The organism is Pseudomonas sp. MWU12-3088, assembly GCF_023242405.1.
In the GTDB taxonomy this organism is placed as follows: domain Bacteria; phylum Pseudomonadota; class Gammaproteobacteria; order Pseudomonadales; family Pseudomonadaceae; genus Aquipseudomonas; species Aquipseudomonas kribbensis.
The window spans coordinates 283,567-339,086 of sequence record NZ_JALJEA010000002.1 but is presented as its reverse complement, the minus strand read 5'-3'; the positions used below and the strand labels follow the sequence as shown (position 1 = coordinate 339,086).

Here is a 55,520-nt window from a genome sequence, read left to right as displayed (position 1 = left end):
CACGTCGACGTCATCCGGCAGCTTCGGCAGTTCGAAGTGATGGTCGAACAGCTTGTGCATCAGGTCGCCCAGTTCGAGGTCGTGCTGGCGGTCGGCCTGGGTGACTTCGGTCAGGCCGTGCTGCGCGAGGATCAGTTGGCGGGCGGCGGCGTCTTCGTCGTAGATCTCCAGCATCCGTTGCTCGACCAGGCGGGACAGGTCGCGCCAGTCGCGCAGGGCATCGTGATCGATCGGCGCTTGCAGGCAGGCGCGGAAGGCCGCGTGAACATCTGCCGTCAGACCTTCGAGCAAGGCCGGGACGCTGGCGAAGAAATGGTAGACCGAGGAGGGGGGGATCTGCGCCCGTTCGGCCACGCTGTAGACCGACAGGCTCGCCACGCCCTCGGCGGCCAGCAGCGTGCGCGCGGCGTCGAGTATCGAATCGATTCGTGCCTGACTGCGGGCACGGGGTTTGCGGACGGGGGCGGGACGCGTCATGAAAGTCTCCTGCGGGGCAGCGGGCATTGTACGCAGAGCTTGAATCTCTGCCACAGAGGCCAATAAAAAAACGCCGCGGGCTGGGAAGCCAACGGCGTTTTCATGTGCTGCAGTCCGCTTAAACGGTGTGCAGATACCAGTTGTACTCAAGGTCGGAGATGGAGTGTTCGAACTCCTCCAGCTCGCTTTCCTTGCAGGCGACGAAGATATCGATGTATTTCGGATCGATGTACTTGGCCATCACCTCGCTGTCGTCCAGCTCGCGCAGGGCATCGCGCAAGTTGTTCGGCAGGCTCTGCTCGTTCTGCTCGTAGCTGTTGCCTTCGGTCGGGGCCGGTGGCTCGATCTTGTTGGTCAGGCCGTGATGCACGCCTGCCAGGACCGAGGCCATCAGCAGGTACGGGTTGGCGTCGGCGCCGGCAACGCGGTGTTCCAGGCGGACCGCATCGGCGGAGCCGGTCGGTACGCGCAGGGCCACGGTGCGGTTGTCCAGGCCCCAGCTCGGCGAGTTCGGCACGTAGAACTGTGCGCCGAAACGACGGTAGGAGTTGACGTTGGGGCAGAGGAAAGCCATCTGCGCGGGCAGGGTCTCGAGCACACCGCCGATCGCGTGACGCAGCGCGGCGTTCTGCTCGGGATCCTCGCTGGCAAAAATGTTTTTGCCATCTTTGTCGAGAACCGAAATGTGCACATGCAGACCGTTGCCTGCCTGGCCAGGGTACGGCTTGGCCATGAAGGTGGTGTCCATTTCATGGTCGTAGGCGATGTTCTTGATCAGACGCTTGAGCAGTACCGCGTAGTCGCAAGCCTTGATCGGGTCGGCGACGTGGTGCAGGTTCACTTCGAACTGCGCCGGGGCACTTTCCTTGACGATGGCGTCAGCCGGGATGCCTTGCTCTTTCGCACCTTCCAGAATGTCCTGGAGGCAGTCGACGTATTCGTCGAGGTCGTCGATCAGGTAGACCTGTGTCGAATGCGGGCGTTTGCCGGAGATCGGCGAGCGTGGCGGCTGAGGGCGGCCGTTCACGTTTTCCTGGTCGATCAGGTAGAACTCGAGTTCGAATGCGGCGCAGATGGTCAAGCCCAGCTCGTCAAACTTTGCAACAACTTGACGGAGCACTTCGCGCGGGTCGGCGAAGAAAGGGTCACCTTCGAGTTCGTGCATGGTCATCAGCAGTTGCGCGGTAGGACGCTTTTGCCATGGCTCGTTGCACAGGGTATCGGGGATTGGATAGCAGATACGGTCGGCGTCGCCGATGTCCAGGCCCAGGCCGGTGCTTTCCACCGTCGAACCATTGATATCCAGAGCAAATAGAGAGGCCGGCAGGTTGATGCCTTTCTCGTAAACCTTGTGGAGGCTGGTGCGTTCGATGCGCTTGCCGCGCACCACACCATTCATATCCGCAATCAGAAGGTCAACGTACAGAACCTCAGGATGTTCCTTAAGGAACGCGTTCGCTTCGTTAAGCTGAACGGCACGCGGGGGTACCGACATGATGCAACACCTTTGTTGTTAAAAATATCAATCATTGATCTTTTCTGGTTTCAGTCAACCCGAACGGCATGCCGAAGTCAAGCGAGGCCTTTTTTGCCCCGAAAAAGCGCCGCGAGGGCATTTATGGGGCACTTTGGGGCATTTTTTTATCCGTGAAAGACGCGCCACCCGCAGGCTTGAGCAGGCCGTGTTGTATTTTTTACGGGGGTGTTGTGTAAAAAAATGAACAAGGCTAAGCTCGGGTCAAACCCATAACAGCAATAATACCGGGGTGCTTCATGTCTCGCCTGCCGTTAATCGGCGTCACCGACTGCTCCGTGCAGTACGGTCTGCATGCTTATCACATCAGTGGCGACACGTCCGTCCGCAGCGCAGCCGACAGCCAGGCTCGCATTCTGCCAGCGATCTCTTTGTCCATGGCGGATCAGGCGCCGGCGTCCGATATTCTGGACGCGGGGAAGGGCATCCTCTTCAGCGGTTCTCCTTTCAATATAGATCTCTTTCCTGCTCCCGGCCTGCACCGCGCCCGTCGCCGTGCCCGTGATTCTGCACACCCTGGATGTGCACAGGAAATGCAACGCCAGCGTAAAGGGCAGGTAAGCTCCTCCTTCATTGTCGATGCGCGGTGCCAGGCGTAAGCCGGTACTGCGCGCAAACAAGCCCCCTTTAACGCGACGCCCCGTGCGTCAAACCTGCCTGACACGCGTCAGGAGACTCAGCCCAGAGGCATTTATGAGCAACAACCTCGACCAGCTCACCGATTGGTTGAAAGACCACAAGATCACAGAAGTCGAATGCATGATCGGCGACTTGACCGGCATCACCCGGGGCAAGATCTCGCCGACCAACAAGTTCATCGCCGAGAAAGGCATGCGTCTGCCGGAAAGCGTTTTGTTGCAAACGGTGACTGGCGACTACGTCGAAGACGACATCTATTACGAACTGCTCGACCCGGCCGACATCGACATGATCTGCCGCCCCGACCAGAACGCCGTGTACCTGGTGCCATGGGCCATCGAGCCGACCGCCCAGGTGATCCACGACACCTACGACAAGCAAGGCAACCCGATCGAGCTGTCGCCGCGCAACGTGCTCAAGAAAGTCCTGAAACTCTATGCCGACAAGGGCTGGCAGCCGATCGTGGCGCCGGAAATGGAGTTCTACCTGACCAAACGCAGCGACGACCCCGACTATCCGTTGCAGCCGCCGGTCGGCCGTTCCGGGCGTCCGGAAATCGGTCGTCAGTCGTTCTCCATCGAAGCGGCGAACGAGTTCGATCCGCTGTTCGAAGACGTCTACGACTGGTGCGAACTGCAGGAGCTGGATCTCGACACGCTGATCCACGAAGACGGCACCGCGCAGATGGAAATCAACTTCCGTCACGGTGATGCCCTGTCCCTGGCAGACCAGATTCTGGTGTTCAAGCGCACCATGCGTGAGGCCGCCCTCAAGCACAACGTAGCCGCGACCTTCATGGCCAAACCGATGACCGGCGAGCCGGGCAGTGCGATGCACCTGCACCAGAGCATCATCGACATCGAGACCGGCAAGAACGTGTTCTCCAATGACGACGGCACCATGAGCCAGCTGTTCCTGCACCACATCGGTGGCCTGCAGAAACTGATCCCGGAACTGCTGCCGCTGTTCGCACCGAACGTCAACTCGTTCCGCCGCTTCCTGCCGGACACTTCGGCACCGGTGAACGTGGAGTGGGGCGAAGAAAACCGCACCGTGGGCCTGCGCGTACCGGATGCCGGCCCGCAGAACCGCCGAGTGGAAAACCGCCTGCCGGGCGCCGACGCCAACCCGTACCTGGCGATTGCCGCGAGCCTGCTTTGCGGCTACATCGGCATGGTCGAAGGCATCAACCCGAGCGCGCCGGTGGTGGGCCGTGGTTACGAGCGCCGCAACCTGCGTCTGCCGCTGACCATCGAAGATGCGCTGGAGCGCATGGAAAACAGCGCAACCATCGAGAAATACCTGGGCAAGACCTTCATCACCGGCTACGTCGCGGTCAAGCGGGCCGAGCATGAAAACTTCAAGCGCGTGATCAGTTCCTGGGAGCGTGAGTACCTGCTCTTCGCCGTCTGATACGCCGGGCGCGGTGGCCAGCCGCCGCGCCTTCACCGATAACAAGGAGAATTGGCATGACCAGCAACAACCCGCAAACCCGTGAGTGGCAAGCCCTCAGCAGCGAGCACCACCTGGCCCCGTTCAGCGACTTCAAGCAGCTGAAAGAAAAGGGTCCGCGGATCATCACCAACGCCAAGGGCGTGTACCTGTGGGACAGCGAGGGCAACAAGATCCTCGATGGCATGGCGGGTCTGTGGTGTGTGGCGATCGGTTATGGCCGCGATGAGCTGGCGGATGCTGCCGCGAAGCAGATGCGCGAACTGCCTTACTACAACCTGTTCTTCCAGACCGCGCACCCGCCGGCACTGGAACTGGCCAAGGCCATCGCCGACGTGGCGCCGGAAGGCATGAACCACGTGTTCTTCACCGGTTCCGGCTCCGAAGGCAACGACACCATGCTGCGCATGGTTCGCCACTACTGGGCGATCAAGGGCCAGCCGAACAAGAAAGTCATCATCAGCCGCAAGAACGGCTACCACGGTTCCACCGTGGCCGGCGCCAGCCTGGGCGGCATGACCTACATGCACGAACAGGGCGACCTGCCGATTCCGGGCATCGTCCACATCGCCCAGCCGTACTGGTTCGCCGAAGGCGGCGACATGACCCCGGAAGAATTCGGGATCTGGGCCGCCAATCAGCTGGAAGAGAAGATTCTGGAAGTCGGCGTCGACAACGTCGGTGCCTTCATTGCCGAGCCGATCCAGGGCGCCGGCGGCGTGATCATTCCGCCAGACACCTACTGGCCGCGCATCAAGGAAATCCTCGCCAAGTACGACATCCTGTTCGTGGCGGACGAAGTGATCTGCGGTTTCGGCCGTACCGGTGAATGGTTCGGCAGCGATTTCTACGACCTCAAGCCGCACATGATGACCATCGCCAAAGGCCTGACGTCCGGCTACATCCCGATGGGTGGCCTGATCGTGCGCGACGAAGTGGTGGCGGTGCTCAACGAGGGTGGCGATTTCAACCACGGCTTCACCTACTCCGGTCACCCGGTGGCGGCGGCGGTGGGTCTGGAAAACATCCGGATCCTGCGCGACGAAAAAATTATCGAGAACGCGCACAACGAAACGGCACCGTATTTGCAGAAACGTCTGCGCGAACTGAACGATCACCCGTTGGTGGGGGAAGTACGCGGAGTCGGTCTGCTGGGGGCCATCGAGCTGGTGCAGGACAAGGCCACTCGCAAGCGTTACGAAGGCAAGGGTGTGGGCATGATCTGCCGCCAGTTCTGCTTCGACAACGGACTGATCATGCGCGCCGTGGGCGATACCATGATCATTGCGCCGCCGCTGGTGATCAGCAAGGCGGAGATCGATGAGCTGGTGACCAAGGCACGCAAGTGCCTGGACCTGACCCTCAGTGCATTGCAGGGCTAAGTGCTAGGCTTCGAGCGATGGAGCTGTTGCGCTGTCGCTCGGAGCAGTTGGAAAGGCTGGTCTTTTCTTGAAAGACCGCCTCGTATCTTGCCAGACTAGCCGCGGTTCCAGTTGTCCGGGTTCGGCCGCTGAACAAAGTGGTTCAAAAAAGAAAAATTTGGAGCATGACGCATGAAGGCATTAGGTAAAAAGCTTGCTGGCAAGACTCTTCTGGCCCTGTCCGTCGCGGGCATGATGGCGGGCGCGGTTCACGCGGACGACAAAGTGCTGCACGTCTACAACTGGTCCGACTACATCGCTCCGGACACCATCGCGAACTTCGAGAAAGAGTCGGGGATCAAGGTGGTCTACGACGTATTCGATTCCAACGAGACCCTGGAAGCCAAGCTGCTGGCGGGCAAGTCCGGCTACGACGTGGTCGTGCCGTCCAACAACTTCCTGGCCAAGCAGATCAAGGCCGGCGTGTACCAGGAACTGGATCGCTCCAAGCTGCCTAACTGGAAGAACCTGAACCAGGACCTGCTCAAGGCCGTGTCGGTCAGCGACCCGGACAACAAGCATGCCTTCCCGTACATGTGGGGTTCGATCGGCATCGGCTACAACCCGGAGAAGGTCAAGGCTGCGCTGGGCGTCGACAAGATCGATTCCTGGGACGTGCTGCTGAAGCCGGAAAACATCGCCAAGCTCAAGGGCTGCGGCGTGAGCTTCCTCGATTCGCCGACCGAGATGCTGCCGGTCGCGCTGCACTACCTGGGCCTGCCAACCGACTCCCAGAAGAAAGAAGACATCAAGAAAGCCGAGGACCTGTTCCTCAAGATTCGTCCTTCGATCACCTACTTCCACTCCTCCAAGTACATCTCGGACCTGGCCAACGGCAACATCTGCGTAGCGGTCGGCTACTCGGGTGACGTGCAGCAGGCCAAGTCCCGTGCCGCCGAGGCCGGTGACAAGGTGAAAGTCAGCTACGCCATTCCGAAGGAAGGCGCTGGCAGCTTCTTCGACATGGTCGCCATTCCGAAGGATGCCGAAAACGTTGAAGGCGCCTACAAGTTCATGACCTTCCTGCAGAAGCCTGAAGTCATGGCCGGCATCACCAACGCCGTACGTTTCCCGAACGGTAACGCTGCTGCAACACCACTGGTAGAGAAAGACATCACCAGCGATCCAGGCATCTACCCGCCAGCCGACGTGCAGGCGAAGCTGTATGCCATCGCCGATCTGCCGGCGGCAACCCAGCGTGAAATGACGCGCAGCTGGACCAAGATCAAATCCGGCAAATAAGCCGGTTTGAAGCCGCAACCGCTGGCCGTCGCCTTCACCCGGGCGGCCAGTGGTGCAATTAAATGACAGAAAGTTTTGCTGCAACGGTTTTTCGAAGGTAAGTTGCGCGCCGGTTTTGTTGCCGGGCAACCGTGACTGTCATGCAGCGCGGGGCAACTTGGGCCCAACTAAATCAGAGGACCTCCACTTGCCTATTTTTTCTTCTTTGCGCAATGCCCTGCTGGCCGCTGCCGGCCTGACGTTCGCTGTCGGTGCCCAAGCCGCCGGTACTGTGCATATTTATAACTGGTCGGATTACATCGGCGAGACCACCCTGGCCGATTTCCAGAAAGAAACCGGGATCAAGCCGGTCTACGACGTGTTCGATTCCAACGAAACCCTGGAAGGCAAACTGCTCGCCGGGCGTACCGGTTACGACGTGGTCGTGCCGTCGAACCACTTCCTCGGCAAGCAGATCAAGGCGGGCGCGTTCCAGAAGCTCGACAAGGCGCAACTGACGAACTACACCAATCTCGACCCGGTGCTGCTCAAGCGCCTGGAACAGAACGACCCGGGCAACCAGTACGCCGTGCCGTACCTGTGGGGCACCAACGGCATCGGCTACAACGTCGACAAAGTGAAAGCCGTGCTCGGCGTCGACAAGATCGACTCCTGGAGCGTGCTGTTCGAACCCGAGAACATCAAGAAGCTGCACAGCTGCGGCGTGGCGTTCCTCGATTCGGCCGATGAAATGATGCCGACCGTGCTCAACTACATGGGCCTGAACGCCAACAGCACCGATCCCAAGGATTACGAGAAAGCCACGGCCAAATTGCTGGCGGTGCGCCCTTACGTGACCTACTTCCACTCCTCGAAATACATCGGCGACCTGGCCAACGGCGACATCTGCGTGGCCATCGGTTTCTCCGGCGACATCTTCCAGGCCAAGCACCGTGCCGAAGAAGCCAAGAAGGGCGTCAACATCGCCTACGCCATCCCGAAAGAGGGCGGCGCACTCTGGTTCGACATGCTGGCGATTCCGAAGGATTCGGCCAACGTCAAAGAGGCCCACGCCTTCATCAACTATTTGCTGAAACCTGAGGTGATTGCCCAGGTCAGTGATTACGTCGGTTACGCCAACCCCAACCCGGGTTCGGACAAGCTGATGGAGCAGTCCATCCGCACCGACGAAGCGGTTTATCCACCGCAGGCCGTCCTCGACAAGACCTATGTGTCGATCGAGTTGCCACCGAATATTCAGCGTTTGATGACCCGCAGCTGGACCAAGGTCAAGTCGGGTAAATAACGCGCAAACCATCCTGGGTTCGTCTTGCGTGGGCGAACTGCACTCTTTTTTTTCTGGGAGTTTCGTAAATGGCAGTTGCCTCCGGCGCCTATAAGAAAGCCCTCGAGGGCGACCAGACACCGAAACAGGTGCTGGTTAAAATCGACCGGGTCACGAAGAAGTTCGACGAGACGGTTGCCGTGGACGATGTGTCCCTGGAAATCAAGAAGGGCGAGATCTTCGCCCTGCTCGGCGGTTCGGGATCGGGCAAATCCACTCTGCTGCGGATGCTGGCAGGGTTCGAACGGCCCACGGAGGGGCGCATTTTCCTCGACGGCGTCGACATCACCGACATGCCGCCGTACGAGCGACCGATCAATATGATGTTCCAGTCCTACGCCCTGTTCCCGCACATGACCGTGGCGCAGAACATCGCGTTCGGCCTCAAGCAGGACAAGATACCGGCAGCCGAGATCGACGCCCGTGTGGCCGAGATGCTCAAGCTGGTGCAGATGAGCCAGTACGCCAAGCGCAAGCCGCACCAGTTATCCGGCGGCCAGCGTCAGCGTGTGGCGCTGGCGCGTTCGCTGGCCAAGCGGCCGAAGCTGTTGCTGCTCGACGAGCCGATGGGCGCGCTCGACAAGAAACTGCGTTCGCAGATGCAACTGGAGCTGGTTGAGATCATCGAGCGCGTCGGCGTGACCTGCGTGATGGTGACCCACGACCAGGAAGAGGCCATGACCATGGCCGAGCGCATCGCGATCATGCACCTGGGCTGGATCGCCCAGATCGGCAGCCCGATCGACATCTACGAAACCCCGACCAGCCGTCTGGTCTGCGAATTCATCGGCAACGTGAACATCTTCGAAGGCGAAGTGATCGACGACGCCGAAGGCCACGCGACCATCACCTGCAAGGACCTCGACCGGCAGATCTACGTCGGCCACGGCATCAGCACCTCGGTGCAGGACAAGTCCGTGACCTACGCGATCCGTCCGGAAAAACTGCTGGTCACCGCCGAAATGCCGACCTGCGAGTACAACTGGTCCAGCGGCAAGGTGCACGACATCGCCTACCTCGGCGGGCACTCGGTGTTCTACGTCGAACTGCCGAGCGGCAAGCTGGTGCAGTCGTTCGTGGCCAACGCCGAACGTCGTGGCGCACGTCCGACCTGGGGCGATCAGGTCTACGTGTACTGGGAAGACGACAGCGGCGTGGTACTTCGCTCATGAACATGCGCAAATTCAAACGCCGGCTCAATCGAATAATTCCCGGTGGCCGCCAGCTGGTCATCGGGGTGCCGTTCATCTGGCTGTTCCTGTTCTTCATGCTGCCGTTCTTCATCGTTCTGAAGATCAGCTTCGCCGAAGCGGACGTGGCCATCCCGCCGTACACCGAGATCTACACCTACGCCGAGCAGAAGCTGCAGTTGCTGCTGAACCTTGGCAACTACGCGATGCTCGGCGACGACGAACTGTACATCTCGGCGTACCTCGGTTCGTTGAAGATGGCGTTCTTCAGCACGCTGCTGTGCCTGCTGATCGGCTACCCGATGGCCTACGCCATCGCCAGCGCCCGCAAGGAAGTGCAGACGGTGCTGGTGCTGCTGATCATGATGCCGACCTGGACCGCGATCCTGATCCGCGTTTACGCGTGGATGGGCATCCTCAGCAACAACGGCCTGCTCAACGGTTTCCTGATGAGCATGGGCTTGATCGACGAACCGCTGCAGATCCTCAACACCAACCTCGCGGTGTACATCGGCGTTGTCTATTCGTACCTGCCGTTCATGATCCTGCCGCTGTACGCCAACCTGGTGAAACACGATACCAGCCTGCTGGAAGCCGCGTCCGACCTGGGTTCGAGCACCTTCAACAGCTTCTGGAAAATCACTGTTCCGCTGTCCAAGAACGGCATCATCGCCGGCTGCATGCTGGTGTTCATCCCGGTGGTGGGCGAGTTCGTGATCCCGGAACTGCTCGGCGGTCCGGAAACCCTGATGATCGGTAAAGTGCTCTGGCAAGAGTTCTTCAACAACCGTGACTGGCCGGTGGCGTCCGCCCTGGCGGTGGTGATGCTGGCGATCCTGATCGTGCCGATCATCCTGTTCAACCGCAGTCAGGCCAAGGAAATGGAGGGTAAAGAATGAAGCGCTTCCGTTTCTCCAGCCTGATGCTGGTGCTCGGCCTGTTGTTCATCTACCTGCCGATGCTGATCCTGGTGATCTACTCGTTCAACGCCTCGAAACTGGTGACGGTATGGGGCGGCTGGTCGATCAAGTGGTACGTCGGCCTGCTCGACAACACCCAGTTGATGGGCTCGGTGGTGCGCTCGCTGGAAATCGCCTGCTACACCGCCGTCGCGGCGGTGGCGCTGGGTACGCTGGCGGCCTTCGTGCTGACCCGCATCACCCGCTTCAAGGGCCGCACGCTGTTCGGTGGTCTGGTGACTGCGCCGCTGGTAATGCCCGAGGTGATTACCGGTCTGTCGCTGTTGCTGCTGTTCGTGGCGATGGCGCAGATGATCGGCTGGCCCCAGGAGCGTGGCATCGTCACCATCTGGATCGCCCACACCACGTTCTGTGCGGCGTATGTGGCGGTGGTGGTGTCGGCGCGTCTGCGTGAGCTGGACCTGTCCATCGAAGAAGCGGCGATGGACCTGGGTGCGCGGCCGTGGAAGGTGTTCTTCCTGATCACTATCCCGATGATCGCGCCGTCGCTGGCGGCGGGTGGCATGATGTCGTTCGCCCTGTCGCTGGACGACCTGGTGCTGGCGAGCTTCGTCTCCGGCCCGGGCTCGACGACCCTGCCGATGGAAGTGTTCTCGGCGGTGCGTCTGGGCGTGAAACCCGAGATCAACGCCGTGGCCAGCCTGATTCTGCTGGCGGTGTCGCTGGTGACCTTCATGGTCTGGTTCTTCAGCCGCCGTGCCGAAGAGTCGCGCCGCAAGGCGATCCAGCAAGCCATCGAAGAAGGCGCTGCCGATTCGTGGAAACAACCGGACGTGCGCCGGGCGCAGACGCCGGAAGCGGCTTAAGTCTGCAAACACAAAAAACCTCGCGACCGGTAACGGCCGCGAGGTTTTTTTATGCCCGTCAGGAAATCCACGGAGACTGGCGAATGACCTCGACGAAATTCATCGGCTGGAACCCCGGCATCTGATCTTTCAGCACATCGGTCTTCACATTGCCGAACGTGGTCTGCGGGCGATGACGCAAGCCATCGGCAAACGCGCAGATGATGCACTCCTTGAAGCCTTCGCCCCGTGGGTGCGCATGCACCACTGCCTCGCGCTGCACCGTGGTGAACGCCGCGTAGTCCATGCCCAGCACATCCATCTCGACGCCTGCGGTCACCAGCGCCACGGTCGGACGCAGATGCTTCGGTACGCCCGGCGTGGTGTGCAGGGCGATCGACAGCCAGACCTGTTCGATGTCGTCGTCGCTCAACCCGTAGGACTTGAGAAACGCCGCTGCCGCGTTGGCGCCATCGACTTCGAAACGTTCGTCATCGCTGCGGTGGCCGTCGACCAGACCCAGATCGTGGAACATCGCACCGACGTACAGCAGCTCCGGATCGTAGGCCAGTTGCCGGCGTTCGCCGCTCAAGGCGCCGAACAGAAACACCCGGCGCGAGTGGTGGTAAAGCAGGTCGGATTCGATGTCGCGGATGTACTCGGTGGTGGCCCGGGCCAGGGCGCTGTCGGGGATCTTGATACCGGCGATGGTCGTGGTCATGTTGAGCTTCCTCGTCGAAAACGCCGTTGCGGCGCTGATGGGGAAAGTCTGTTCCCGGGGGCAAAACCGGACAATCGATCCATGGCTGCGATCCTTGCCATTCCACCTGCAAATCGTGCCAGCTCGCTTCTGCGGCGCGGATTGGCTAGGGTTGGCGCAGATCCGTCAATCCCCGGGAGCCGACATCGCCATGAACAAAACCGTCGCCATCGTGGTGTTCCCCGGCGTGCAGGCGCTGGACGTCAGTGGGCCCATGGATGTGTTTGCCGAAGCCAATCGTTTCCTGGCGCCGGAGGATCATTACCGGCTCGAAGTGATCGGCGTCGAACGCGGGCCGATGGCGTGTTCCAACGGGCTGACCCTGAGTGCGCATCGGCATTTCAGCGACGTGCGGGAAGCGTATGACTTGCTGCTGGTGGCCGGCGGACCACAGTTGCCGTTCCTGGATTTTGGCGAGGCGTTTGATGCGTGGTTGCGCGAGGCCTGCGGGCGGGCGCGGCGGTTCGGCTCGATCTGCAACGGTGCGTTCATGCTCGCGCGTGCCGGGTTGCTGGACGGGCGCACGGTCACCACCCACTGGAACGACGCCGAGGCGCTGGCGCAGTTGTGCCCGTCCAGTCGGGTCGAGGCCGATCGGTTGTACGTCGAGGACGGTCAGCTCTACACCTCGGCGGGGGTGACGGCGGGGATCGATCTGTCGCTGTACCTGCTGGCGCGTGATTACGGCGCCGAAGTGGCGCTGAGCGTGGCCAAGCGGCTGGTGGTGTTTACCCAGCGCTCGGGCGGACAGTCGCAGTTCAGCCCGTTCCTCACGCCCCACGCCGAACCGACGTCGGCGGTGGCGATGGTGCAGCTGTATGTGCTGGCCAATCTTACCGGCGACCTGACCATCGCCGACCTGGCGAATGCCGCCAACATGAGTGCGCGGAATTTCTCCCGGGTATTTGCTCGCGAAGCGAAAGTCACCCCGGCGGAATTCGTCGAGCGGGCGCGGGTGGATGCGGCGCGGGTGATGCTCGAAAGCACCACGGCGCCGCTGAAGACGGTGGCGTATCAGTGCGGGTTTCGCGATGCGCAACATATGCGCAGCGTGTTCAACCGCCGGCTGGGGGTGACACCGCAGCAGTTCCGGCTGAATTTTGCGGCGATGGTTTGAGCGGCGCTTATTGCGCCGCTCGCGCCGGCAACAGCTTCAAGGTACTCCGCGTATTCGCCGTCACCTCTTCATCACTGAAATGCGCCTGCACATACAGCCCGTCCACATACGCCTCCGCCTGATCGTCATAGTGGCTGTCGAACGGCACGCCGCTCTGGCCGACCGGGTTGATGGTCAGGCTGTGGGCCGGATCAGCGAAGTCCACCAGCCGCCGTGTCGACGGCCCATAGGTCACCGGCCACGGCGCCGGGCCGATCTTCGCCGAGAGGTTGTTCGGCACTTCGTGGGAGCCGGGTGCGGCGAACGGGCCGACGTTGAATATGCGGTCCAGCGGTTTCTGCTGCCCCAGCGGATGTCCGTGGGTCAGCGTGTGCGCCTTGCCCCATTGCCAGCCGGAGGCATCGTCGCCGAGTGTCTGCTTCAGATGCGTGATGCTGGCCTGCCACGCGGTGCGCACGGTGTCGGCGCGGGTTTCCTTGCCCGGGGTGTTGCGATTGTCCCACCACGGTGAGTCGGCGTTCGCCGCCAGACGCGGCAGCGCTGCATCGAGCACGCGGGTCGACAGCAGGGTTTCGAACATGTCGTTGCCCAGCTCATCGCGCATTGCCGCGTCGGCCAGGTCGTAAAGGAACTGGTTGAACACCGTGGCGCTGACCGAATCCAGCGGGTAGTCGCCTTGCCACTGCGCCAGTTGCTCGACCAGTTTCAGCTGCGCCGGGTCGGTCACCACTTCACGCAGTACCGGCAACAGCGGCGCCAGTACGCGTGGGCCATAACCGGTGGTGGTGCCCAGTTGCAGCTTCTGGTTGGCTTCGTTGTCCCACTTCACGTTCTTGTCGGCGAGCTGGCGGTTGAGCTGCTGGCCGCGGTCGGCGAGGTTGTAGTAACCGGGAATCTCCATGCCGGTCGGCGATACGGGCTGGAAGTTGGCCGAGACGATATAGCCCCGCGCCGGGTTCTCTTCCTGCGGGTTGGCGCTGAACGGGAAGTAGCCGTCCTTGTCCGCCTGATTGCCGCTGCCATCGAGGATGAACTCGGGTTTGACCCCGGCCGGCCGCTTGGGCAGCAGCGCCGAAGCCCACCACGCGATATCGCCCTTGGCGTTGGCGTAAACAATGTTCAGCCCCGGTGCCTGCACCTTGGCCGCTGCGGCGCGGGCCTTGGCCAGGGTGTCGGCGCGGTTGAGCTGGTAGAAACCTTCGAGGATCGGGTTTGGTGTTTCGAGGAACGCCCACCACATGGCAATCGGGGTTTTCCCGGCAGCGCTGCCGAGGGCGTCGTTGACGATCGGCCCGTGGGGCGACTGACGCAGGGTGATAGTCACCGGCGCCTGGCCTTTCACGGCGATCTGCTGCTCGGTGCTGACCATGTCGGTCCACTGGCCGTGGTACCAGACCTGATTCGGGTTGTCCGGATTGACCTTCTCGGCGATCAGGTCCAGGTCATCGTTCTGGAACATGGTCAGGCTCCAGCCGAAATCCAGGTTGTGCCCCAGAAACGCAAACGGCACCAGCGCCTGATGATGGCCGTAAAGTTCAAAACCCGGTGCCGACAGCTGCGCTTCGTACCACACCGACGGCACCGAGAAACGGATGTGCGGATCGCCGGCCAGCAACGCCTTGCCGCTCTTGCTGCGACTGCCGGCAATCACCCAGGCGTTGCTGCCTTCGAACTGCGGCAGGCCGTTGTCGATCAGTGCCTGTTCGCTGAGGCGGGCGAGGGCGTTCAGGTCTTTCCAGTCATCGGCAGCGAGGGCCGGCGCGGTTCCGGCGCGGCCCTTGGCGAGGACGCCCTTGGGCTGCCAGTCGAGGTCGAAGACGTTGAGGTAGTCGGCGCCGAGCTGATCGCGCACGTAGGTCAGCAGCGGCTCGGTGCGAAACGCGGCGGCGAAGCTGTAAGCCATGTAGCCGGCCACGCTGATGGTGTCTTCGGCAGTGAACGGCCGCTTGGGGATGCCCAGCACGTCGAACTCGACCGGGGCGGCGTGCGAGTCCTGATATTGGTTGATGCCGTCCAGATAGGCTTGCAGGGCCTTCCACGCCGGTGATTGCTTGTCGAGGCCGGCCACGTAACTGGCGGCGCGTTCACGAATGCGCAGGCTGCGGAACAACTTGTCGGTGTCGAGCAGTTTCGGCCCGAGCACTTCCGCCAGTTCGCCACGGGCCAGGCGGCGCATGGCTTCCATCTGGAACAGTCGGTCTTGGGCGTGCACGTAGCCGAGGGCACGGTAGAGGTCGGTCTCGTTTTCGGCACGGATGTGCGGCACGCCGCGCTCGTCGTAACGCACGGTCACCGAGCCTTGCAGGTTGCGCAGTTCCACCTGGCCCTGACGCGTCGGTTGCTTGCTGTACACGTACCAGCCGCCGGCGGCGAGCAGGACAACGATGAGCAAGGCAAGAACGGTGAAGACGCGTTTCATGGTGACTCCTTGTGCATTCGGGATTGCCGCCCGTCGGGCTGCAAACAATTAGCACACGCCTCGTGTGCCGTGCATCGCTGTCCTTGAAATGTCCGGAATGCCTTACTTCGTCACCACCGGCCACGGGCAGTAGCAACCGACTGCCAGCGTGTGAGTGGCATTCACCGGACGATCATCACTCAACGCCTGCAGGATCGGTTCGATAAAACTGTTGCTGGAGTTGCAGGTGAGCCCTTCGCTGTAGGGGCCGAAGTACGCCAGTTTGCCGCTGCGGTCCCAGATCGCCACGGCCGGGCTGGCGGGGATCTGTTCGGAGCCGGGCAGCACCGCGATGGTCTTGAGGTTGCTGAGGGTGGCGGGCAACTGGCCGTGGCTGCCGGCCTTCTGCACGGCGAAGAACTCCACACCCTTGGGGCCGAATTGTTCGACCATCTCGGTCAGGTGCTGTTGATTGCCGACGTTGCACGGGCAGGCCGGGTCCCAGAAATGCACCAGGCGGATGTTGCCGGGGCCGGCGAGGTCGTCGGGCAGGCGCAGCGGGTCGCCGGAAAACACCGCGGTATGTTCGCTGAAGGCCCGCAGGTAGCGGCCCTGAAACCAGTCGTACGCAGCCCACAGCACGCCGGCACACACGATGGCGAGCAGGCTGGCAAACAGTGCGGTGCGGTAGGGCGGGCGCATGGTTTTCGGTCCTCGAGAGCGCGCTAGCTTGCCATGCTTGCTTCTACAGATGAATATCGCAGGCCGATAAAGTCTGTTTACCGTTCTGGAATTGCCCATGTCTGTTGCTTTCGATCCCGATCATCTGCGCGCGAGCCTCAAGCCGTTGGCCGAGTGGCAGCCGTTGTCCGAGGAGGCGAAGGCATATCAGCGGTTCTACCAGACCGACTTCCCGGAGCGCGATGTCTGGCGTGGCATGGGTCGCTTCGAGGTCGATGGTTATGAACTCGTCAGCCATTGCTGGTGGCCGGCGGAAACGGCCAAGGCCACGCTGTTTCTAGTGCACGGTTTTTATGATCACACCGGCCTCTACCGGCATGTGATCGAGTGGGCGCTGGATCTGGGGTTTGCAGTGATTGCCTGTGACTTGCCCGGGCATGGCCTGTCGAGCGGGCCACGGGCGAGCATCCGCGATTTCTCCGAGTATCAGGATGCGCTGCAGGGTTTGTTCGCCGAGGCGCGCTCGATTGCGTTGCCGCAGCCGTGGCACCTGTGTGGGCAAAGCACCGGCGGTGCGATCATTGTCGATCACGTGCTCAATCACGGTGAGAACAGCCCGGCCCAGGGCCAGTTGATTTTGCTGGCGCCGCTGGTGCGCCCACGGGCCTGGGGCTGGTCGCAGTTCAGTTATTACTTGCTGCGGCCCTTCGTGCGGGGCATTGCCCGGCGTTTCAGCGAGAACTCCAACGACCCGGATTTCCTGCCGTTCCTGCAGGCCGATCCGTTGCAGCCCAAACGCCTGCCGACGGCGTGGGTCGGGGCGCTGTCACGCTGGATCAAACGGGTGGAATACGCGAAGAAAAGTCCGCGCCGGCCGCTGATCGTCCAGGGCCAGGCGGACATGACCGTGGACTGGCAGCACAACCTGCAAGTGATGAAGTGGAAATTCGACCGGCCGCAGATTCTGCTGCTGGCCGAGGCGCGGCATCACCTGGCCAATGAAACGGCGCCAATGCGTGAGGAATATTTCGAGTTTCTGAGCAAGCGGATCAAGGGCCGCAATCCCTAGATCACTGGCTGAGGTTCGAGGTGCTCTGGCCGACGGCCAGCCCGGCGCGAATCGCCGCCAGCGCGGCCTGATAGTAAGCCTTGCCTTCGGTGGACTCGGCAAAGGTCGCGAACTCTTCCAGCTCTTCATCCGACAGGTCGCGATAAACGTACAGCAGCGTGTTGTTCAGGTCGGCGCCGATCTGATCCATCAGGCGCTGACGTTGACCGTTCAACATGCCTTGGGCCTGACCGCCACCGAGCAGGCCGGGGATCATCGAACTCAGGCTGTCCGCCGCCACACCGGCAATCGCCAGGCTGACTTCGGCACCGGCTTCGCGGGCGGGCAGGGCCTGGGCGAGGTGGCCGATGATCAGCAGGCGGCTGTCGCTGGCCGGCATCTTCGGCAGGCCCTTGGCGTTTTTCGCCAATTGATCGCGACGGGTCGCCAGCAGTTCGGCGGCGACGATTTTCTTGCCCAGCGGTGACTGGAAGAATGACAGGGCCGGTTTCGGATCGGCGAGGTTCTTGCGCAGTTGCGCTTCGGCGCGTTGATCCACGGCCTGCGGAGCAAAGCGCTGATTGCTGTTGTTCACCAGTGCCTGAAACACCGCCGGCGGCAGGCTGCTCTGGTAACGCTGTTGCGCGGCGCTCAGGGCGTCATTGAAATGCGCACGTTGGTCCGGCCAGCCGGCGACCTTGTACAACTGGTCGTGGCCGTCTGCCCAGGCGGGCAAAACGCAGAACATCAACAGTGAAAAAAGCAAACGGCGCATAGGGACTCCTGTCGGCAGCGGACTATTCTCCGTGCGGTGCCAGTACTTGTCGAGAATTCGTATCAAGCCGCCGCGTGGCTCTGTCGGAATTCTTGCCGCAGGCATACTATGCGCGCCATGCAAATATCCTCTGAACACCCGCTGCTGTTACGTATCGTCGACGACCTGGCCGAGCGTGGCTGGTCGCAGCAGAACATATTCCTGCCTGCGGATCTGACCCGCGCGCTGGCCGCCGAGTGCCGTAAACGTGAGGCCGAAGGTGAACTGGCACCGGCGGGCGTCGGACGCGGGCCGTTTTCGGAGGTCCGCGAGGGCATTCGCGGCGACCATATCCAATGGATCGATCCCGGTCAGGCGGAGGCCAGCGACCGTTATCTGAACCTGATGGACAGTCTGCGCGAGGCCCTCAATCGCGGGTTGTTCCTCGGTCTGGAAGACTTCGAATGCCATTTCGCCCTGTACCCGCCGGGTGCGTTCTACCGCAAGCATGTCGACCGTTTTCGCGACGATGACCGGCGCATGGTCTCGGCGGTGATCTACCTCAACGACGGCTGGTTGCCGGAGGATGGCGGACAACTGCGCATGTATCTGGAAGGTGATCGGGTCCATGACGTGCAACCCACCGGCGGTTGTCTGGTGGTGTTTCTCTCCGGCGAAGTGCCCCACGAAGTGTTACCGGCGCAACGCGAGCGCTTGTCGTTGACCGGCTGGTTTCGTCGTCGCGGCAACGAGCCGTTCTGAGATGCAGAAGATCCTCGTCAGTCGCTGCCTGCTCGGCCATCGCGTGCGTTACGACGGTGGGGCCAGCGGGCCGTTCGATCTGCTGGAACAGTGGATTGCCGAGGGGCGTGTCGTACCGTTGTGCCCGGAAGTGGCCGGCGGCTTGCCGACGCCTCGGGCGGCGGCGGAGATTCCGGGCGGGCAGGGCAGTGAAGTGCTCGATGGCCTTGCGGCGGTGATCACCATCGAAGGCGAGGACGTCAGTGCGCAGTTTCTCGACGGCGCCCGCCAGGCGCTGGAACTGGTGCAGAAACACGGAATTCGCGTGGCGGTGCTCAAGGCCAACAGCCCTTCGTGCGGGAACCTGTTGACCTATGACGGGACGTTCAATGGGGTGAAGGTGAGTGGTGAGGGGGTTACTGCTGCGTTGCTGAAGCGCCATGGGGTGCAGGTCTTCAGCGAGCTCGAACTGCCGCAGGCTGCACAAGCGCTCAAGGCACTCGACTAGACACCGTCACTTCAGGTCTTCAGAAGCCTGCACGATCAACCACTTCTTCGACAACGCCTCCAACCGCCCATCCGCCCTGATCCGCTGCAACGCATTCTCTAAACTCGCCTGAAACGCCGGGTTGCCCTTCTGAAACGGAATCGCCAGATCCACCGGTGGCCCGACCTTCGGTTTCTCTTCCGTCAACGCCTGGACCAGCACCAGCGGGCGGGGCTGTTCATCCTTTTTCGCCAACAGCTGCGCATTGACCTGCGTGTAAGGTTGGCTCACGTCGAAACGATCCTTGAGTTCCGGGGTCAGTGCTATGTGGTTGAGCGCGACGTCGTACTTGCCGCTTTCGACGCCCTGGAGCAGATCGGCTTCGTCGGTGACGATGAAGTCGGCGCGTACATCCAGCTCGTTGGCCAGCTGTTGCCCAAGCTCGACCTCGAACCCCGTGAGTGTGTCGCCGTCCTTGAAATTGAAGGGCGGTGTATTAGCCTCTAGGGCTATGCGCAGCTCGCCACGGTCGTTGACGTCATCAATCAGTTCGGCGTGAGCCAGAGGGCTCAGAAGGGGTAGCAGGCAGATCAGGCCAGGCAGAAAACGCATGGTCACTCCTTTGAAATCATTGTCGCGGCCTGTTGGTCAGGCTCGCTTTGCTATGGTTGTCGAGTGCCTTCGACAACGAATGGTCATGAAGTTGTCATGACCGCGCGGATTTTACGGAAAAACTGGAGAAGAGAATGAAAACATTCATGTCACGTGCTGCTTTGGCTGGTTTGCTGATGGGCGTTTCGGTGCTGGCCAGTGCGGCCACGCCGGCGCCGAAGGGGGCCGAAGTGTTCATCGTTTCTCCCGAAGACGGAGCAAAGGTTTCGCAGACCTTCACCGTCAAGTTCGGCACCAAGGATGTCGCGCTGGCACCGGCCGGTGATGCCACGCCGAATACCGGTCACCACCATCTGCTGATCGACGCCAAGGAGATCGTTCCGGCCGGCGCAGTGGTGCCGACCGACGCCAACCACATGCACTTCGGCAAGGCCCAGACGTTCGCAGAAATCAAACTGGCGCCAGGCAAGCACACCCTGCAGCTGGAGCTGGGCGACAAGAACCACATGGCTTTCGATCCACCCGTGGTCTCGAAGAAAATCACCATTACCGTGGAATAAAAAAGGGAGCCCTTCGGGGCTCCCTTTTTTATCAGTTGCGAGCTACAAGCTACGAGCTTCAAGCCAAAGCGCTTTTCACTTGCCGCTTGAAACTTGTTACTCGTAGCTGCTCTTAAAACAACACACGGCTACGGATGGTGCCGTTGACGTGTTGCAGCTTCTCTTGCGCCAGCTCCGAGTACTCGGCGTCGACGTCGATCACCACGTAGCCGACCTTCTCGTTGGTCTGCAGGAACTGACCGGAGATGTTGATGCCGTTTTCGGCGAAGACCTTGTTGATCTCGCTCATCACACCCGGGATGTTCTCGTGGATGTGCAGCAGACGGTGCTTGCCAGGGTGAGCCGGCAGGGCCACTTCCGGGAAGTTCACCGACGATACCGAGGTACCGTTGTCGCTGTACTTGACCAGCTTCTCTGCCACTTCCAGACCGATGTTGGCCTGCGCTTCAGCGGTGGAGCCGCCGATGTGCGGGGTCAGGATCACGTTGTCCAGGCCACGCAGCGGGCTTTCGAACTCTTCGTCGTTGGAGCGCGGCTCGACCGGGAACACGTCGATGGCGGCGCCGATCAGGTGCTTGTCCTTGATCGCAGCAGCCAGGTGATCCAGCTCGACCACGGTGCCGCGTGCAGCGTTGATCAGGATGCCGCCCTTCTTGATGGCGCGGATTTCCTTCTCGCCGATCATCCACTGGGTCGCAGCGGTTTCCGGTACGTGCAGGGTGACGATGTCGGACATGCCCAGCAGCTCGTGCAGGTTGCCGACCTGGGTCGCGTTGCCCAGCGGCAGCTTGGTCACGGTGTCGTAGAAGAACACCTGCATGCCCAGACCTTCAGCCAGGACCGACAGCTGAGTACCGATCGAGCCGTAGCCGACGATGCCCAGTTTCTTGCCACGGATCTCGAAGGAGTTGGCTGCGGACTTGATCCAGCCGCCACGGTGGCAGGAAGCGTTTTTCTCAGGGATGCCGCGCAGCAGCAGGATCGCTTCGGCCAGCACCAGCTCGGCCACGGAGCGGGTGTTGGAGTACGGCGCGTTGAACACGGCGATGCCGCGCTCGCGGGCCGCTTCCAGGTCGACCTGGTTGGTGCCGATGCAGAAACAGCCGACTGCCACCAGCTTCTTCGCGTGATCGAAGATCTCTTCGGTCAGTTGGGTGCGCGAACGAATGCCGATGAAGTGAGCGTCAGCGATCTTTTCCTTGAGCTGGTCTTCCGGCAGGGAGCCAGTCAGGTATTCGATGCTGGTGTAGCCCGCCGCCTTGAGGACGTCGACAGCCGATTGGTGGACGCCTTCGAGAAGAAGGAACTTGATCTTGCTCTTATCGAGAGAAGTCTTGCTCATCTGCGTAAACCTGTATCCCGGAGAAAAATGGCAGGAAATGGTCAACAGACATTGACCTTGACGACAAGAAAGCCGTCACCGCAGAACCGCCGTTGGGCACTGGCCTGCGGGGTCGGTATGCTAGCATAGCCGCCCCGCTAATCACTCATTCCTGCGACGTGAAGCGTTCTCAGGATGACCATGAATTGTTCGAGAGTTCTGTCGATGACCAATCCTGCCCTGATTGATGAACTGAAGACCCTGGTCGAGCCTGGCAAGGTCCTGACCGATGCCGACTCCCTGAACGCGTACGGCAAGGATTGGACCAAGCACTTCGCCCCGGCGCCGAGCGCCATCGTGTTCCCCAAGACCATCGAGCAAGTGCAGGCCATCGTCCGCTGGGCCAACGAACATAAAGTGGCGCTGGTGCCATCGGGCGGGCGCACCGGACTTTCCGCCGCTGCCGTCGCCGCCAATGGCGAAGTGGTTGTCTCGTTCGACTACATGAACCAGATTCTCGACATCAACCTCACCGACCGCACCGCCGTGTGCCAGCCGGGCGTGGTCACCGAGCAATTGCAGAACGCGGCCGAAGAACATCACCTGTACTACCCGGTGGACTTCGCTTCCGCCGGTTCCAGCCAGATTGGCGGCAATATCGGGACCAATGCCGGCGGGATCAAGGTCATTCGTTACGGCATGACCCGCAACTGGGTGGCGGGCATGAAAGTGGTCACCGGCAAGGGCGATGTGCTGGAACTGAACAAGGACCTGATCAAGAACGCCACCGGTTATGACCTGCGCCAGCTGTTCATCGGCGCCGAAGGCACCCTCGGGTTTGTGGTCGAAGCCACCATGCGCCTGGATCGTGCGCCGAAAAACCTGACCGCGATGGTCCTCGGCACCGCCGATTTCGACTCGATCATGCCGGTGCTGCACGCCTTTCAGGGCAAGCTCGACCTGACCGCGTTCGAATTCTTCTCCGACAAGGCCCTGGCCAAGGTCATGGGCCGTGGCGATGTCCCGGCACCGTTCGAGACCGACTGCCCGTTCTACGCCTTGCTGGAATTCGAGGCGACCACCGAAGAAGTGGCCAACAGCGCCCTGGAAACCTTCGAACATTGCGTGGAGCAGGGCTGGGTGCTGGACGGCGTGATGAGCCAGAGCGAAACCCAGTTGCAGAACCTGTGGAAGTTGCGCGAGTACATCTCCGAAACCATCTCCCACTGGACGCCGTACAAGAACGACATCTCGGTCACCGTGTCGAAAGTCCCGGCATTCCTGCGGGAAATCGACGCGATCGTCGGCAAACACTACCCGGATTTCGAAATCGTCTGGTTCGGCCACATCGGCGACGGCAACCTGCACCTGAACATCCTCAAGCCGGACAACCTGAGCAAGGACGAGTTTTTCGCCAAGTGCGCCACCGTCAACAAGTGGGTGTTCGAAACCGTCGAGAAGTACAACGGTTCGATCTCCGCCGAACACGGCGTGGGCATGACCAAGCGCGATTACTTGACCTACAGCCGCTCGCCGGTGGAAATCGAATACATGAAAGCGGTCAAGGCGGTGTTCGACCCGAACGGCATCATGAATCCGGGCAAGATCTTCGCGGTTTGATTGGCAATCCCTGATGAATCAATGAAGGCAGGAGTCGGTAATGAGCTATCAGCACCAGTATGTCGACGGTACGCGGATTCATTTTCCGCTGGGGAAAGTGGTGTGCATCGGCCGCAACTACGCCGAACACGCCAAGGAACTGGATAACCCGGTCCCTACCGAGCCGCTGCTGTTCATCAAGCCGGGCAGTTGCGTGGTGCCGCTGGAAGGCGGTTTCAGCATTCCGACCGAGCGTGGCTCCGTGCATTACGAAGCGGAAATCGCCGTGTTGATCGGCAAGCCGCTGTCGACCAAACCGAGTCGTGAAGAAGTGCTGGACGCGATCTCCGGTTTCGCCCCGGCGCTGGACCTGACCCTGCGCGACAAGCAGGCCGAACTCAAGTCCAAGGGCCTGCCGTGGGAAATCGCCAAGTCGTTCGACGGCGCGGCGGTAATTGCACCGTTTGTGGTCAGCAGCACATTCCCTGATCTGACCGACATCGGCATCCGCCTGACCATCAATGGTGAAGTGCGCCAGGACGGTAACAGCAGCGCGATGCTCAACCCGATCGTGCCGATGATCCAGCATATGGCTGGCTGCTTCTCGCTGCAGGCCGGTGACGTGATCCTGACCGGTACGCCGGTGGGCGTGGGGCCGTTGAACGTAGGTGATGACATCGTGCTGGAACTGCCGGGCGCCAGTCGCTTCACCAGCAGCGTGCGCTGACTGCAACACTGAAATACCTTTGTGGGAGCCAGCCTGCTGGCGATGACGGACTGTCAGTTGATGTTTCATTCGACTGATACACCGCTATCGCCAGCAGGCTGGCTCCCACATCTGTTTTTGTGGTGCAGCCCGCAAAGGCATAAGGCGATCCGGCCATTTGCCGTTTTTTTCACATCCTGTCCGGATAATTCCGGTCATCCTGGCGTCTGAGCCGGCCTCTTTGTGCTATTACCCATAGCCTGAATTTTCGGAACGCGTCCTCTGATGTCATCTCAAACTCAGCTCAACCCTGCCCGTCGCTCACGTTTCGCCCTGCGCTGGTATTACTGGCTGTTGCTGGTGGTCGCTGCCGCTTACGGTCTGGCGCATGCCATGCATTGGGATGACCGCGGCCTGCTCTGGGTGCGCGAGCGCTTTGAAAGCCCGACCGAGCGCAAGGAAAGCGTCTGGCTGCCGGACTATCGGGTGGTGATCGACGGCAAACTGCTGCCGGGTATGGAGAAGGACGAGGCCTCGGACCTGTCTTACGATGCGCAGAGCAAGACCCTGTTTTCGGTGATGGGCAAGAATCCGTTCCTGGTCGAGCTGACCTTGCAGGGCGACGTGCTGCGCAAGATGCCACTGGTGGGCTGGATCAATCCGGAAGGCGTGACGGTCATGGGCAATGGCTTGCTGGCCATCGTCGACGAGCGTGAGCACATGCTGTCGATCGTCAAGGTCGATGCCGATACCCGCGAGCTGAAGCGCGACGATTTCCCGAAATACGACCTCGGCCCGTCGAAAAACCAGAACAAGGCCTTCGAAGCCATCACCTGGGACGCCCGCAATCAACGACTGTTGCTGGGTGAAGAGCGGCCACCGGCGCTGTTTACCTGGAAAAGCGACGGCAGCCAGACCCTCACCGGCGACAAGCAGAAGCTGCCGAACGACGATCTGGACATCCGCAACCTTTCGGCACTGGCGATTGACCCGCGCACCGGCCATACCCTGGTGCTGTCCGCCGACTCGCACCTGCTGCTGGAGCTGGACGAGAAGGGCGAGCAAGTCAGCTTCATGACCCTGCTCGGCGGTTTCAACGGCCTCAAGAAAACCATTCCCCGCGCCGAAGGCGTGACCATGGACGAGCAGGGCACGCTGTACATGGTCAGCGAGCCGAACCTGTTCTACCGCTTCGAAAAGCAGAAATAACCAACCCGCCGCACCAAGGTTGTCGTTCCGGGCAAGTGGCCTTTAAGCTTCGATTCAGACAGGCGTGATATTTCATCCGCCTGTTTTGATCCCGAGCCCTGTCCGCATGCGTCGATTTGCCCGTCCCAAGCCACTTCTGATCATCCTTTCAGTGATTGCCCTGATCGCACTGATTGCGATTGGCCAATACCTGCGTCTGTTCGAGCGCGCCTGGTTCAACCTGCAAAGCCACTGGCAGCCCCACAGCATTGATGCCATCAATCTGGATCAGTACCACGTGGACATCGAGGCCCGGACTATTGAGGGGTTGAACGACGATGTCTCGGCGCTGACCTACGATCCGGTGCGCAAGAGCCTGTTCACCGTCACCAACAAGAATGCCGAGCTGATCGAGCTGTCGCTGGAGGGCCGGATCCTGCGTCGGGTCGCGCTGGTTGGCTTCGGTGATGCGGAGGCGGTGGAGTTCATCAGCGCCGATACCTACGTCATCAGCGATGAGCGTCAGCAGCGTCTGATCAAGATCCATCTGGAGCACGACACCAAGTTCCTCGACGCAGCGGACGCCGAGCAGATGACGCTCGGCGTGCACATGAGCGGTAACAAGGGATTCGAAGGGCTGGCCTACGACTCGGTGGGCAAGCGTCTGTTCGTGGCCAAGGAGCGCGACCCGATGCTGATCTACGAAGTGCACGGCTTTCCGCACTTCAATCCGGAGAAATCCTACGCGGTGCATGTCATCAACAACCCCAAGCGCGACGCCGGGATGTTCGTGCGTGACCTGTCGAGCCTGCAATACGACGAACGCAGCGGCCATTTATTGGCGCTGTCGGACGAGTCGCGGCTGATTCTGGAGCTGGATGTGGACGGGCGCCCGTTGAGCACGATGTCGTTGAGCGGTGGCCGGCAAGGGCTGAAGAAAACCGTGCCGCAGGCGGAAGGCATTGCGATGGATGACGACGGGACGTTGTACCTGGTGAGCGAGCCGAATCTGTTTTACGTCTTCAGAAAGCCTGCGCAGAATTAACCAACACCACAAAACACTGTGGGAGCGAGCTTGCTCGCGATGAGGGAGGGTCAGTCGCCAAACATGTCGACTGACACACCGCTATCGCTAGCAAGCTAGCTCCCACAGGTTTTTCATCTGCCCACAAATATGTGGGCAGCCTGGTTTATTCAGCTTTGAGGGTCTTCACACCTTCGCTGGTACCCAGCAACAGCAGATCCGCCGGACGCGCCGCGAACAGGCCGTTGGTGACCACGCCGACGATCGCATTGATCTGCGCTTCCAGCTCCACCGGGTTGGTGATCTGCAGGTTGTGCACGTCGAGGATGATGTTGCCGTTGTCGGTCAACACGCCTTCGCGGTAGACCGGATCGCCGCCCAGCTTCACCAGTTGGCGGGCGACGTGGCTGCGAGCCATCGGAATGACTTCCACCGGCAGCGGGAACGCGCCGAGCACCGGCACCAGTTTGCTGCCGTCGGCGATGCAGATGAAGGTCTTGGCCACGGCCGCGACGATCTTCTCGCGGGTCAGGGCTGCACCGCCGCCCTTGATCAGGTTCAGGTGTTCGTCGCTTTCGTCGGCGCCGTCGATGTAGAACTCCAGGTCGCTGACGGTGTTCAGTTCGTACACCGGAATCCCGTGGCCCTTGAGGCGCGCGGCGGTGGCTTCGGAACTGGCGACCGCGCCATCGAACGCGCCCTTGTGCTGGGCCAGGGCGTCGATGAAGCAGTTGGCGGTGGAGCCGGTGCCGACCCCCACGATGCTCTTGTCGTCGAGTTTCGGAAGGATGAAGTCGACGGCGGCCTGGGCTACGGCCTGTTTGAGTTGATCCTGGGTCATGCGGGCTCCGGAAGCGGGCAAGGTAAGAACGGAAAGGCCGGCATTATAGCCTCAAGCCGGGGTAAAACCTCTGGATTCGTGTGGTCGTGCGCCCAAAAGCCGGGTTAGACTCGTTGGTCCCGCCCAATCGCCAGTGATGCTTTCCGATGCTCGAACAGTACGTCAAGAAGATCCTCACCTCGCGCGTTTATGACGTTGCCGTAGAAACCCCGCTGCAGAACGCTCGCCAGCTCTCCGAGCGGCTGGGCAACGACATCTGGCTCAAGCGCGAAGACTTGCAGCCGGTGTTCTCGTTCAAGATTCGCGGCGCCTACAACAAACTGACCCAGTTGAGCGACGAAGAACGCGCCCGTGGCGTGGTCACCGCGTCGGCGGGCAACCATGCGCAGGGGCTGGCCCTGGCGGCGAAAGTGCTGGGTGTGAAGGCGACCATCGTGATGCCCAAGACCACCCCGGAGATCAAGGTCGAAGGCGTGCGCTCCCGTGGCGGCAAAGTAGTGCTGCACGGCGATTCGTTCCCGGAAGCCCTGGCCTACTCGCTGAAACTGGTCGATGAAAAAGGCTACGTCTACATCCACCCGTACGACGATCCGCACACCATTGCCGGGCAGGGCACCGTGGCGATGGAAATCCTGCGCCAGCACCCGCAGCCACTGGACGCGATTTTCGTGCCGGTGGGCGGCGGCGGTCTGATCGCCGGCATTGCGGCTTACGTGAAGTACCTGCGGCCGGACATCAAGGTCATCGGCGTCGAGCCCGACGACTCCAACTGTCTGCAGGCAGCGATGGCAGCGGGCGAGCGCGTGGTGCTGCCGACCGTGGGCATCTTCGCCGACGGCGTGGCGGTGGCGCAGATCGGTCAGCACACGTTCGATATCTGCAAGGATTACGTCGATGAAGTGATCACCGTCAGCACCGACGAGATCTGCGCGGCGATCAAGGACATCTACGACGACACCCGTTCGATCACCGAACCTGCCGGCGCCCTGGGCGTGGCGGGGATCAAGAAGTACGTCGAACAGCGCGGCGTCAGCGGCAAGACTTTCGTCGCCATCGATTCCGGCGCCAACGTCAACTTCGACCGCTTGCGCCACGTCGCCGAGCGAGCCGAGCTGGGTGAAGGCCGCGAAGCGATCATCGCCGTGACCATCCCGGAGAAGGCCGGCAGCTTCAAGGCATTCTGCGAAGCCATCGGCAAGCGCCAGATCACTGAATTCAACTACCGCTACAACACCGGCAGCGAAGCGCACATCTTCGTCGGCGTGCAGACCCACCCGGAAAACGACCCGCGCAGCGCACTGCTGGCGAGCCTGACCGAGCAGGGTTTCCCGGTACTCGACCTCACCGACAACGAACTGGCCAAGCTGCACATCCGCCACATGGTCGGCGGGCGCGCGGCGCAGGTGGTCGATGAAGTGGTGCTGCGCTTCGAGTTCCCGGAGCGTCCGGGCGCGCTGTTCAACTTCCTCAACAAGCTCGGCGGACGCTGGAACATCTCGATGTTCCACTACCGCAACCACGGCGCGGCGGACGGTCGTGTGGTCGCCGGCCTGCAGGTGCCTCACGATGAGCGTCACCTGGTTCCCGCGGCGCTGGCGGAAATCGGCTACCCGTACTGGGACGAAAGCGACAACCCGGCCTATCAGCTGTTTCTTGGCTGAGCGGCTACGCTGATGGGCAGGCCATAAGGAAATTCGACAATGGAAACGTTAACTGCCCTGAAAACGGCGCACATGGTTGCCACCGTGGTTCTGCTGGCGGGTGCGCTGGGGCTGGGCATCTGGGTTTTACTGGCCCGGCGCAAGGGTGATGCGACGGCGGGCAGCCGCACGTTGCAGCGACCACGGGTGTTTGTCTGGCTGCTGATGGGCCTGGCGCTGCTGAGCATGCCTTTCACCGGCTGGTGGATGGTGCATCTGGTGGGCTGGCCGCTGGGGCAGACGTGGATTCTGGCCTCCAGCGTGCTGTACACCGGGGCGGCGCTGGCGTGGTTCTGGCTGCTGGTGCGCTTGAACCGCTTGCGCAAGACGCCGGGCGGTGTGGGCAGGTTCAGCTTTGCCCTGGCGTTGTTCAGTTTTGTCTGCTTTGTCGCGATTGCCGGATTGATGGGCGCCAAGCCGGTTTAGGCCCGGCGCCCGGTCTCGACATCAATCGCGCAGCGAAATGACCGACCAGCCACGCTTCTCGGCTTCGGCCCGCAGATTCGGATCCGGATCGACGGCCACCGGATTCACCACCTGCTCCAGCAGCGGCAAGTCGTTCATCGAGTCGCTGTAGAAGTAGCTGTCTTCCAGCGAATGCCCGGTCTCTTCCAGCCAGCGGTTCAGGCGCGTCACCTTGCCTTCGCGGAAGCACGGCACGTCGGTGCTGCGGCCGGTGTAGCGGCCGTCCTGCATCTCGCACTCGGTGGCGATCAGGGTTTCAACGCCCAGGCGCACGGCAATCGGTGCGGTGACGAAACGGTTGGTGGCGGTGATGATCACCAGTTTGTCGCCGGCGTCGCGGTGCTTTTTCAACAGTTCGACCGCTTTTGGCAGCATCAATGGCTCGATGCAGTCGCGCATGAAGTCGCTGTGCCATTGTTCGAGCACGGCCATGTCGGTGCGGCCGAGGATTTCCAGGCAGAAGTTCAGGTACGCGGCGTTATCCAGTTTGCCCGCCAGATAATCCTGGTAGAACTCGTCGTTGCGCGCCTTGTAGGCGATCGGGTCGAGGAAGCCGCGTTCACACAGATAGTCGCCCCAGGCGTGATCGCTGTCGCCGCCCAGAAGGGTGTTGTCCAAATCGAATAAAGCCAGGCGCATTGCAGTTACCCGCTGAAAAGTCAGTAAAAAGGCCACAAGAATACGGTCTTTTCACAAGAGTGCACATAAGCTCGGAACCTTCGTTGCCGCCTTCACAAGCTTTGTGGAACAATGCGGCGACATGCGTTTGCGAGGTTGTTGCCGTGATCGACCCCGATGGTTTCCGTCCTAATGTCGGGATCATTCTGACGAATGACGCCGGACAGGTGCTATGGGCTCGCCGTATCAATCAAGATGCCTGGCAGTTTCCACAGGGAGGAATCAATCCCGAGGAGACGCCGGAAGACGCCTTGTACCGCGAGTTGAACGAAGAAGTGGGCCTGGAACGCGAAGATGTTGAAATTCTCGCCTGTACCCGGGGCTGGTTGCGCTATCGTTTGCCGCAACGTCTGGTGCGAACCCACAGCCAACCGCTGTGCATCGGCCAGAAACAGAAGTGGTTTCTCCTGCGCCTGATCTCCAACGAGCAGCGGGTGCGGATGGATTTGACCGGTAAACCGGAGTTCGATGGCTGGCGCTGGGTCAGCTATTGGTATCCGCTGGGCCAGGTGGTGACATTCAAGCGCGAGGTGTATCGCCGCGCTCTCAAAGAGCTTGCCCCGCGCCTTTTAGCGCGCGACTGACGACGGAGTTCGACCCCGAGCCATGCTCAATACGCTGCGCAAGATCGTCCAGGAAGTTAACTCCGCCAAGGATCTCAAGGCGGCGTTGGGGATTATTGTGTTGCGCGTCAAAGAGGCCATGGGCAGCCAGGTCTGCTCGGTCTATCTGCTTGATCCCGAGACCAACCGCTTCGTCCTGATGGCCACCGAGGGCTTGAACAAGCGCTCGATCGGCAAGGTCAGCATGGCACCCAACGAAGGTCTGGTCGGCCTGGTCGGCACGCGTGAAGAACCCCTGAACCTCGAAAATGCCGCGGATCACCCGCGCTACCGCTACTTCGCCGAGACCGGCGAGGAGCGCTACGCCTCGTTCCTCGGGGCGCCGATCATTCACCACCGCCGCGTCGTCGGCGTGTTGGTCATCCAGCAGAAAGAACGCCGCCAGTTCGATGAAGGTGAAGAAGCCTTCCTCGTGACCATGAGCGCGCAGCTCGCCGGCGTAATCGCCCACGCCGAGGCCACCGGGTCGATCCGTGGCCTGGGCCGTCAGGGCAAGGGCATCCAGGAAGCCAAGTTCGTCGGTGTGCCGGGTTCACCGGGCGCGGCGGTCGGTACGGCGGTTGTCATGTTGCCGCCAGCCGACCTCGATGTCGTGCCGGACAAGACTGTCGACGACATCGATGCCGAAATAAAACTGTTCAAGAAGGCGCTTGAAGGCGTGCGCGCCGACATGCGCAACCTGTCGACCAAACTGGCCACCCAGTTGCGTCCCGAAGAACGCGCGTTGTTCGACGTGTACCAGATGATGCTCGATGACGCGTCCCTCGGTAACGAAGTCAAAACCGTGATCAAGACCGGTCAGTGGGCTCAGGGCGCGCTGCGTCAGGTGGTGACCGACCACGTCAACCGTTTCGAATTGATGGACGATGAATACCTGCGTGAGCGGGCCTCGGATGTGCGTGACCTCGGTCGCCGTCTGCTGGCCTACCTGCAGGAAGACCGCACGACCAACATGGTTTTCCCCGACAACACCATCCTGGTCAGTGAAGAGCTGACCGCCACCCAGCTCGGTGAAGTACCGGAAGGCAAGCTGGTGGGGTTGGTCTCGGTACTGGGTTCGGGTAACTCCCACGTCGCGATCCTGGCCCGGGCCATGGGTATTCCGACGGTGATGGGCGTAGTCGACTTGCCGTACGCCAAGGTCGATGGCATCCCGATGATCGTCGACGGGATCAAGGGCGAAATCTACACCAACCCGAGCGAAGTGCTGATCAAGCAATTCGCCGACGTGGTGGAAGAAGAGAAGCAACTGGCGCTGGGCCTCGATACCCTGCGCGACTTGCCGTGCGTGACCCTCGACGGCCACCGCATGCCGCTGTGGGTCAACACCGGCCTGCTGGCGGACGTGGCGCGGGCGCAGAAGCGTGGCGCCGAAGGTGTCGGTCTGTACCGCACCGAAGTGCCGTTCATGATCAACCAGCGTTTCCCGAGCGAGAAGGAACAACTGGCGATCTACCGCGAGCAGCTCGCCGCGTTCCACCCGCAACCAGTGACCATGCGTACGCTGGACATCGGCGGTGACAAGGCGCTGTCGTACTTCCCGATCAAGGAAGACAACCCGTTCCTTGGCTGGCGCGGGATCCGCGTCACCCTCGACCACCCGGAAATCTTCCTGGTGCAGACCCGCGCGATGCTCAAGGCCAGCGAAGGCCTGAACAACCTGCGGATCCTGTTGCCGATGATCTCCGGCATCCACGAGCTCGAAGAAGCGTTGCACCTGATCCACCGGGCCTGGGGCGAAGTGCGCGACGAAGGTACCGATGTGCCGATGCCGCCGGTGGGCGTGATGATCGAGATTCCGGCGGCGGTCTACCAGACCAGAGAACTGGCGCGGATGGTCGACTTCCTGTCGGTGGGTTCCAACGACCTCACCCAGTATCTGCTGGCCGTGGACCGCAACAACCCGCGTGTGGCCGATCTCTACGACTATCTGCACCCGGCGGTGCTGCAAGCCTTGCAGATCGTCGTGCGTGACGCCCATGCCGAAGGCAAGCCGGTGAGCATCTGTGGCGAGATGGCCGGTGACCCGGCGGCAGCGGTGCTGTTGATGGCGATGGGCTTCGACAGCCTGTCGATGAACGCCACCAACCTGCCGAAGGTGAAGTGGATGCTGCGTCAGATCAATCTGAGCAAGGCGAAGGATCTGCTGGCGGAACTGATGACCATCGACAACCCGCAAGTTATCCACAGCTCGCTGCAACTGGCGCTGAAGAGTCTCGGGCTGTCGCGGATGGTCAAACCGCTCTGAACAGAAGATCGCAGCCTTCGGGCTGCGATTTTCAAAGATTGATCTCCACTTCCCCCAGATGCCCGCCGTACGGCCCGAAACTGCGCTCCACCATCCGCCGCGTCCCGTCCGCCTGCACGATCAGCGCCGTACTCGCCCGCGTCCCGTAACTCTGACTGGCAATGAACACACTCGACAGCAGCGACTCGGTCGCCAGCCCCACGCCGGTATCCGGCAGCTCGGCGAACGGTGCCGTCTGCGCATCCCCCAGCAACGCCAGCAACCGCTCGGGCTGCGGATCATCCAGCACCGCACTCAATGCCGCCTTGGCCTTGAGCAGTTTCGGCCACGGCGTATCCAGCCCCGCATTTGAAAGTCCATAAATGCCCGGCTGCAACATCACCGGTTCCGAAGACCGCGCGTTGAAATGCCACATCTCGTGGGCATTGCCCAGCAGCAGATTGAACCCGGCATATTCCGGCGAGCGGGCGACAACGTCGGACAAATAGTCATCGATCGACAGGTTTCCGGTCAGAAACCCCGCCACCAGTTCACCCCGGGAGCGCCGGGCCGGAGGCTGATGCGGATCGCGGATGTTGGTCAGCGCGGCAAAGCGGCCGTTGGCGCCGAGGCCGAGCCAGGTGCCGCCGGCCTCCAGATCCCGTCCGGCATGGACGTGCGGCGACTCGGGCCACTGGGCCAGCGGCAGACTGGGCCGGGCATAGAACTCGTCACGGTTGGCCGCGACGATCAGCGGCTGGGCATGCCCCGGCCGCCAGGCGAAAACGATCAGGCACATAAGGTGGTCCTTGTGTGTTTTCTGTCCACTCTACGCAGACATCGTCCGTGCATCCATCGCCAGTGGAGCCGAAGGCCATGCATCCGTTACCATGCCGCTCCGGTTTTGGGATGCGCCTCTGGAGGCAGTCATGGAATTTCTGCTCTATCTGGCGCTGGGTGCCTGCGCAGGCGTGCTGGCTGGGCTGTTCGGGGTTGGCGGCGGGATCATCATCGTCCCGGTGCTGGTGTTCAGTTTCACCTTGCAGGGTTTCGATCCGTCGATCCTGACCCACCTGGCCGTCGGCACGTCGCTGGCGACGATCATCTTCACCTCGGTCAACGCCGTGCGTGAACATCATCGACGCGGGGCGGTGCGCTGGCCGATTTTCGCCTGGATGACCGTCGGGATCCTGCTCGGGGCCGGTTTCGGCGCGCTGACCGCCGAAGCGATCTCCGGGCCCAACCTGCAGAAGATCATCGGTGTGTTCGCCCTGGTAATCGCGGCGCAGCTGGCGCTGGACGTCAAACCCAAGGCCAGTCGAACGGTGCCCGGCAAATTCGGTCTGACCGTGGCCGGCAGTGTGATCGGCTGGGCGTCGGCGATTTTCGGCATTGGCGGCGGCTCGCTGACCGTGCCGTTCCTGACCTGGCGCAGCGTGCCGATGCAGCAGGCCGTGGCGACCTCGTCGGCCTGTGGCCTGCCGATCGCTTTGGCAAGTGCAATAAGTTTCATGATTCTGGGCTGGCATGATCCGTTGCTGCCGGCCCATAGTCTCGGGTTTGTGTATCTGCCGGCGCTGCTGGGCATTGCGCTGACCAGCATGGTGTTCGCCCGGATCGGCGCGCGGCTGGCGCACAAGTTGTCGCCGAAGTTGCTGAAACGGCTGTTTGCCGCTTTGCTGTTCTGCGTGGGGCTGAGCTTTCTGTTCTGAGGCGTTTGTTCCGAGCAGGCCACAATCCTGGCTTAATCCTGAGGTGGCAGCGTCGCCCGGGAATTTTGAAGATTTGAACTCTAACGAGGAGTCGCAATGCTGCCTTACCCGCAGATCGACCCGGTGGCCCTGGCCATCGGTCCGCTGAAAATCCATTGGTACGGCCTGATGTATCTGGTCGGCATCGGCGGTGCGTGGCTGCTGGCGTCGCGCCGGCTCAACCGTTTCGACCCGACCTGGACCAAAGAGAAACTCTCCGACCTGGTGTTCTGGCTGTCGATGGGGGTGATTGTCGGCGGGCGACTGGGCTATGTGCTGTTCTACGATCTGAGCGCCTACATCGCCAACCCGACGCTGATTTTCGAAGTGTGGAAGGGCGGCATGTCGTTCCACGGCGGCTTCATCGGTGTGATGCTGGCGGCGTTGTGGTTCGGCAAGCGTAACGGCAAGTCGTTCTTCCAGCTGATGGACTTTGTGGCGCCGATGGTGCCGATCGGTCTGGGCGCCGGGCGTATCGGCAACTTCATCAACGCCGAATTGTGGGGCAAGGCCACCGACGTGCCGTGGGCCATGGTGTTCCCGCCGTTCAGCGACCCGGCGCAACTGCCGCGTCACCCGTCGCAGCTGTATCAGTTCGCGCTCGAAGGCGTGGCACTGTTCCTGATCCTCTGGCTGTTCTCGCGCAAGCCGCGACCAACCATGGCGGTCTCGGGCATGTTCGCGCTGTTCTATGGCATCTTCCGTTTCATCGTCGAATTCGTCCGCGTGCCGGATGCGCAGCTGGGCTACCTGGCCTGGAACTGGCTGACCATGGGTCAGATCCTCTGCGTACCGATGATCATCGGCGGGCTGTTCCTGATCTGGCTGGCCTACCGCCGTGCCCCGTCGGCGCCGGTTGCCCCGACAGCTTAAATATTCGAACCCCGGCGCAGTTGGCCGGGGCTCAAGGACACAGGTAACTCATGAAGCAATATCTCGATCTGGTGTCGCACGTCATCAACAACGGCACCAAACAGGCCAACCGTACCGGCGTGAACACCATCAGCTTTCCGGGCGCGATGCTGCGCTTCGATCTGCAGGAAGGTTTCCCGGCGATCACCACCCGCAAGATGGCCTTCAAATCGGCCATCGGCGAGATGTGCGGCTTTCTGCGTGGCGTGAACAACGCCGCCGAATTCCGTGCGCTGGGCTGCAAGGTCTGGGATCAGAACGCCAACGAAAACGCCCAGTGGCTGGCCAACCCGTTCCGTCAGGGCGAAGACGACCTCGGCGAAATCTACGGCGTGCAATGGCGCAAATGGCCGGCGTACAAGCAGATCCCGCTGAGCAACACCGCCGCCATCGAACAAACCTTGAGCAACGGCTACAAGCAGATTGCCCAGGGCGAAGAAGACGGCCAGGCCTACGTGGTGCTGTACAAAGCCATCGATCAGGTGCGCCAGTGCGTCGACACGATCATCAAGGACCCGGGCAGCCGCCGCATCCTGTTCCACGGCTGGAACTGCGCCCAGCTCGATGAAATGGCCCTGCCGCCGTGCCATCTGCTGTACCAGTTCCACCCGAATGTCGAGACCAAAGAGATTTCTCTGACCCTCTACATCCGCTCCAACGACCTGGGCCTGGGCACGCCGTTCAACCTCACCGAAGGCGCTGCGCTGCTGAGCCTGATCGGTCGCCTGACCGGCTACACGCCGCGCTGGTTCACCTATTTCATCGGTGACGCCCACGTCTACGAAAACCACCTCGACATGCTCAACGAACAGCTCAAGCGCGAGCCGTTCGCCATGCCGAAGCTGAAGATTTCGGATCGTGTGCCGGAGTTTGCCAAGACTGGCGTGTACCAGCCGGAATGGCTGGAGCTGGTGGAACCGAGCGACTTCTCGCTGGAAGGCTATGAACACCATGCGCCGATGACCGCGCCGATGGCGGTCTGACGAGCAATACGCAAAACCCCTGTGGGAGCGGGCTTGCTCGCGAAGGCAGTGTTTGAGTCGATAGTGATGTTGGCTGATACACCGCTTTCGCGAGCAAGCCCGCTCCCACATTTGGTTCTGAGTAAGTATCAATGGCCGTGGCTGCGGCCCACGTGGGAATGCTCGACCTCCGTCGCCACAACCCCGCCACTCACCTCCAGCCGCTGCAAAATCCCGCACTGATCCGCCTCCGGCCCTTCGCCACAACGCTGGCGCAGGTCGAGCAGTTGCGTCTGCAATGCCAACAACCCGTCGATCCGCGCCTTGACGTGCTGGATGTGCTCGTCGATCAGCGCATTCACGCTCTCGCACTGATCCTGCGGGCTGTCGCGCAAGGCGAGCAGGCTGCGGATTTCTTCGAGGGTCATGTCGAGGGTGCGGCAGTTGCGGATGAAGGTCAGGCGCTCGGCGTGGGCCTGGGTGTAGACGCGGTAGTTGCCGTCGCTGCGGGCCGGTTCCGGCAGCAGGTTTTCGCGCTCGTAGTAGCGGATGGTTTCCACGGCGCAATCGGTCTGTTTCGCCAGTTCTCCGATCTTCATGACAGCGATCTCCAAAAGGGTGCTTGACCCTATAGTGGCTACAGGGTCTTTACTTGGCAACAGGCACCTTCATGGACGCGACCAATGAGCGATTCCCAGCACACCCACAAATCCCACGCGGGACACGACCACAGCCACAAATTGCAGCCTGTGCATAAACATGATCACGGCGCTGATTCCTGCTGTGCATCAAAAGCCGCAGCCCCGTCGCTGATTCAACTGAGCGAGGCGAAAAGCGCCGACGCCCGGTTGAGCAGTTTCCGTATCGAAGCGATGGACTGCCCGACCGAGCAGACGCTGATCCAGAACAAGCTCGGCAAACTGGCCGGGATCCAGCAGCTGGAATTCAACTTGATCAACCGCGTGCTTGGCGTGACTCACAATCTGCCGGACACCGCTCCGATCATCGACGCGATCAAATCCCTCGGCATGCAGGCCGAGCCACTTGAGGCGGGCGTTGATGCCCCCGCCGCCGCCCCGGTGAAAAAACACTGGTGGCCGCTGGCGCTGTCCGGCGTCGGTGCGCTCGCTGCCGAAGTGATCCACTTCACCAGCGCTGCCCCGACCTGGGTGGTGGCGATCATCGCGCTGATCTCGATCCTCAGCGGCGGCCTCACCACCTACAAGAAGGGTTGGATCGCCCTGAAGAACCGCAACCTCAACATCAACGCCCTGATGAGCATCGCCGTGACCGGCGCGGTGTTGATCGGCCAGTGGCCGGAAGCGGCGATGGTGATGTTCCTGTTCACTGTGGCCGAGCTGATCGAAGCACGCTCGCTGGATCGCGCACGCAACGCCATCAGCGGTTTGATGCAGATGACGCCGGAGCAGGCGACTGTGTTGCAGGCGGACGGCAACTGGGTCGAACTGGATGTGAAAAGCATCGATCTCGGCGCCCGCGTGCGGGTGAAACCCGGCGAGCGCATCGCGCTGGACGGTGAAGTCGTCAGCGGCAGTTCGACCATCGATCAGGCGCCGATCACCGGTGAAAGCCTGCCGGTGGAAAAAACCGTCGGCGACAAAGTCTTCGCCGGCACCATCAACCAGGCCGGTTCGCTGGAATACACAGTGACCGCAGCGGCGAACAATTCCACCCTGGCGCGAATTATCCACGCCGTGGAACAGGCGCAAGGCGCACGGGCGCCGACCCAGCGCTTCGTCGATCAATTCTCGAAAATCTACACCCCGGTGGTCTTCGTTCTGGCCCTGGCCGTGGCGATCATTCCGCCGCTGTTCATGGGCGCTGTATGGTTCGACTGGATCTATCGCGCGCTGGTGCTGCTGGTGGTCGCGTGCCCGTGCGCACTGGTGATTTCCACCCCGGTGACCATCGTCAGCGGCCTCGCCGCAGCGGCGCGCAAAGGCATTCTGGTCAAGGGCGGCGTGTACCTGGAGGGCGGTTTCAAGCTCGACTATCTGGCCCTCGACAAGACCGGCACCATCACCCACGGCAAACCGGTGCAGACCGATTACCTGTCCCTCGACCCGACCGCCGACGCCACGGCTCCGGCCATTGCCGCCGCGCTGGCCGGGCGTTCCGATCACCCGGTGTCGCTGGCCATCGCCAATGCCGCTGTGGATAAAGGGTTCGCGCCGCTGGTTGTGGATAACTTCGAAGCGTTGGCCGGGCGCGGTGTGAAAGGTGAGGTCAACGGTCAGGCCTACCATTTGGGCAATCACCGACTGGTGGAAGAACTGGGCCTGTGCTCGCCGCAACTGGAAGAAAAGCTGTTCGCGCTGGAGAAGCAAGGCAAGTCCGTGGTGTTGCTGCTCGACAGCTCCGGCCCGCTGGCGCTGTTCGCCGTGGCCGACACGGTCAAGGAAACCAGCCGCGAGGCGATCCGCCAGTTGCACGACTTGGGCGTGAAAACCCTGATGCTGACCGGCGACAACGTCCACACCGCGCAGGCGATTGCGGCGCAGGTCGGGATCGACCAGGCCAAGGGCGACTTGTTGCCGACCGACAAACTGCAGGCCATCGAAGACCTGTATGCGCAGGGCCGTCGGGTCGGCATGGTCGGCGACGGCATCAACGATGCGCCGGCACTGGCTCGGGCGGAGATCGGTTTTGCGATGGCGGCGGCCGGTACGGATACAGCGATTGAAACCGCCGATGTCGCCCTGATGGACGACGATCTGCGCAAGATTCCGGCGTTCATCAGCCTGTCCCGCAACACGGCCAGCATCCTGAAACAGAACATTGCGTTGGCATTGGTGATCAAGGCTATCTTTCTTGGGGTAACCTTCGCCGGGCTCGCCACCATGTGGATGGCGGTGTTTGCCGACATGGGCGTGAGCCTGTTGGTGGTGTTCAACGGTTTGCGCCTGTTGCGCAAATAGAGGAAGAGGGGCGGTCGTGCTGAGTGCCGAGCTGAAAGCGTTTTACATGGTGGCCCGCCTGGGCAGCATCACGCTGGCGGCGAAAAAGCTCGGCCTCAGTCAACCGACCGTGACCACCCAGATCCGCAATCTGGAAAGTCAGTATTCGGTGGAGCTGTTCTACCGTGGTGGCCGCCGCCTGAGTGTCAGCGACGAAGGCGCGCGGCTGTTGCCGATGGTCAAGGCGCTGTTGCAGCAGGAGGCCGACATCGAGTTCTTCCTGCGCAACAGCGGCCAGGTGCAGGGCACGCTGCGCATCGCCGCCACCGCGCCGTATTACATCCTCGATCTGGTGAAGACCTTCCGCGAGCGCCTGCCGCAGGTGGAAGTGTCGGTGGAAATCGGCAATTCACAGCAAGTGCTCGAAGCGCTGGAGGATTACCGGGTGGATGTCGCGGCTTCGTCGCAATTGCTCGACGATGCGCGGCTGATCCGCCGGGTGCTCGGCAGCGATCCGCTGGTGCTGGCGGTGCATCGCAATCACCCGCTGGCGGCACACGACCACGTGACGCTGAACGCGCTGGCCGGACATACCTTGTTGATGCGCGAGCCGGGCTCGACCACCCGTCGCCTGACCGAAGAGTTGCTGGCCGGTGCCGGGGTCAGTTTCGGGCCGTTGCTGGAGATCGGCAGCCGCGAATCGATCCGCGAAGCGGTGCTGCGCAACATCGGCATCAGCATCATCGCCCGCCAGGAAGTGCCGCATGATCCGCTGTTGCGGGTGCTGACCCTGGAGAATGCGCCGCAGATCCCCGAATACCTCTACTGTCTCAAGGAACGCAAGAATGCGCGCTTGCCGGCGGCGTTTCTCGGGCTGGCGCAGGAAATGTCTCCGGCCTGATCAACCAAAATCCCTGAATACCACTATCGGTCGTTTTTGCCTCGTTGCCATATGACCGACGCATTACAACTCTAGGATTCGTCTCATCTGCTTGATGAGGCCTGTCCATGAACCCTGCAATCGCAACTGCCCTGACCAACCCCGGCGCCCCGATGAAAGTGCGCGGCGTGCAGAAGCGCTTCGGCGCCTTCACGGCGCTGGATAACGTCTCCCTCGATGTCGCGGCCGGTGAGCTGGTATGCCTGCTCGGCCCGTCGGGCTGTGGCAAGACCACACTGCTGCGTTGCATTGCCGGTCTGGAGAAGCAGGACAGCGGCGAGTTGTACCTCGGCGATCGCGACGTTTCCCACCTCGCGCCCCAGGCCCGGGACTACGGCATCCTGTTCCAGTCCTACGCGCTGTTCCCCAATCTGACCGTCGAAGCGAACATTGCCTACGGCCTCGCCGGCAGCGGTCGCGATGAAGTGCGCCGTCGTGTCGGTCAGATGCTGGAACTGGTCGGCCTGAGCGGCAGCGAGAAAAAGTACCCGGGCCAGTTGTCCGGCGGCCAGCAGCAACGTGTGGCGCTGGCCCGTGCCTTGGCGCCGGCGCCGTCGCTGCTGTTGCTCGACGAACCGATGTCGGCCCTCGATGCCCGGGTCCGCGAGCATCTGTGCACCGAGCTGCGCCAGCTGCAGCGCAACCTCGGCATCACCACCCTGATGGTCACCCACAATCAGGACGAAGCCATGCTGATGGCCGACCGCATCGCCGTGATGAACAACGGCAAGGTCGAGCAATACGCCACCCCACAGGAAATCTACAACCGCCCGGCCACGCCGTTCGTGGCCGAGTTCGTCGGCCAGGGCAACTGGCTGCCGTTCCAGCGCAGCAGCGACAGCCACGCCAAGGTCGGCGGGATGAATCTGCGCCTCGCCGATGGCAGCGTCCACAGCCCGTCGGGCCGACTGTTCTGCCGCCCGGAAGCAATCAGCGTCAATCCGTTGGTGCATGAGGAAAACCTGTTCCCGGCCAAGGTCCGCGAGATCACTTTCCTCGGCAACCGCTGCCGCATGAGCTTCGAGCTCGATCAACTGCCCGGCCACGCCTTGCTCGCCGAACTGGCGCCGGAAGCCATGCCACGCCTTGGCGCCCAGCAGATCATGGTCGCCTTGCCGCCACGCAGCCTGCAGGTGTTTGCCTGATGAACAGCAACCTCGCACTGCCGCTACCGCAAAAGCAGGCGCGGCAGGTGTCCGGGGCCGAGGTCGGTGACCGGATTTTCGTTCTCGGCGGCAAACTTCTGCTGCTGGTGTTGCTCGGTGTGGCGGTGCTGTTGCCATTGCTGGCGATCTTCTGGCGCGGCTTCAGCAGCGAAGCCGGGCAGGGCGGTGGCTGGCTGGCGGCGAAGGAACTGGTGACCAGCGACAACTTCCACTGGTTGCTTGGTAACAGCCTGAAAGTTTCCCTCAGCGTCGCGGCCATCGTCGTACCGCTGGCCTACCTGTTTGCCTACGCCTTGCAGCGCACGTTGATTCCGGCAAAAGGCATCTGGCGCGGGATTTCGCTGCTGCCACTGATGGCGCCGTCGATGCTGCCGGGGATTGCGCTGGTCTATCTGTTCGGCAATCAGGGCATGTTGCGCGGGCTGCTGTCGGACAACATCTACGGTTTCTGGGGGATTGTGCTGGGCGAGGTGATCTACACCTTCCCACACGCCTTGATGATTTTGCTGTCAGCCCTGTCGCTGGCGGATGCGCGACTGTTCGACGCCGCGTCGAGCATGGGTGCCAGTCCGGCGAAGGCCTTTCGCAGTATCACCTGGCCGGCGACGCGCCAGGCTGTGTTCGCCGCATTCTGTCTGGTGTTCACCCTGACCATCACCGATTTCGGTGTGCCGGTAGTGGTCGGTGGCGACTATCAAGTGCTGGCGCTGGAAGCCTACAAAGCCGTGGTCGGCCAGCAGCAATTCGGTCGCGGCGCGTTGATCGGCATGGTTCTGTTGCTGCCGGCGCTGTTCAGCTTCGGTGTCGATGCCTGGTTGCGTCGGCGTCACGGCGACTCCATGAGCGGCCGCGCCCAGGTGTTCAAACCGGCGCCGTCAAAGAAGCGCGACGCCTGTTATCTGGCCATCGTCCTGCTGATCAGCGCGGCGTTGCTGCTGGTGTTCGGCATGGCGGTGTTCTCGTCGCTGGTGAAGTTCTGGCCGTACAACCTGTCGCTGTCGCTCAACCACTACCAGTTCAACGAAACCGCCGGCGGTGGCTGGCTGGCCTACGGCAACAGTCTGAAAATGGCGCTGGGCACGGCGTTGATCGGCAGCGTGCTGATCTTCACCGGTGCCTACCTGATGGAAAAGACCCGCAGCCAGCGCGGGCTGAATCTGACGCTGCGCATGCTCAGTTTCGTACCGATGGCGGTGCCGGGGCTGGTGCTGGGTCTGGGTTACGTCTTCTTCTTCAACCTCACCGGCAACCCGTTGCATGTGCTGTACGGGACCATGACCCTGCTGATCGTCTGCACCATTGCTCACTATCTGACCACTGCGCAGATGACCGCCACCACCGCGTTGCGCCAGCTCGACGCCGAGTTCGAAGCCGCCGCGCTGTCGCTCAAGGCGCCGCTGTACCGGCATTACCTGCGGGTCACCGTGCCGATCTGCCTGCCGGCGCTACTGGACATCGTGCGCTACCTGTTCGTCTCGGCCATGACCACCGTTTCCGCCGCGATCTTCCTCTACAGCCCCGACACCATCCTCGCGGCGGTGGCGGTGCTGAACATGGATGACGCCGGCAACGTCGGCGGTGCGGCGGCGATGTCGACCCTGATTCTGTTCACCTCGGCGGGCGTGTCCTTGCTGCTGGCGTGGGCTTCGCGCGGCTTGCTGCGCCGTTCCCAGGCCTGGCGGCAAACGGCGCCCGGTCACTGATTCCATCCCGTTCAACTCCCCCTCAACTCAAAAGACAGGAAAACGATCATGTTCAAGCCTATGGCCCTGGCCGCTGCTGTGCTCGCTACTTTCAGCCTGAATGCCTTCGCGGCAAAAACCGAGTTGACGGTGTACACCGCCCTCGAAGCCGAACAGCTGACCGCCTACAAGGCTGCGTTCGAAAAGGCCAACCCGGACGTCGAGATTAAGTGGGTGCGCGATTCCACCGGGATCATCACTGCCAAACTGCTGGCTGAAAAAGAGCGTCCACAGGCTGACGCGGTGTGGGGCCTGGCCGCTTCGAGCCTGGCGATCCTCGATCAGCAAGGCATGCTGCAAAGCTATGCGCCGAAGGACCTGGGCAAGATCGGCGCGAACTACCGCGACGCCGCCAACCCGCCAGCCTGGGTCGGCATGGACGTCTGGGCCGCGACCATCTGCTTCAACACCGTCGAGGCCGAGAAGCAGGGCCTGACCAAACCGGTGAGCTGGCAGGACCTGACCAAGCCTGAGTACAAAGGCAAGATCGTGATGCCGAACCCGGCCTCGTCCGGCACCGGTTTCCTCGACGTCAGCGCCTGGCTGCAAACCTTCGGCGAGAAACAGGGCTGGGCCTACATGGACGGTCTGCACCAGAACATCGGCCAATACGTTCACTCCGGTTCCAAGCCTTGCAAACTGGCTGCTGCCGGTGAGTTCCCGATCGGCATTTCCTTCGAATACCCGGCCGTTCAGCTGAAGCGTCAGGGCGCGCCGCTGGACATCATCCTGCCGAAGGAAGGCCTGGGCTGGGAGATCGAAGCGACTGCCGTGATCAAAGGTACGCCGCATGAAGAGGCTGCGAAGAAACTGGCCGACTTCTCCGCCAGCGCCCCGGCGATGGATCTGTACAAGGAAAACTTTGCCGTCCTCGCTCAGCCGGGCATCGCCAAGCCACAGACCGAACTGCCGGCCGACTACGAGCAGCGCCTGATCAAGAACGACTTTGCGTGGGCCTCGAAGAACCGCGACGAGATCCTGACCGAATGGCGCAAGCGCTATGACGGCAAGTCCGAGAAAGTCGCTGCCAAGTAAGATCTTCATCGACTGACAGGGCCTCTTCGCGAGCAAGCTCGCTCCCACAGGGAATTGCGTTGTGAATGCGATCCAGTGTGGGAGCGAGCTTGCTCGCGAAAGCGGTCTCTCATTCAGAGCACCTCTAGATGACACAACACAAAGACTTGCTGATCGTCGGCGCCGGCATCCTGGGCCTGTCCCACGCTTATGCCGCCGCCAGACGCGGTCTCAAAGTCACGGTTTTCGAGCGCACCGCCACGCCAATCGGCGCATCGGTACGCAACTTCGGCCAGGCACTGGTCACCGGCCAGCCACCGGGTCCGATGCTCGAACTGGCCAAGGCCAGCCGCGAAATCTGGGGCCAGTGGGCGCAGCTCGCCGGCCTGCAACTCAAGCGCAACGGTTCGTACCTGTTCGCCCGTACCGAGGCCGAAGAGCACTTGCTCGAAGCCTTCTGTGCCGGGCGCGCCGTGGAGCACGGCTACCGCGTCGAGCTGCTGCGCGGTGCCGCGCTGCGTGATCTGTATGGCGGCCAGTTCAGCCATCACCGCGCCGCACTGCACGGCATGGACGATCAACAGCTGTATTCCCGGGAAGCGATTCCGGCGCTGATCGAATACCTGCGTCGCGAACTCAACGTCGAGTTTCACTTCTCGACGCTGGTGCGCGACGTCGAACCGGGGCGCCTGCACAGCACCGCCGGGATCTTCACCACCGAGCAGATCATCGTCTGTTCCGGCCACGATTATCAGACCTTGCTGGCCGAGCCGATTGCCGCCCTCGACCCGCAGATCTGCCGCCTGCAAATGCTCCGCGCCCGACCGCAGATCGACCTGAACCTGCAACACGCCTTGCTCACCGGCCTCAGCTGCGTGCATTACGGCGCCTTCGCCGATTTGCCGGAAGCGGCGGCGGTGCAGGCGCAGATCCTGCGCGAGCAACCGCACCTGCAGGAAAACGGCATTCACCTGCTGATCAGCCCGACGCCTTACGGCGAACTGATCATCGGCGACTCGCACCATTACGGCAGCGATCCTTCACCGTTCAACGCCGAGCAAGTCGATAACTGGATGCTCGAACTGGCCGAACAGACCCTTGGTTGCAAGGTGCAAGTGGTCGAGCGCTGGCAGGGTGTCTATGGGTCCCGGGGGCCGGGGCCGTTTTCGTTCCTGCGTCCGGCACCGGGGCTGAGTGTGGCGCTGATGCACAGCGGCGTCGGCATGAGCGTCGGCCCGGCCATGGCCGAGCGCAATGTCGCACAGCTTTTTGGAGAGTACGGATGTTGACTCACGAGCAAGTCATCGAACGGGTGTTCGGCCTCTATGAGCGGTTCGGCGCCAGCGACTACATCGGCGAACCGGTGTCGCAGATCGAGCACATGTCCCAGGCGGCGCAACTGGCCATCGCCGAAGGCTTTGACGACGAAGTGGTGCTCGCCGCGTTCTTCCACGACATCGGTCACTTGTGTGCCGAAGGCGCGGAGAATATGGGCGGTTACGGCGTGGTCAGCCACGAGCGCCTCGGTGCCGACTATTTGCGTGAGGCCGGATTCAGTGAGCGCCTGGCGCGGCTGGTGGAGTATCACGTCCAGGCCAAGCGTTTTCTGACGCTCAGGGAGCCGGGCTATTACGAACGCTTGAGCGAAGCCAGCCGCCGCACCCTGGAATATCAGGGCGGGGTGATGACCGAGGCTGAAGCCGATGCGTTCGAGCAGGATCCGCTGTGCGCCGTCAGCCTGCGGATGCGCCAGTGGGATGAACTGGCGAAGGAAATGGCGGTGCCGGTGATGGATCTTGAGTTGCTAAAAAACAAGGCAGATAAGTTGTTGTCCATTGGCCGAAGCGATGAATTTGAAAGGAAAGATATCGGCTCTCAGTAAACGGTAAGTTGTCCCACAAATATTGATGAATAGGCTTATAGAGGGGATTCGGGCATGGACTTAGGTTGATGACTCTTCAAACCGAGATCATTCCCATGCGTTATTTGAAAGTCATTGCCCAGGATCAAAGTCAAAACGGCGTTGCCGACACCGTTCATTTTCACTTCTGTGAAGTCACTCCGGGACCGAATGAAGACTGCGTGCTGTTTAAAGCTTCAGCCTTCGACATGAATGGCGATGGCAGGATCGATCAGCTATGCGGCGGCGACGTAAACGATGATGGCAAGCGCAATCTGCGCGACGAACAATTACTCAAGCGATTCGCCAAGGCTTATCTGAAGTTGAATTGGAACAATCCAGCCGGAAGCCTGCTCCGCTACATGCAAATATTTGCCGAGGACTTTACGACCGACAGCACACCTGAAGCCGTTCGATTGCACTTTCACGAGGGTGTTGGCAGTCCGGTAAACCATTCGATGGTCTACGGGGCGACCGCCTATGACGTTGACAACAATGGCAGTCTTGAATGGATTCTGGCCCCGGATCTTGACCACGATGGTCGGGCCGGTAAAAGCGATGAGCATCAGGTGAAATGGCTGGCCACCGAGTTTCTGAAATTCAACTGGAAGTAATTTCAAGGCGGACCGTCGTAAACAGGTGGGTGACTGAAGGAGCGCACGGATGCGTTTTTTGAAAGTGATTGCCCGTGATCGATCGGGCAGCGGCGCAGGAGGCACTGTCCAGCTGCGCTTTCATGACAGCGAACAGGATTGGCGTGAAGCCTCTGCCCGTGAAGTTGCGCAACTGCGTAGCTTCACCCGAACCTATCTGAAATGCGCCTGGTTCAACGCGGCCGATGAGGACGTGCGACATCTGCGGATCTTCGCTCTGAACTCCCGCAGCGATGGAACGCCGGAATCAGTAAGGCTGCACTTTCATCAGGGCGAAACCATCGCTTACAAGGCCGCCGTCCACGACCTGGATAACGATGGCCGCTTCGAGGTTGTCCTGAGTTCGGACGTCGACAACGACGGGCGCGCCAATCGTACGGATCGCAGCCGCGTGACGGCGCTGGTCAAACAGTTCCTCAAGCTTGGCTGGTTCTAGAGTTCGAGGACCTTGCTCACAAGCTCATCGATCTGTTCCTGACGCTGAGCCTGATTCAGTTTCGGATGCGGATTGAGCGACGACCACTGCGGGTGGGCCCGGGCGATATTCAGCGCTTCCGGCAGCTTGCCTTCGCGCCAGGTCTTGTCCTGCGGCGTCGCCACCTGAACGGCATCCATCGCTGCATGACCACGGGCATTCAGCGCTTGCAGCAGTTGCCGCTGACGCAGAGCCAGCAGGCGCAGCACGTTGTCGTCGACCGTCAGTTCACGCTGTCCCTTGATCTTGCCCAGTAACCGATTGCCATAACTGCGGGCGGTTTGCAGAGCGCCGCCAGCAATCGCGCCGGCCAGTGCGGCAGCGCCAAGGGTGATGCCGCCCACCAGCAAGTCCACCCCCGCACCGGCGGCTGCACCGGCCGCAATTCCGCCGCCAACCCGCACGCCCAGTTGCTTGAGGGTTTCCGGGTTGAACAGGTCGTCGCCCCAGCGGCCGTCGAGCAGCGGCAGATCGCTGGCGGCGGCGTCTTGCGGGCGGAAGGCGTAAAGCTTGAGCAGCGCTTCGACGCATTTCTGCTCGCGTTGGCGCACGGCTTTGCGCAGTTCGCTGATGGCTTGTTGTTCCTGCTCGGCGTTGCTCGCCACGCTGCGTCTGCACGCGGCGCAGTCGATCAACAGTTCGGCGATCAGGCGTGCGGCGCTTTGCTCGCGGGCGAGGCGTTGGGCCTGTTGATCGGCGATCAGCCGTTCAAGTTGCGGGCGGGCGTTTTCCAGCAACAATGCGAGGCTTTCATACAGTCGCCGCTCACCGTCCTCGGGCGGGGCGACGCTGTCGAAACGCACCAACGCATGCAGCCCCAGACGCGCCAGCGCTTCACGCCAGTCCGGCTCGCGGTGGTTGGCGCTGCTGACGAAATTCAGCACCGGCAGCAATGGTTTTCCGCAACTGGCCAGCACTTCCAGTTCGTCGCGGTACTTGGCCAGCACCGGTTCCCGGGCGTCGATCACATACAGGCCGGCATCGGAGTCGAGCAGTTGCCGCAGCACTTTGGCTTCCTGTTCGAAACGCTGGCGCGCTTCGCTGCCGTCGAGAAACCGCGCCAGACGCGCCGGGCCGTCGAGGCGTTCGCCGGGACGTTCCAGACGCTCGAGAAAATCCAGCAGGGCGATGGCGTCTTCCAGGCCCGGTGTGTCGTAGAGGTCGAGCAACGGCTCGCCATCCACCGACAACCGCGCGCCTTCGACATGCCGCGTGGTGCTCGGCCGATGGGACACTTCGCCGAAGCCGACGTCGCGGGTAAGGGTGCGCAACAGCGACGTCTTGCCGACGTTGGTGTGGCCGACCACCGCCAGTTTCAGCGGCGCTTTCCAGGCATCAGTCATGTCCGTGCTCCAGCCAGTTCAACGGGGCGCAATCGGCGAACTCCAGCTCAAGCTGTTGCAGCGCCACGTGCCAGTCGCCCAAACGCTCGGCGTCCAGCGCCTGTCCTTGCGGTGCCTGCAACAGCCAGACCCGGGTCGCGGCGGCATTGCGCGCCAGTTCGGCGATCAGTGCCAGGCTGCCGCGATCCGGCGAGCGCCGTGGGTCGCAGGCAATCGCGAGACGCGCCGGCGGGAAACGGCTGAGCTGTTCGAGCAGTTTGTTGCGCGACTCTCGGCTGTCGAGGATGCCGGCGTTGCTGACGTTTTTCGGCAGCGTAGGTGGCCACGGGTGTTGATCGTCGAGTTCGATCGCCACCAGCAACGCGCCATCGCTGGCGAGTTCGCCGACGGCGCTTTCGACGCGGTGCAATTGCGCAGGCTCGGGGTCGGTGATGCCGAGGCGTTCGCTGGTCGGCATCAGGCGTTCGCGCAGTTGAGCGTAGCCGGGCAGGTTCAGGTCCAGGCGCAACGCGGCTTTACCGCTGCTCCAGCGCCAGAAGCAGAACAGCGCCAACAGCAGACGCGGCAGCACGCCGTACACCACCAGCACGCCGACCAGCCAGGTTGCCCAGGCCTGACGGGCGCTTTCGATGTTCAGCGCGGTGTCGCCGCTGGCGCGGATCATGTCCACGGTCGGTACGTTGAAACCCAGCAGCGCCGGCAATGCGCCGAGGGCCTGGGTCATGTTGATGAAGGTGTTGGCACTGAGAATCGTGGTTTCCCAGACGAAGCCGTAGCGCCGGGTCGCCATCAGCGTCAGCAGCAAAACCAGCGCACTGATCATCGCCAGCAACCACAGGCCATTGACCAGCGTACCGAGCGCCCAGCGATTGAGTTTCTGGCGTTGCAGCATCAACAGCAGGGCCGGCGCCAGTTGTGCAGCCTTGGCGTCGCGGGCGAGTTTTTCACTGAGCCACAGCCACAAGCGGCCAAGGGTGGCGCCGTGTTCACCAGCGAAGATCAGCCCCAGCGCCCAGCTCAGCAGCAGAATCAGATTCAGCCCAAGCAGACTGCCCAGCGCCCAGAACACATTGACCGGCGTCTGGCCCAGTGCGGCGAAGGCCAGACCGGCGCCGCTCAGTACCGCGAAGATCGCCAGCAGCACCAGCGCCAGGCGCGCGCCTTGCAGCCAGTGCCTGAGCGCCGAGGTCAGACCATCGCGCTCGGCCAGCCACAGGGCCCGGCGTTGAATGCGTCCCGGCAGATCGCCGCCGGCCGCGCGGGCCAGGCGATTGGCTTCCTGATCGTCCAGCGGGCCTGCGTGTTCTTCGCGCAGGCGCACGGTTTCGGTGAGCCAGAGGTTTTGCAGTGGAGTCAGTTCAGTCACGCGGCATCCCGATGCTTGATTGAGCCGTGAGCATAACCGCTGTGGCGCTTATCGGGGTAAGCGCGGCTCTGGTATCCTCGCCGGCATGACTAAATCACTCCCCCTCAGCCTGATCGCGGCCCTCGGTGAAAACCGCGTGATTGGCGTCGACAACAGCATGCCCTGGCACCTGCCGGGGGACTTCAAATACTTCAAGGCCACGACGCTCGGCAAGCCGATCATCATGGGTCGCAAGACCTGGGATTCGCTGGGTCGTCCGTTGCCGGGCCGTCTGAACATCGTAGTCAGCCGTCAGGCCGATCTGGTGCTGGAAGGGGCGGAAGTCTATCCGTCGCTGGAAGCTGCCGTGGTTCGCGCCGAAGAGTGGGCGAAAGAGCAGGGCGTCGACGAGTTGATGCTGATTGGCGGGGCGCAACTGTATGCGCAGGGACTGGCCCAGGCGGATCGTCTGTATCTGACCCGTGTGGCGCTGAGCCCGGAAGGCGATGCGTGGTTTCCGGAGTTCGATCTGAACCAGTGGAAACTGGTGTCGAACGTGCCGAATCCGGCTGAAGGCGACAAACCGGCTTACCACTTCGAAGTCTGGGAAAAAGCCTAAGAGCATCGCTGGCAGGCCAGCTCCCACATTGGAATGCATTTCCCTGTGGGAGCGAGCCTGCTCGCGATAGCAATCTGTCAGACGCTACTTATGCCTGAGCAAGCTCCGCATGCTCATCGGCATCCAGCAGGGCCTTGTCGGTCTGCTGCATCACCTGGCTGGTAATCGCGCCAGCGGTGATCGAACCGCTCACGTTCAGCGCCGTACGACCCATGTCGATCAGCGGCTCGACCGAAATCAGCAACGCCACCAGCGAAACCGGCAAGCCCATGGCCGGCAGCACGATCAGTGCCGCGAAGGTCGCACCGCCGCCCACGCCCGCCACACCGGCCGAACTCAGGGTCACAATCGCCACCAGCGTCGCGATCCACAGCGGATCCAGCGGGTTGATGCCGACCGTTGGCGCAACCATCACCGCCAGCATCGCCGGGTACAGGCCAGCGCAACCGTTCTGGCCGATGGTCGCACCGAACGAGGCGGCGAAGCTTGCCACCGATTGCGGAATGCCCAGACGACGGGTCTGCGCTTCGATGCTCAGCGGAATGCTCGCGGCGCTGGAGCGGCTGGTGAAGGCGAACGTCAACACCGGCCAGATCTTGCGGAAGAAACGCAGCGGGTTGATCCCTGCCGCCGAGACCAGCAGGCCATGCACGACGAACATCAGGCCCAGGCCGAGGTAGGACACCACCACGAAACTGCCGAGCTTGATGATGTCCTGCAGGTTGGAACCGGCCACCACTTTGGTCATCAGCGCCAGCACGCCGTACGGGGTCAGCTTCATCACCAGGCGCACCAGGCGCATCACCCAGGCTTGCAGGGTGTCGATGGCGTTGATCACTTTCTGACCTTTCTCGGCGTCATCCTTGAGCAGTTGCAGCGCGGCAACCCCCATGAACGCGGCGAAGATCACCACGCTGATGATCGAGGTCGGCTTGGCCCGTGCCAGGTCGGCAAACGGGTTCTGCGGGATGAACGACAGCAGCAGTTGCGGCACATTCAGGTCGGCGACCTTGCCGGCGTAGTCGGTCTGGATGGTTTGCAGACGGGCCATTTCCTGCGTGCCGGCGACCAGACCTTCGGCGGTCAGGCCGAACAGGTTGGTCAGGCCGATGCCGATCAGCGCCGCAATCGCCGTGGTGAACAGCAGCGTGCCGATGGTCAGGAAGCTGATCTTGCCCAGCGACGACGCGTTGTGCAGACGGGCTACGGCGCTGAGGATCGAGGCGAACACCAGCGGGATCACGATCATCTGCAGCAGCTGCACGTAACCGTTGCCCACCAGATCGAACCAGCCGATCGAGGCTTTCAGCACCGGGTTGCCGGCACCGTAGATCGTGTGCAGCGCGACGCCGAACGCCACGCCCAGCACCAGCGCGAGCAGGACTTTTTTCGCCAGGCTCCACGAGGTGTGGCGGGTTTGCGCCAGGCCGAAGAGCAGGGCGAGGAACACCAGCAAGTTGAGAATCAGGGGCAGATTCATGAGGACTCCAGAAAAGACTGTGCCAACAACCTTCCGGGGCTGTTGCGAACCGGCAAGCCTAACAGTTTGATTTCCAATGATTTAATACCGAAATCAAAGGTCGTCCGTCGTTTTTGGAATAAGCGGGTGTCGCTCTCGGGGATGCAGTTGGCGCAAAAGGGACGTGGACAGTCGCTGACAGACGGTAACTGTCACACTGATTTGTTAGCGTCGATCTCTTTCAATCGGGGAGAAACGCAGAATGAAGTTCGCACCTAAATTGCTGGCTGCCGCACTCTGCTTCGGCCTTGTTGGCCAAGCGTTCGCCACTGACCTCAAGCACTGGCCGGCGGACCAGGCCAAGGCACTGGACGCGATGATCGCGGCCAACGCCAACAAGGGTAACTACGCGGTGTTCGACATGGACAACACCAGTTACCGCTACGACCTCGAAGAGTCGCTGCTGCCGTTCATGGAAAACAAGGGCCTGATCACCCGTGACAAGCTCGACCCGTCGCTGAAGCTGATCCCGTTCAAGGACACCGCCGACCACAAGGAAAGCCTGTTCAGCTACTACTACCGCCTCTGCGAAGTCGACGACATGGTCTGCTACCCATGGGTGGCGCAGGTGTTCTCCGGCTTCACCCTCAAGGAACTCAAAGGCTACGTCGACGAACTGATGGCCTCGGGCAAACCGGTGCCGGCGACCTATTACGAAGGCGATGTGGTGAAGAACATCGACGTGCAGCCGCCGAAAGTCTTCACCGGTCAGGCCGAGCTGTACAACAAACTGATGGAGAACGGCATCGAGGTCTACGTGATGACCGCCGCCTCCGAAGAACTGGTGCGGATGGTCGCGGCCGATCCGAAGTACGGCTACAACGTCAAACCGCAGAACGTGATCGGTGTAACCACGTTGCTGAAGAACCGCGAGACCGGTGAACTGACCACCGCACGCAAGCAGATCACCGCCGGCAAGTATGACGAGAAGGCCAACCTCGGCCTCGAACTGACCCCGTACCTGTGGACCCCGGCGACCTGGATGGCCGGCAAGCATGCGGCGATCCTGACCTACATCGACGAATGGAAAAAACCGGTGCTGGTGGGTGGCGACACCCCGAGCAGCGACGGCTACATGCTGTTCCACAGCGTCGACGTGGCCAAGGGCGGCATTCACCTGTGGGTCAACCGCAAGGACAAGTACATGACCCAGCTCAACGGCATGATGGCCAAGCACGCGGCGGCCCAGGCGAAAGAAGGTTTGCCGGTGACGGCGGACAAGAACTGGGTGATCGTGAAGCCGGAAGAGATTCAGTAAGCCTCAAGGCAAAAAAATGCCCCGCACTTGGCGGGGCATTTTTGTTTCTGCGATTTGACCCTTACAGGCCGTCGAGCATCGCCTTGTTACGCACCGCACCCTTGTCGGCGCTGGTCGCCAGCAGGGCGTAGGCCTTGAGGGCGGTGGTCACTTTACGTGGACGTTTCTCGACCGGTTTCCAGCCTTTCTTGTCCTGCTCGACACGGCGTGCCGCCAGTTCTTCGTCGCTGATCAACAGGTTGATCGAGCGGTTCGGAATGTCGATCAGCACCTTGTCACCGTCCTGCACCAGACCGATCGCGCCGCCGGCCGCGGCCTCTGGCGAAGCGTGGCCGATGGACAGCCCGGACGTACCGCCGGAGAAGCGGCCATCGGTCAACAGGGCGCAGGCTTTGCCCAGGCCCTTGGACTTCAGGTACGACGTCGGGTAGAGCATTTCCTGCATGCCCGGGCCGCCTTTCGGGCCTTCGTAGCGAATGATGACGATGTCGCCTTCCTTTACTTCGTCGGCGAGGATGCCGCGTACGGCGCTGTCCTGGCTTTCGAAGATCTTCGCGTTGCCTTCGAAGACGTGGATCGATTCATCGACGCCGGCGGTTTTCACCACGCAGCCGTCCAGGGCGATGTTGCCGTACAGCACGGCCAGGCCGCCTTCTTTCGAATAAGCGTGCTCGAAGCTGCGGATGCAGCCGTTTTCACGGTCGTCGTCCAGGGTTTCCCAACGGGTCGACTGGCTGAACGCGGTTTGCGTCGGAATGCCGGCCGGGCCTGCCTTGAAGAAATGGTGCACGGCTTCATCGTCGGTCTGGGTGATGTCCCATTTGGCGATGGCTTCTTCCATGCTGCGGCTGTGCACGGTCGGCAGGTCGGTGTGCAGCAGGCCGCCACGGGCCAGCGAACCGAGGATGCTGAAGATGCCGCCGGCGCGGTGCACGTCTTCCATGTGGTACTTCTGGATGTTTGGCGCGACCTTGCACAGCTGCGGCACCTTGCGCGACAGACGATCGATGTCGCGCAGGTCGAAGTCGATCTCGGCTTCCTGGGCGGCGGCCAGCAAATGCAGGATGGTGTTGGTCGAACCGCCCATGGCGATGTCGAGCATCATCGCGTTCTCGAACGCCTTGAAGTTGGCGATGTTGCGCGGCAGTACCGACTCGTCGTTCTCGCCGTAATAGCGTTTGCACAGTTCGACGATGGTGCGGCCGGCCTGCAGGAACAACTGTTCGCGGTCGCTGTGGGTGGCCAGGGTCGAACCGTTGCCCGGCAATGCGAGGCCCAGGGCTTCGGTCAGGCAGTTCATCGAGTTGGCGGTGAACATGCCGGAGCACGAACCGCAGGTCGGGCAGGCGCTGCGCTCGTACTCGGCAACCTTCTCGTCAGAAGCGCTGGAGTCGGCGGCGATGACCATGGCGTCGACGAGGTCGAGACCGTGGCTGGCCAGTTTGGTCTTGCCGGCTTCCATCGGGCCGCCGGAGACGAAGATCACCGGGATGTTCAGGCGCAGGGCGGCCATCAGCATGCCCGGGGTGATCTTGTCGCAGTTGGAGATGCAGACGATGGCGTCGGCACAGTGGGCGTTGACCATGTACTCGACGGAGTCGGCGATGATCTCGCGGCTCGGCAGCGAATACAGCATGCCGTCGTGGCCCATGGCGATGCCGTCGTCCACGGCGATGGTGTTGAATTCTTTCGCCACGCCACCGGCCCGTTCGATTTCACGGGCAACCAGTTGGCCCAGATCCTTCAGGTGAACGTGGCCCGGTACGAACTGGGTGAAGGAGTTGGCAATGGCGATGATCGGCTTCTTGAAGTCGTCATCTTTCATCCCGGTGGCGCGCCACAGTGCGCGGGCGCCGGCCATGTTGCGGCCGTGGGTGGATGTTTTCGAGCGGTAATCTGGCATGGAGCACTCCGGGCGGCTAATCAGGTATCAAAAGGGAGTGAGCTTCTATTGACGTCTGGAACACTCAGAAATGGCCGTGTGTCCTGAAGTTGCCGATGACGTTGCGGGATCGCCGCTGGTCTCAGCCTGAGCTCATAAACCCGCCGGGGATGAATGGCGATGAATCTCGCGATTCTACACCGCTGGCGTCAGGAGGGAATGGCGCAAAACGTTGTTCCAGTGCTGACGCCGCGTGCGGAATGACGACTGGCAGGTTTAGTCGCCACCCGGCTGTGCGATGGCATCGGCTTGCAGGACTTTGGCGCGACGGCTGATCCGGTTGTTCAGCGCGAGCGCCACACCACTGAGCAAGACAAAGGCGTAACCCAGGGTGGATTGCAGATTGGCCGGGCTCAGGCTGATCAAGGCGCTGATCAACCCGCCGCAGATGAAGATGATCGTGCTGCCGGCCGAGGCCGAGGTGCCGGCGTTGTCCGGAAACAGGCTCATGGCCCTGGAGGTGGCTGCCGGCCGGGCAATGGTGGTG

The 55,520-nt window shown here is 61.8% G+C and carries 52 protein-coding genes (2 of these 52 only partly in view); 35 read left to right on the top strand and 17 right to left on the bottom strand.

Features of this window, described 5'->3' with window-relative positions; genetic code table 11:
- Together M5B98_RS07315 and M5B98_RS07310 are read right to left on the bottom strand one after the other, a co-directional pair.
- A protein-coding gene (locus M5B98_RS07315) for a TetR/AcrR family transcriptional regulator (RefSeq protein ID WP_248742330.1) crosses the window boundary here: on the bottom strand, positions 1 to 477 show its 5' portion. Its footprint begins 156 nt before the window's first position; 477 of the gene's 633 nt are visible here — the first part of the coding sequence; the start codon lies at positions 475 to 477; its stop codon lies off the left edge, out of view.
- Between the two features lie 118 nt (positions 478 to 595).
- The gene (locus M5B98_RS07310; protein ID WP_085581012.1) at positions 596 to 1,972 is read right to left on the bottom strand and encodes a glutamine synthetase family protein; all 1,377 of its coding nucleotides are present in this window, start codon (positions 1,970 to 1,972) and stop codon (positions 596 to 598) included.
- Between the two features lie 278 nt (positions 1,973 to 2,250).
- On the opposite strand from M5B98_RS07310, the gene M5B98_RS28775 reads away from it, so the two are divergent.
- From M5B98_RS28775 to M5B98_RS07270, 8 genes are all read left to right on the top strand, one after another.
- Positions 2,251 to 2,610, top strand: coding sequence for a glutamine amidotransferase (locus M5B98_RS28775; protein WP_134828443.1), 360 nt, complete (start codon positions 2,251 to 2,253; stop codon positions 2,608 to 2,610).
- 94 nt (positions 2,611 to 2,704) lie between these two features.
- Positions 2,705 to 4,063, top strand: a complete 1,359-nt coding sequence (locus M5B98_RS07300) for a glutamine synthetase family protein (protein ID WP_011336448.1) — start codon at positions 2,705 to 2,707, stop codon at positions 4,061 to 4,063.
- A gap of 56 nt (positions 4,064 to 4,119) precedes the next feature.
- A complete protein-coding gene (locus tag M5B98_RS07295) occupies positions 4,120 to 5,484 on the top strand; it encodes an aspartate aminotransferase family protein (protein WP_085708995.1) in 1,365 nt (454 codons plus the stop codon).
- 171 nt (positions 5,485 to 5,655) lie between these two features.
- On the top strand, positions 5,656 to 6,765 hold the full coding sequence (locus tag M5B98_RS07290; protein WP_085708996.1) for a polyamine ABC transporter substrate-binding protein: 1,110 nt from the start codon (positions 5,656 to 5,658) through the stop codon (positions 6,763 to 6,765).
- A 187-nt stretch (positions 6,766 to 6,952) separates the two neighbouring features.
- A complete protein-coding gene (locus M5B98_RS07285; protein WP_318654173.1) occupies positions 6,953 to 8,050 on the top strand; it encodes a polyamine ABC transporter substrate-binding protein in 1,098 nt (365 codons plus the stop codon).
- Positions 8,051 to 8,118: 68 nt separating this feature from the next.
- A complete protein-coding gene (locus M5B98_RS07280; protein WP_085708998.1) occupies positions 8,119 to 9,261 on the top strand; it encodes an ABC transporter ATP-binding protein in 1,143 nt (380 codons plus the stop codon).
- Positions 9,262 to 9,296: 35 nt separating this feature from the next.
- Positions 9,297 to 10,178, top strand: coding sequence for an ABC transporter permease subunit (locus M5B98_RS07275; RefSeq protein ID WP_170931574.1), 882 nt, complete (start codon positions 9,297 to 9,299; stop codon positions 10,176 to 10,178).
- Complete coding sequence (locus M5B98_RS07270) at positions 10,175 to 11,065, top strand: ABC transporter permease subunit (protein ID WP_085709000.1); 891 nt, start codon at positions 10,175 to 10,177, stop codon at positions 11,063 to 11,065. The genes M5B98_RS07275 and M5B98_RS07270 overlap by 4 nt, the downstream gene beginning before the upstream one ends.
- Before the next feature lie 58 nt (positions 11,066 to 11,123).
- On the opposite strand, the gene M5B98_RS07265 is transcribed toward M5B98_RS07270, so the two are convergent.
- Entirely contained in the window at positions 11,124 to 11,765 is a 642-nt protein-coding gene (locus M5B98_RS07265; protein ID WP_248742329.1) for an HD domain-containing protein, read from the bottom strand.
- Positions 11,766 to 11,955: 190 nt separating this feature from the next.
- On the opposite strand from M5B98_RS07265, the gene M5B98_RS07260 reads away from it, so the two are divergent.
- Positions 11,956 to 12,921 (top strand): GlxA family transcriptional regulator, encoded by a 966-nt coding sequence (locus M5B98_RS07260; protein WP_248742328.1) that lies wholly within the window; start codon positions 11,956 to 11,958, stop codon positions 12,919 to 12,921.
- Positions 12,922 to 12,928: 7 nt separating this feature from the next.
- Here M5B98_RS07260 and M5B98_RS07255 read toward each other — a convergent pair whose 3' ends face one another.
- Together M5B98_RS07255 and M5B98_RS07250 are read right to left on the bottom strand one after the other, a co-directional pair.
- On the bottom strand, positions 12,929 to 15,340 hold the full coding sequence (locus M5B98_RS07255; RefSeq protein ID WP_248742327.1) for a penicillin acylase family protein: 2,412 nt from the start codon (positions 15,338 to 15,340) through the stop codon (positions 12,929 to 12,931).
- Between the two features lie 102 nt (positions 15,341 to 15,442).
- Positions 15,443 to 16,021 (bottom strand): DUF6436 domain-containing protein, encoded by a 579-nt coding sequence (locus tag M5B98_RS07250; protein WP_248742326.1) that lies wholly within the window; start codon positions 16,019 to 16,021, stop codon positions 15,443 to 15,445.
- 97 nt (positions 16,022 to 16,118) lie between these two features.
- Here M5B98_RS07250 and M5B98_RS07245 point away from each other — a divergent pair, with 97 nt between their 5' ends.
- A complete protein-coding gene (locus tag M5B98_RS07245) occupies positions 16,119 to 17,069 on the top strand; it encodes an alpha/beta hydrolase (protein ID WP_248742325.1) in 951 nt (316 codons plus the stop codon).
- Between the two features lies 1 nt (position 17,070).
- Here M5B98_RS07245 and M5B98_RS07240 read toward each other — a convergent pair whose 3' ends face one another.
- On the bottom strand, positions 17,071 to 17,823 hold the full coding sequence (locus tag M5B98_RS07240; RefSeq protein ID WP_085731514.1) for a DUF2059 domain-containing protein: 753 nt from the start codon (positions 17,821 to 17,823) through the stop codon (positions 17,071 to 17,073).
- A 108-nt stretch (positions 17,824 to 17,931) separates the two neighbouring features.
- On the opposite strand from M5B98_RS07240, the gene M5B98_RS07235 reads away from it, so the two are divergent.
- Together M5B98_RS07235 and M5B98_RS07230 are read left to right on the top strand one after the other, a co-directional pair.
- Entirely contained in the window at positions 17,932 to 18,564 is a 633-nt protein-coding gene (locus tag M5B98_RS07235) for a 2OG-Fe(II) oxygenase (RefSeq protein ID WP_085709011.1), read from the top strand.
- A 1-nt stretch (position 18,565) separates the two neighbouring features.
- On the top strand, positions 18,566 to 19,051 hold the full coding sequence (locus M5B98_RS07230) for a DUF523 domain-containing protein (protein ID WP_248742324.1): 486 nt from the start codon (positions 18,566 to 18,568) through the stop codon (positions 19,049 to 19,051).
- A gap of 6 nt (positions 19,052 to 19,057) precedes the next feature.
- Here M5B98_RS07230 and M5B98_RS07225 read toward each other — a convergent pair whose 3' ends face one another.
- The gene (locus tag M5B98_RS07225; RefSeq protein WP_248742323.1) at positions 19,058 to 19,642 is read right to left on the bottom strand and encodes a transporter substrate-binding domain-containing protein; all 585 of its coding nucleotides are present in this window, start codon (positions 19,640 to 19,642) and stop codon (positions 19,058 to 19,060) included.
- A 134-nt stretch (positions 19,643 to 19,776) separates the two neighbouring features.
- Here M5B98_RS07225 and M5B98_RS07220 point away from each other — a divergent pair, with 134 nt between their 5' ends.
- Positions 19,777 to 20,202, top strand: a complete 426-nt coding sequence (locus M5B98_RS07220) for a DUF4399 domain-containing protein (protein ID WP_085709014.1) — start codon at positions 19,777 to 19,779, stop codon at positions 20,200 to 20,202.
- Positions 20,203 to 20,314: 112 nt separating this feature from the next.
- On the opposite strand, the gene serA is transcribed toward M5B98_RS07220, so the two are convergent.
- Complete coding sequence (serA, locus tag M5B98_RS07215; RefSeq protein ID WP_085709015.1) at positions 20,315 to 21,544, bottom strand: phosphoglycerate dehydrogenase; 1,230 nt, start codon at positions 21,542 to 21,544, stop codon at positions 20,315 to 20,317.
- A gap of 204 nt (positions 21,545 to 21,748) precedes the next feature.
- Here serA and M5B98_RS07210 point away from each other — a divergent pair, with 204 nt between their 5' ends.
- From M5B98_RS07210 to M5B98_RS07195, 4 genes are all read left to right on the top strand, one after another.
- Positions 21,749 to 23,143, top strand: a complete 1,395-nt coding sequence (locus M5B98_RS07210; RefSeq protein ID WP_085709016.1) for an FAD-binding oxidoreductase — start codon at positions 21,749 to 21,751, stop codon at positions 23,141 to 23,143.
- Between the two features lie 40 nt (positions 23,144 to 23,183).
- Positions 23,184 to 23,849 (top strand): fumarylacetoacetate hydrolase family protein, encoded by a 666-nt coding sequence (locus tag M5B98_RS07205; protein ID WP_248742322.1) that lies wholly within the window; start codon positions 23,184 to 23,186, stop codon positions 23,847 to 23,849.
- Positions 23,850 to 24,113: 264 nt separating this feature from the next.
- Complete coding sequence (locus M5B98_RS07200) at positions 24,114 to 25,037, top strand: SdiA-regulated domain-containing protein (RefSeq protein ID WP_248742321.1); 924 nt, start codon at positions 24,114 to 24,116, stop codon at positions 25,035 to 25,037.
- A 106-nt stretch (positions 25,038 to 25,143) separates the two neighbouring features.
- The gene (locus tag M5B98_RS07195) at positions 25,144 to 26,061 is read left to right on the top strand and encodes an SdiA-regulated domain-containing protein (RefSeq protein ID WP_248742320.1); all 918 of its coding nucleotides are present in this window, start codon (positions 25,144 to 25,146) and stop codon (positions 26,059 to 26,061) included.
- A gap of 145 nt (positions 26,062 to 26,206) precedes the next feature.
- Here M5B98_RS07195 and rpiA read toward each other — a convergent pair whose 3' ends face one another.
- A complete protein-coding gene (gene rpiA, locus M5B98_RS07190; RefSeq protein ID WP_096817491.1) occupies positions 26,207 to 26,881 on the bottom strand; it encodes a ribose-5-phosphate isomerase RpiA in 675 nt (224 codons plus the stop codon).
- A gap of 146 nt (positions 26,882 to 27,027) precedes the next feature.
- On the opposite strand from rpiA, the gene ilvA reads away from it, so the two are divergent.
- Together ilvA and M5B98_RS07180 are read left to right on the top strand one after the other, a co-directional pair.
- A complete protein-coding gene (ilvA, locus tag M5B98_RS07185) occupies positions 27,028 to 28,542 on the top strand; it encodes a threonine ammonia-lyase, biosynthetic (RefSeq protein ID WP_248739900.1) in 1,515 nt (504 codons plus the stop codon).
- A 39-nt stretch (positions 28,543 to 28,581) separates the two neighbouring features.
- Complete coding sequence (locus M5B98_RS07180) at positions 28,582 to 29,007, top strand: DUF2269 domain-containing protein (protein WP_248742319.1); 426 nt, start codon at positions 28,582 to 28,584, stop codon at positions 29,005 to 29,007.
- A 21-nt stretch (positions 29,008 to 29,028) separates the two neighbouring features.
- On the opposite strand, the gene M5B98_RS07175 is transcribed toward M5B98_RS07180, so the two are convergent.
- A complete protein-coding gene (locus M5B98_RS07175; protein ID WP_085709023.1) occupies positions 29,029 to 29,685 on the bottom strand; it encodes an HAD family hydrolase in 657 nt (218 codons plus the stop codon).
- 143 nt (positions 29,686 to 29,828) lie between these two features.
- Here M5B98_RS07175 and M5B98_RS07170 point away from each other — a divergent pair, with 143 nt between their 5' ends.
- Together M5B98_RS07170 and ptsP are read left to right on the top strand one after the other, a co-directional pair.
- Positions 29,829 to 30,308 carry an RNA pyrophosphohydrolase gene (locus tag M5B98_RS07170; RefSeq protein ID WP_003229203.1) on the top strand — a complete coding sequence of 160 codons (480 nt, stop codon included), beginning with the start codon at positions 29,829 to 29,831 and terminating at the stop codon, positions 30,306 to 30,308.
- Positions 30,309 to 30,330: 22 nt separating this feature from the next.
- Positions 30,331 to 32,595, top strand: coding sequence for a phosphoenolpyruvate--protein phosphotransferase (gene ptsP, locus M5B98_RS07165; protein WP_114886157.1), 2,265 nt, complete (start codon positions 30,331 to 30,333; stop codon positions 32,593 to 32,595).
- Positions 32,596 to 32,626: 31 nt separating this feature from the next.
- Here ptsP and M5B98_RS07160 read toward each other — a convergent pair whose 3' ends face one another.
- On the bottom strand, positions 32,627 to 33,373 hold the full coding sequence (locus tag M5B98_RS07160; RefSeq protein ID WP_248742318.1) for an NRDE family protein: 747 nt from the start codon (positions 33,371 to 33,373) through the stop codon (positions 32,627 to 32,629).
- A 130-nt stretch (positions 33,374 to 33,503) separates the two neighbouring features.
- Here M5B98_RS07160 and M5B98_RS07155 point away from each other — a divergent pair, with 130 nt between their 5' ends.
- The 3 genes from M5B98_RS07155 (at position 33,504) to M5B98_RS07145 (ending at position 36,220) form a co-directional block, all read left to right on the top strand.
- Positions 33,504 to 34,286: a sulfite exporter TauE/SafE family protein gene (locus M5B98_RS07155; RefSeq protein WP_134828427.1), complete on the top strand. Its 783-nt coding sequence runs from the start codon at positions 33,504 to 33,506 to the stop codon at positions 34,284 to 34,286.
- Positions 34,287 to 34,382: 96 nt separating this feature from the next.
- Positions 34,383 to 35,198: a prolipoprotein diacylglyceryl transferase gene (gene lgt, locus M5B98_RS07150; RefSeq protein WP_065258902.1), complete on the top strand. Its 816-nt coding sequence runs from the start codon at positions 34,383 to 34,385 to the stop codon at positions 35,196 to 35,198.
- A 50-nt stretch (positions 35,199 to 35,248) separates the two neighbouring features.
- Positions 35,249 to 36,220: a thymidylate synthase gene (locus M5B98_RS07145; protein WP_011336420.1), complete on the top strand. Its 972-nt coding sequence runs from the start codon at positions 35,249 to 35,251 to the stop codon at positions 36,218 to 36,220.
- Between the two features lie 128 nt (positions 36,221 to 36,348).
- Here the strand turns inward: M5B98_RS07145 and cadR are convergent, their stop codons facing one another.
- Positions 36,349 to 36,798 carry a Cd(II)/Pb(II)-responsive transcriptional regulator gene (gene cadR / locus M5B98_RS07140; protein WP_064600182.1) on the bottom strand — a complete coding sequence of 150 codons (450 nt, stop codon included), beginning with the start codon at positions 36,796 to 36,798 and terminating at the stop codon, positions 36,349 to 36,351.
- A gap of 84 nt (positions 36,799 to 36,882) precedes the next feature.
- Between cadR and M5B98_RS07135 the strand changes: the two genes are divergently transcribed.
- The 9 genes from M5B98_RS07135 to M5B98_RS07095 all read left to right on the top strand — a co-directional run bounded on the left by M5B98_RS07135 (position 36,883) and on the right by M5B98_RS07095 (position 46,968).
- Complete coding sequence (locus tag M5B98_RS07135) at positions 36,883 to 39,138, top strand: heavy metal translocating P-type ATPase (protein WP_248742317.1); 2,256 nt, start codon at positions 36,883 to 36,885, stop codon at positions 39,136 to 39,138.
- A gap of 16 nt (positions 39,139 to 39,154) precedes the next feature.
- Positions 39,155 to 40,018 (top strand): LysR family transcriptional regulator, encoded by an 864-nt coding sequence (locus M5B98_RS07130; RefSeq protein ID WP_248742316.1) that lies wholly within the window; start codon positions 39,155 to 39,157, stop codon positions 40,016 to 40,018.
- A 107-nt stretch (positions 40,019 to 40,125) separates the two neighbouring features.
- The gene (locus tag M5B98_RS07125) at positions 40,126 to 41,202 is read left to right on the top strand and encodes a putative 2-aminoethylphosphonate ABC transporter ATP-binding protein (protein ID WP_248742315.1); all 1,077 of its coding nucleotides are present in this window, start codon (positions 40,126 to 40,128) and stop codon (positions 41,200 to 41,202) included.
- Positions 41,202 to 42,926 carry a putative 2-aminoethylphosphonate ABC transporter permease subunit gene (locus tag M5B98_RS07120; RefSeq protein ID WP_119427510.1) on the top strand — a complete coding sequence of 575 codons (1,725 nt, stop codon included), beginning with the start codon at positions 41,202 to 41,204 and terminating at the stop codon, positions 42,924 to 42,926. The genes M5B98_RS07125 and M5B98_RS07120 overlap by 1 nt, the downstream gene beginning before the upstream one ends.
- 48 nt (positions 42,927 to 42,974) lie before the next feature.
- Positions 42,975 to 44,000 carry a putative 2-aminoethylphosphonate ABC transporter substrate-binding protein gene (locus M5B98_RS07115; protein WP_192552510.1) on the top strand — a complete coding sequence of 342 codons (1,026 nt, stop codon included), beginning with the start codon at positions 42,975 to 42,977 and terminating at the stop codon, positions 43,998 to 44,000.
- 128 nt (positions 44,001 to 44,128) lie between these two features.
- Positions 44,129 to 45,268, top strand: a complete 1,140-nt coding sequence (locus M5B98_RS07110) for a TIGR03364 family FAD-dependent oxidoreductase (RefSeq protein ID WP_248742314.1) — start codon at positions 44,129 to 44,131, stop codon at positions 45,266 to 45,268.
- Positions 45,262 to 45,861, top strand: coding sequence for a phosphonate degradation HD-domain oxygenase (locus M5B98_RS07105; RefSeq protein WP_248742313.1), 600 nt, complete (start codon positions 45,262 to 45,264; stop codon positions 45,859 to 45,861). The genes M5B98_RS07110 and M5B98_RS07105 overlap by 7 nt, the downstream gene beginning before the upstream one ends.
- A 68-nt stretch (positions 45,862 to 45,929) precedes the next feature.
- A complete protein-coding gene (locus M5B98_RS07100) occupies positions 45,930 to 46,493 on the top strand; it encodes a hypothetical protein (protein WP_248742312.1) in 564 nt (187 codons plus the stop codon).
- A 49-nt stretch (positions 46,494 to 46,542) separates the two neighbouring features.
- Positions 46,543 to 46,968: a hypothetical protein gene (locus M5B98_RS07095; RefSeq protein ID WP_248742311.1), complete on the top strand. Its 426-nt coding sequence runs from the start codon at positions 46,543 to 46,545 to the stop codon at positions 46,966 to 46,968.
- Here M5B98_RS07095 and M5B98_RS07090 read toward each other — a convergent pair.
- Together M5B98_RS07090 and M5B98_RS07085 are read right to left on the bottom strand one after the other, a co-directional pair.
- Positions 46,965 to 48,350, bottom strand: a complete 1,386-nt coding sequence (locus tag M5B98_RS07090) for a GTPase/DUF3482 domain-containing protein (RefSeq protein WP_248742310.1) — start codon at positions 48,348 to 48,350, stop codon at positions 46,965 to 46,967. The genes M5B98_RS07095 and M5B98_RS07090 overlap by 4 nt on opposite strands.
- Positions 48,343 to 49,716, bottom strand: coding sequence for a DUF2868 domain-containing protein (locus M5B98_RS07085; RefSeq protein ID WP_248742309.1), 1,374 nt, complete (start codon positions 49,714 to 49,716; stop codon positions 48,343 to 48,345). The genes M5B98_RS07090 and M5B98_RS07085 overlap by 8 nt, the downstream gene beginning before the upstream one ends.
- Before the next feature lie 85 nt (positions 49,717 to 49,801).
- Here M5B98_RS07085 and M5B98_RS07080 point away from each other — a divergent pair, with 85 nt between their 5' ends.
- Positions 49,802 to 50,314 carry a dihydrofolate reductase gene (locus tag M5B98_RS07080; protein ID WP_085709037.1) on the top strand — a complete coding sequence of 171 codons (513 nt, stop codon included), beginning with the start codon at positions 49,802 to 49,804 and terminating at the stop codon, positions 50,312 to 50,314.
- Positions 50,315 to 50,402: 88 nt separating this feature from the next.
- Here M5B98_RS07080 and M5B98_RS07075 read toward each other — a convergent pair whose 3' ends face one another.
- On the bottom strand, positions 50,403 to 51,794 hold the full coding sequence (locus M5B98_RS07075; protein ID WP_248742308.1) for an L-cystine transporter: 1,392 nt from the start codon (positions 51,792 to 51,794) through the stop codon (positions 50,403 to 50,405).
- Positions 51,795 to 52,035: 241 nt separating this feature from the next.
- Here M5B98_RS07075 and M5B98_RS07070 point away from each other — a divergent pair, with 241 nt between their 5' ends.
- Positions 52,036 to 53,091, top strand: coding sequence for a haloacid dehalogenase-like hydrolase (locus M5B98_RS07070; RefSeq protein WP_114886132.1), 1,056 nt, complete (start codon positions 52,036 to 52,038; stop codon positions 53,089 to 53,091).
- A gap of 61 nt (positions 53,092 to 53,152) precedes the next feature.
- On the opposite strand, the gene ilvD is transcribed toward M5B98_RS07070, so the two are convergent.
- Together ilvD and M5B98_RS07060 are read right to left on the bottom strand one after the other, a co-directional pair.
- Positions 53,153 to 54,994: a dihydroxy-acid dehydratase gene (ilvD, locus tag M5B98_RS07065; RefSeq protein WP_064380052.1), complete on the bottom strand. Its 1,842-nt coding sequence runs from the start codon at positions 54,992 to 54,994 to the stop codon at positions 53,153 to 53,155.
- A gap of 255 nt (positions 54,995 to 55,249) precedes the next feature.
- On the bottom strand, positions 55,250 to 55,520 hold the final stretch of the coding sequence (locus tag M5B98_RS07060; RefSeq protein ID WP_248742307.1) for an MFS transporter. It continues 962 nt past the right edge of the window; only the last 271 of its 1,233 coding nucleotides appear in the window; its start codon lies off the right edge, out of view; its stop codon occupies positions 55,250 to 55,252.

What these genes read in the sequence shown, in the direction of transcription:
- M5B98_RS07160 (WP_248742318.1), bottom strand. Translation starts at nt 33,373, where the DNA reads ATGTGCCTGATCGTTTTCGCCTGGCGGCCGGGGCATGCCCAGCCGCTG.
- M5B98_RS07155 (WP_134828427.1), top strand. Translation starts at nt 33,504, where the DNA reads ATGGAATTTCTGCTCTATCTGGCGCTGGGTGCCTGCGCAGGCGTGCTG.
- M5B98_RS07075 (WP_248742308.1), bottom strand. Translation starts at nt 51,794, where the DNA reads ATGAATCTGCCCCTGATTCTCAACTTGCTGGTGTTCCTCGCCCTGCTC.
- M5B98_RS07200 (WP_248742321.1), top strand. Translation starts at nt 24,114, where the DNA reads ATGTCATCTCAAACTCAGCTCAACCCTGCCCGTCGCTCACGTTTCGCC.
- M5B98_RS07180 (WP_248742319.1), top strand. Translation starts at nt 28,582, where the DNA reads ATGGAAACGTTAACTGCCCTGAAAACGGCGCACATGGTTGCCACCGTG.
- M5B98_RS07115 (WP_192552510.1), top strand. Translation starts at nt 42,975, where the DNA reads ATGTTCAAGCCTATGGCCCTGGCCGCTGCTGTGCTCGCTACTTTCAGC.
- M5B98_RS07265 (WP_248742329.1), bottom strand. Translation starts at nt 11,765, where the DNA reads ATGACCACGACCATCGCCGGTATCAAGATCCCCGACAGCGCCCTGGCC.
- M5B98_RS07100 (WP_248742312.1), top strand. Translation starts at nt 45,930, where the DNA reads ATGACTCTTCAAACCGAGATCATTCCCATGCGTTATTTGAAAGTCATT.
- M5B98_RS07210 (WP_085709016.1), top strand. Translation starts at nt 21,749, where the DNA reads ATGACCAATCCTGCCCTGATTGATGAACTGAAGACCCTGGTCGAGCCT.
- lgt (WP_065258902.1), top strand. Translation starts at nt 34,383, where the DNA reads ATGCTGCCTTACCCGCAGATCGACCCGGTGGCCCTGGCCATCGGTCCG.
- M5B98_RS07220 (WP_085709014.1), top strand. Translation starts at nt 19,777, where the DNA reads ATGAAAACATTCATGTCACGTGCTGCTTTGGCTGGTTTGCTGATGGGC.
- M5B98_RS07205 (WP_248742322.1), top strand. Translation starts at nt 23,184, where the DNA reads ATGAGCTATCAGCACCAGTATGTCGACGGTACGCGGATTCATTTTCCG.
- M5B98_RS07070 (WP_114886132.1), top strand. Translation starts at nt 52,036, where the DNA reads ATGAAGTTCGCACCTAAATTGCTGGCTGCCGCACTCTGCTTCGGCCTT.
- ilvD (WP_064380052.1), bottom strand. Translation starts at nt 54,994, where the DNA reads ATGCCAGATTACCGCTCGAAAACATCCACCCACGGCCGCAACATGGCC.
- M5B98_RS07270 (WP_085709000.1), top strand. Translation starts at nt 10,175, where the DNA reads ATGAAGCGCTTCCGTTTCTCCAGCCTGATGCTGGTGCTCGGCCTGTTG.
- M5B98_RS07230 (WP_248742324.1), top strand. Translation starts at nt 18,566, where the DNA reads ATGCAGAAGATCCTCGTCAGTCGCTGCCTGCTCGGCCATCGCGTGCGT.
- M5B98_RS07235 (WP_085709011.1), top strand. Translation starts at nt 17,932, where the DNA reads ATGCGCGCCATGCAAATATCCTCTGAACACCCGCTGCTGTTACGTATC.
- M5B98_RS07175 (WP_085709023.1), bottom strand. Translation starts at nt 29,685, where the DNA reads ATGCGCCTGGCTTTATTCGATTTGGACAACACCCTTCTGGGCGGCGAC.
- M5B98_RS07255 (WP_248742327.1), bottom strand. Translation starts at nt 15,340, where the DNA reads ATGAAACGCGTCTTCACCGTTCTTGCCTTGCTCATCGTTGTCCTGCTC.
- M5B98_RS07250 (WP_248742326.1), bottom strand. Translation starts at nt 16,021, where the DNA reads ATGCGCCCGCCCTACCGCACCGCACTGTTTGCCAGCCTGCTCGCCATC.
- M5B98_RS07300 (WP_011336448.1), top strand. Translation starts at nt 2,705, where the DNA reads ATGAGCAACAACCTCGACCAGCTCACCGATTGGTTGAAAGACCACAAG.
- serA (WP_085709015.1), bottom strand. Translation starts at nt 21,544, where the DNA reads ATGAGCAAGACTTCTCTCGATAAGAGCAAGATCAAGTTCCTTCTTCTC.
- M5B98_RS07225 (WP_248742323.1), bottom strand. Translation starts at nt 19,642, where the DNA reads ATGCGTTTTCTGCCTGGCCTGATCTGCCTGCTACCCCTTCTGAGCCCT.
- M5B98_RS07145 (WP_011336420.1), top strand. Translation starts at nt 35,249, where the DNA reads ATGAAGCAATATCTCGATCTGGTGTCGCACGTCATCAACAACGGCACC.
- M5B98_RS07095 (WP_248742311.1), top strand. Translation starts at nt 46,543, where the DNA reads ATGCGTTTTTTGAAAGTGATTGCCCGTGATCGATCGGGCAGCGGCGCA.
- M5B98_RS07295 (WP_085708995.1), top strand. Translation starts at nt 4,120, where the DNA reads ATGACCAGCAACAACCCGCAAACCCGTGAGTGGCAAGCCCTCAGCAGC.
- M5B98_RS07090 (WP_248742310.1), bottom strand. Translation starts at nt 48,350, where the DNA reads ATGACTGATGCCTGGAAAGCGCCGCTGAAACTGGCGGTGGTCGGCCAC.
- M5B98_RS07240 (WP_085731514.1), bottom strand. Translation starts at nt 17,823, where the DNA reads ATGCGCCGTTTGCTTTTTTCACTGTTGATGTTCTGCGTTTTGCCCGCC.
- M5B98_RS07280 (WP_085708998.1), top strand. Translation starts at nt 8,119, where the DNA reads ATGGCAGTTGCCTCCGGCGCCTATAAGAAAGCCCTCGAGGGCGACCAG.
- M5B98_RS07125 (WP_248742315.1), top strand. Translation starts at nt 40,126, where the DNA reads ATGAACCCTGCAATCGCAACTGCCCTGACCAACCCCGGCGCCCCGATG.
- rpiA (WP_096817491.1), bottom strand. Translation starts at nt 26,881, where the DNA reads ATGACCCAGGATCAACTCAAACAGGCCGTAGCCCAGGCCGCCGTCGAC.
- M5B98_RS07310 (WP_085581012.1), bottom strand. Translation starts at nt 1,972, where the DNA reads ATGTCGGTACCCCCGCGTGCCGTTCAGCTTAACGAAGCGAACGCGTTC.
- cadR (WP_064600182.1), bottom strand. Translation starts at nt 36,798, where the DNA reads ATGAAGATCGGAGAACTGGCGAAACAGACCGATTGCGCCGTGGAAACC.
- M5B98_RS07195 (WP_248742320.1), top strand. Translation starts at nt 25,144, where the DNA reads ATGCGTCGATTTGCCCGTCCCAAGCCACTTCTGATCATCCTTTCAGTG.
- M5B98_RS07245 (WP_248742325.1), top strand. Translation starts at nt 16,119, where the DNA reads ATGTCTGTTGCTTTCGATCCCGATCATCTGCGCGCGAGCCTCAAGCCG.
- M5B98_RS28775 (WP_134828443.1), top strand. Translation starts at nt 2,251, where the DNA reads ATGTCTCGCCTGCCGTTAATCGGCGTCACCGACTGCTCCGTGCAGTAC.
- ilvA (WP_248739900.1), top strand. Translation starts at nt 27,028, where the DNA reads ATGCTCGAACAGTACGTCAAGAAGATCCTCACCTCGCGCGTTTATGAC.
- ptsP (WP_114886157.1), top strand. Translation starts at nt 30,331, where the DNA reads ATGCTCAATACGCTGCGCAAGATCGTCCAGGAAGTTAACTCCGCCAAG.
- M5B98_RS07105 (WP_248742313.1), top strand. Translation starts at nt 45,262, where the DNA reads ATGTTGACTCACGAGCAAGTCATCGAACGGGTGTTCGGCCTCTATGAG.
- M5B98_RS07135 (WP_248742317.1), top strand. Translation starts at nt 36,883, where the DNA reads ATGAGCGATTCCCAGCACACCCACAAATCCCACGCGGGACACGACCAC.
- M5B98_RS07080 (WP_085709037.1), top strand. Translation starts at nt 49,802, where the DNA reads ATGACTAAATCACTCCCCCTCAGCCTGATCGCGGCCCTCGGTGAAAAC.
- M5B98_RS07260 (WP_248742328.1), top strand. Translation starts at nt 11,956, where the DNA reads ATGAACAAAACCGTCGCCATCGTGGTGTTCCCCGGCGTGCAGGCGCTG.
- M5B98_RS07110 (WP_248742314.1), top strand. Translation starts at nt 44,129, where the DNA reads ATGACACAACACAAAGACTTGCTGATCGTCGGCGCCGGCATCCTGGGC.
- M5B98_RS07120 (WP_119427510.1), top strand. Translation starts at nt 41,202, where the DNA reads ATGAACAGCAACCTCGCACTGCCGCTACCGCAAAAGCAGGCGCGGCAG.
- M5B98_RS07290 (WP_085708996.1), top strand. Translation starts at nt 5,656, where the DNA reads ATGAAGGCATTAGGTAAAAAGCTTGCTGGCAAGACTCTTCTGGCCCTG.